Below are 57671 nucleotides of genomic sequence, written 5' to 3' on the forward strand. Positions count from 1 at the left end.
CGCAAACTCAAGGTCGACCCCCGCGTGACGGTTGTCGGCACCGTGCTGCGCAAGCTCAGCCTCGACGAGCTTCCGCAGCTTCTCAACATTCTGCGGGGTGAGATGAGTGTTGTCGGCCCTCGCCCTGTGGTCGACGAGGAACTGAACCTCTACGACAGCTTTGCAGCCTACTACCTGAGCACGCGCCCGGGCCTCACCGGGCTTTGGCAGATCAGCGGCCGCAATGACGTTTCCTATGACACCCGTATCGCGTTCGACACCCAATACGTCCAGAACTGGTCGCTCATCGGTGATGTCGCCATCATCGTGAAAACGATCCCCGCCGTCTGCATGGCGCGCGGCAGTTACTGATCATCCATTCCCTCTGCTGAGGCGTCGGCCCCTTGACGGGATCGGCGATTTTGGCGGGCTTCGAGCGCGGACCTGATTCCGCGCCTTTTGAAGGAAAAATCCATGCAGACACAAACCGCCTCCGCGAGGGGCCTGCGTGCTTTATGTTTTCTGGCCGGTGCGATCACAGTCGCTCTGGCCGGTAGCGCGACTGCGGACGAGGCCGGCTATCGCCTCGGCGTGATGGACAAGCTGCGCGTCCGCGTCGCCGAATGGCAGCCGGCCGACGGCACGATCCGCAACTGGGATGCGGTGAGCGGCGACTATACCATCGGGCCGACCGGCTCGCTCTCGCTTCCCTTCATCGGCGACCTCCCGGCGGCCGGCAAGACGGCGGGCGAGGTGGCGAAAACCATCGGCGAGGAATTGCGCGGCAAATTCGCGTTGCGCAACCTGCCGTCGGCTTCCGTGGAAATCGCCCAGTTCCGGCCGGTTTTCCTGGCCGGCGACGTGCATACGCCGGGCGAATATCCCTATACACCCAACCTCACCGTGCTGAAGGCCATCAGCCTCGCCGGCGGCCTTCTCCGGTCCGATTCGGGCCAGCGCTTCGCCCGCGATTTCATCAATGCCCGCGGCGACGCCTCCGTCTACGATTCCGAGCGCGCCCGGCTTCTCGCCCGCCGGGCCCGGCTGCTGGCGGAAGTCGCCGGCGCTACCGACCTGAAAGTCCCCCCAGAACTCAAGGACGTCAGCAATGCCGAAAAACTGATCGCTAGCGAAGCGTCGCTGATGAAATCGCGGCGCGACCGTTACGAGCTTCAGCTGAAGGCGCTCGGCGACCTGCGCACGCTGCTCGAGAACGAGGTCCAGTCGCTCAGCCAGAAGACCGAGACCCAGAAGCGGCAGCTGCAGCTCGTCAGCGAGGATCGCGAAAAGATGGCGAAGCTGACCGAACAGGGGCTGGCGACATCCAGCCGCCGCATCACCGCCGAGGAAAGAGCAGCGACTATCGAAGGCAACCTCCTCGATATCGACACCTCCACCCTTCGCGCCAAGCAGGATATCAACAAGGCGAACCAGGACGAGATCAACCTGCGCAACGACTGGGAGGCCCAGCGCGCCCAGGAACTGCAGAACACCGATGCCGAACTCGAAAAGCTCGGTCTGCAGCTCGGCACCAGCCGCGAACTGATGTCGGAAGCCGTGGCTCAGTCGGCCGAGGCGCTGAAATTCGACCCTTCGGGTAAGTCTGCCACCATCAAATACACCGTGGTGCGGGACGAAGGTCAGGGGCCGAAAGAGGTTGTCGTCGGCGAAAACGACAAGCTTATGCCCGGCGACGTCGTCAAGGTCACCGCCGAGCTCCTGATGCAATGAGGATCGCATGAGGATTGCCAAATCTGCGCTGATCGATCCGGCCCGCAATGAAGTCTACGGCGTGGCTGCGGTCGCGCTGTCCTTCTTCGTGTTCGCCTATTCGAGCCGGTTCGGGCAGATTTCGATCCTCGCTTATTACGGCGTCTGGTTCCTGCTGCTGCTCGCCGATTATCGGCGGGCTCTCGGCAACTACCTCAAATATCTCTGGATATTCGGGTTTGCGCTGTTCTGTTTCATTTCCGCCTTCTGGTCGCCGGCCTTCGGCATCTCGCTGCGTACCGCGATACAATACCTGACCCATGTGGTCTGCGCGCTGATCGCCATGCGCACGATCAGCGTGCTGACATTGACCCGCGGCGCGATCGTCGGCACGGCGATCGTGCTTGTGTTTTCCATGCTGTTCGGAACCTACCTTTACGACGCGATCGACGGCAGCTACAGTTTCGTCGGCGCCTTCTCCTCGAAGAACCAACTCGGCTTCTATGCCTCGCTCGGCCTTTTCTTCGCGGCATCCTATCTGCTCATCTGGCGGCAGAAAGGTCTCTGGTTGATCGCCTCGGGCGGCGTCGGCCTGCTGAGCGCCTATTGCCTTCTCGCCTCTCAATCGGCGACCTCCGCCATCACCACCGCCGGCGTTCTGGCGCTTTGCGTCGGTTATATGCCGGTCGCCCATCTTTCCCCCAATCACCGCAAGCTGCTGGTCGCCGGACTGGTGGTGATTGGAGTGGTCGCGATAGTCGGGGCGCTCCAGATCGGTGCCATCGACGCGGTCCTCGGCATATTCGGCAAGGATTCGACGCTGACGGGACGGACCTATCTCTGGCAGCAGGGAATCGAGGCTATACGCGAAAACCCGATTCTGGGCACCGGTTATCAGGGTTACTGGGTTCCTGGCTTCGCCGACGCCGAGAGACTGTGGGACGACTTCTTCATCACCGCCCGCAGCGGGTTCCATTTCCACAACACGTTCATCGAAGTCGCCGTCGAGACCGGCCTCGTGGGGCTCGCCCTGCTCTGCATGATCATGCTGACAAACGTCTTCGGCCATCTGAGCGCGATGCTGAGCCGCAACCGCGATTCCGGATCGACGCTGTTATGTGCGCTGAGCGTTCTGTTGTTGATCCGGGCCTTCGTGGAGGTCGACGTGCTTTTCCCCTACCAGATCGGCTCGTTCCTGATGTTCTACGCCGCCGGCAGGCTGACCCTTCGCCAGAAGTCCGCCGCATTGACCTACCCCTCCAGGCCCCGGCGGACCATCATCGCCTGAGCTTTTCGAAAAGGTGTTCGGCGAGCCGGAGCGCCAGCGCCACGGCCGGCAATGTCGGGTTGGCATGACCTCCCGTCGGGAACAGGCCGCTGCCGGCGAGATAAAGATTGCCGATGCCATGGACGCGGCAATCGGCATCCGTCACGCCATCGTCAGGGTTGCCGGACATGCGGCTGAGGCCGATCTGGTGATAGCCGTCGAATGCCTGGCTCAACACCGCCTGCCGCCGCTGGTGAGCGTCATGCAGATATTCCAATCGGCCAAGCCCCGTTCGGCGTAACCACATATCGAGAATCTCGTGCGATTTCAGGACCGAACTCAAGTCCTGTTCGGTCACTTGATAGTCGACGACGAGACCAGCCTGGGTGCCCACTCCGCCCTGAGGCTGCAGGTAGACCCGGCTTTCCGGATTGGGCACCTGTTCGGCATGGTAGCGAAGCAGATAGCGGCCTTTCGGATTGATGAGCGTGCGCCACGGTTCGATGCGTCGCTCCAGCATGTTGAGAACCGATCCGAATAGATCGAATGCCGCCCGGCGATCGGTGCGGATATTCCGCCAATGCTGTTGGCGGTCGATATTCTCAGGTCCCCTGGCCGTCGGCGCCAAGCCGTTCGAGAGGCGGCGGTAGAGACCGAACATCTTCAGGAACAGATAGATGAGCGATAGCGCACCCGAGCCATGCGCGGGATCGGCAACCGAAATCGCGTCGATCCAGAAGACGCAGTTGAGAAGCTTTTCCTCCGCCTGGACCGCCGGCGTGATCTGCAGCCTGCGACGGAAGATATAGTTTTCGTCGTCGATATTGAAGGCGAAGTGGCTCGCGAGCCTGGGCTTGTCGAATTGCAGCACGGCAACGTAGCCGGTGAGGTGCCCCTGGTAGAAGCGGCCAAGCGGACCGTCGGGACCACCCAGTGCCTCCGGCCGCCTCTCCCGCAGGGCGAGCAGCAGGCGAGCATTTTCCAGCCCTCCTCCCGCGAGGACGAAAGTTCTTGCCGTGATCTGGCTTTCCTGCCCGGCGCTGTAGGTCGTGAGACTTTCGACACGCGCGCCGGACGCATCGAGCGTGATGCCGGCGACGGTGGCGTTCACGAGACGAATACGCGTGGACGCCTTGAGCCTCTCTCCATAAATCGGCCCGAGATCCGGAGACCGGCTCCAGCGCTCCAGCGCGTTCGTATCAATCCTATTGTCCGAGACGCCGCCCGGCTCGAAGGGAGGCTCGTCGGCATTGCAGTTGAGGAATGTCAGCGCCTCCGCATAGTGGCGGCGAAGCTCCTCGTGGGAAATTGGCCAACCGGAAAACGGCACATGATCCCGCACCGCGAAATCCAGTTCGTCGAAAGCGACGCACCGACCGCCCCAGAGCGCCGACGCACCGCCGATGCCCGGACGGGACATCGCCATCGAAGGCGCATGATGGCCGTTGGTGAATTCGATCTCGCCGGCACCGGCGTCTTCCGCCGCTCCGCCCGCGCCCATTTCAAGCAGGGTTACGGTGAGCCCGAGTTTCTCCAGCTTCAGAGCGAGTGCCAACCCGACGGGGCCTGCGCCGACGATGCAGACATCCGTCGTTTCCGTCTCAAAATCTGCTGAAGTCATGTATGCCTTTGAGAGAGAACCCCGGATCACCAGCAGATAGAGCAGGCCTGCAGAAATGGAACTGCCCATTCGGATGAGGCTCGGGGAATTCTCGGCTTCCGACATCGAGCACTGATGCTTGAGCTATGGAGCGCCAAACCCAGGTTCCTGATCGCCCGTATCGGCTAGGCGACGCTTTGCGAGCGCGTCAGCGGAGCAATCGACGCCGACCGACCTGCCGAACGGGCAACGCGGCCCTCGACCGGGTGAGCCGGATCGGTGAAGCCGGGCGTCGACGGGTGGCCGGTTGCGACCAGACGATCGACCAGCGCCTCGTCCTCTGCGTCCAGCTTGACCTCGAGAGCGCGGACATAACCGTCCCAATGCTCCTCGGTGCGCGGACCGGCGATCGCCGATGTGACGAGCTGGTTGTTGAGCACCCAGGCGAGCGCAAAATCCGCAGCCGCAATCCCCTTCGCTTGTGCGTGCTCTGCGATCTGCCTGGCGATCGCGATCGATTCCTCGCGGAACTCCACGTCGTGCATGCGCTTGTCCCCACGCCCGGCGCGCGTATCGGCGGCCGGCGCCTCCCCGACATTGTACTTGCCGGTGAGGATGCCGCGCGCGAGCGGGCTGTAGGAAACTACGCCGAGACCATAAGCGGCAGCGGCCGGCAACTGCTCGGCTTCCGCGGTGCGGTTGACGATGTTGTAGAGCGGCTGGCTGGCGATCGGCCTGTCGATTCCCAGCTGGTCGGCGAGGTGGGATACCTCGGCGATACGCCAGCCGCGGAAATTCGAAACGCCGAAGTAACGCAGCTTGCCGGCCTTGATCAGATCGGCGATGGCCCGCATCGGCTCATCCAGAGGTGCATCGAAAACGGAACGGTGGAAATAAAGGATGTCGATATAATCGGTGTCCAGATTGCGCAACGAGTTCTCGACCGTCTGGAAGACCCATTTGCGCGAATGGCCGCCCTGGTTGGGTTTGTTATTGTGAAAATTGACGAACTTCGTCGCCACAACCCAATCGTCGCGATGAGCCTTGATGCCGCGCCCGACGACCTCCTCCGACTTGCCATCGTGGTAGACGTCGGCGGTATCGATAAAATTGATCCCCTGGTCCCGCGCCTTGTCGATGATGCGCAAAGCCACGTCGTCCGGCGTCTGGTTGCCGAACATCATGGCACCCAGCGTCAGCGGCGAAACCTTGAGGGCGCTGCGGCCCAGATAGCGATACTCAACCATGTAAAATCTCCCGGTCTATCCGTTGGATAATATTCGGCTGGCAGTGTCCGGGAAATAGCCCACATCCGAAAGGTCGCCGCTCACCAAAAGACAAGAGAAGCCGAACTCCTTTTTCGTATCGACCGGCAGATTGAGGATTTGCTCCCGGATGGGCGATATCTGGCGCCGGTACCAGGTGCGTCAAATCCGGTCAGAAGCTGACCGCCTTCGGCTCGATGGCCACCAGCCGGCCGCCGTCGACCTTGTAAAGCCCGATCTTGCGCTCCGCCATTCCGCTTGGAGTGAAACGGAACAGGCCCGTCACGCCTCGAAACCCCGTCTTCGTCGTCAGCGCTTCCGGTGTCAGCGCCGTTGCACCCTTGCCTCGGACGATGCCGGCAGCGACCGCTATACTGTCGTAACCCTCCGCGGCATAGACCGAGAGAGAACGCTTGTTGAAGCGGCGATATCGCTCGCCGATCAACAGCGAGGCGTCCGGATCGGCCGCAGCGATAATGACATTGGCGGCAGCCGGATCGGCATAAAGCTCTATTGGCCAGTGGCTGGTTCCGACCACGGCCAGTTTGCCGAAAGACGCCCTGACACCCTTGAGAATGGTTCCGACCGCCGCAGAGTCTCCCATCAGCACCACGGCACCCGCATCGTCGAGCAGGACCTTGTTGCGGGTAAGCAGGTCGCCAAGCGGCGCGGCTGGATCATAACGGACCACGCCGATCAGCGCGCCGCCGGCCTGGCCGACCGCGGATCTCAGACGTTCCTCGTCGACCCCGGCTATGCTGCTGGGCGTCAGAACGACAACTCTCTTGTGGCCGGCGGCGATGACCGGGCGCACGCCCCGTGCAACACTCGCCACCTCGTCGAACCCGAAATTGAAGACGTTCGCGCCGGCCACAGGGCTTGAAAGATTGATCAGCGGCGGGCGCTGATCGGCCGGAATAGCAGCAATCGCCGCCGTCGTCGCCTGCGGCGCATAGCTGATCAGCAGACCGGAATTGCGTGCTCTTGCAGCGGCGAGCGCCGGAGCCACGGCAGCCGGCCCTTCCGCGACGTCGATCACCTTGATCTTCATGACGCCGGCATCGTCAAGTTCGCCGATGGCGAGTGCCGCACCGTCACGTATGTCGCGCGCAGCGCCCTCATAGATGCCGTTCGGCGCTTTGGTGAGAAGCACGGTGACTTCCGTCGAGCCGCGCCCGAATGTTTCCTCAACTACGGATGGCGGCGGCTTCAGCGCCTTGTCGTCGAGAACCTTGTCGGCAACCGACGAGGACTCGCATCCGGACAGGATGGCGACGGCCAACAAACCCAGCAGCGACATGCGTATCGGACGCAGGCGCGTCGTCATCCGGAAGGCCTTATGAGTAACGTCGGCGAGATCTGAAGGGTTAAAAAACGAACGTCCTTGGGGCATTTCCTGGACCACTCTGCGGCCTTCTTGGTTGTGGCAACGCCATGCTATCCCAGACAAAAATCATTAACAAGCACCCTGGTATAAATATAAAATTTTATACGTTTTATCTCAAATAACTTATTTATAGATTATCTATCTTCAAAAACCAGAAATTCAGCAGCGTTTGCTAGCATATCTCTATCAGGGGAGATAAAAAATGGCGAACAAGAAGAATACTCTGAAAATCGCAATCGCTACAGCTCTCACGTTACCATTCATTGCTTCCGCAGCAATCTCTGCTCCAACCGCAAACCAACAGTTTCCGACCAATACTGGAGCCGGAGTGGCGGTTATCGGAACTCATATCCTGGAATATCTTCCGACGCCGCTCTCCATCATGGCTTCGCTTGCGTTCCGGAACCTACAGGTTGCCGCAGCATTTCAGACATTCAGCCAGCTCGGCTCGACGATCGCTCTGCCCGCGGCAAGACCTGCGAATGTAGTCGAGGTCGCAATCAAGCCGGCCGACCTGTCCCCATCCAAGCGCGTAGAGCCGACAGCGCCCAACGGCGCCGTGTTCGATACGGTCGCCATCCCCTTCAAGCGGCTTGCCGCCTTGAAGAAGCTCGCGCCCGCCCTTGAAGAAATGGACAGCGGCACTGCGGTAAAATGCAACGGCAAGGGCTGCAGCCCGGCCTTCGCCGCCATCCAGCTCGTCGGCCTGAACACGTCGCAATCGTCGATCCGCGACAAGCTCAACGCCGTCAATGCCGCGGTGAACCAGTCCATTCGCTACCGCACCGACCAGGACGCCTACAAGGTTACCGACCGTTGGAGCACGCCCCGGGAAACGCTGAGCCAGCAGCAGGGCGACTGCGAAGATTTCGCGATCCTCAAGATGGCGGCACTTCGCGCGGAAGGCATCGACCCCGACCAGATGTCGATTGTCGTCCTGTTCGACCAGAAGCGGCACTTCTACCACGCCGTTCTTTCGGTCGAAGCTGGCGGCAAGTTCTTCATCCTCGACAACATGCGCAACCAGGTTCTCCTGGATACGCAGCTTCCCGACTACATGCCGCTTTATTCGATCAAGGGCGACAAGGGTTTCCTGCACGGCTCCCGCCGCAAGGACCAGAAGGTCGCGATGGCAACGCCGCTGGAAAAGATTGCGCCAGGCGAAGGTGTAAACTTCTAAGCTTTATGGGCCGGGATGCGATGCGCTCCGGCCCTGGATTGTCAATAACGGGAAATATAGCCGATCAGCATCGGCTTCTCGTGTGCCGGGGCAAGGGCCAGATTGATCTGCCCCTTGATGACCTGTCTGGCGCAGGAAATCGTGAAGCCGGTATTCAAGGTCTTGCCGCGATTCATCTGCAGCGTATCCATTGCGTCTTCGATCTGCGTGTCGATCGAGAACTTCAGGGTCTTCATCAACTGCGACGTATCCTCCCCCACCAACCGCTGCCGCAGCATGACAAGAAACGGTTCGTTGAAGAACTGCAGCCGCTTTTCACGGGTCAACACGACCGTCGGGGACGGCGACGCCTGAACCAGCGCACCGAGATTTTCGAGCGACGAGACTTCCTCGACCGTCGCAAGCCGTCCAAGCGCCCATTTGAGGCTGAGGACGCGCAGCAGCGAGGTGAGATTGCCCCCCTCCGGCATCTGAGCCGCGGTATACTGAACCAGATCGCCGGTGGTTATCTTGCCTGCCGCCGACATGCGGCTGAGGCCTTCCCAATAGATTTTCTCGAGCCTGATACCGCGGCGCTCGCCATTGCGCGCCACGACCGCGCGAAAACGCGGCTCGACTTCTTCCTTGTCGATGATCGGCAGCGGATCGCCCGCAGGTTCGATGCCGGACATTGAAAGCGCACCTGATTTCATTGGAGGGCTCTACCGTTCGGTAAGCGCATCGGAACGCGCCCGATTGATAGGCTTCATGAGATAGCTGAGGACTGTCTTGCGGCCCGTCATGATTTCGGCGGACGCAATCATGCCAGGAATGATCGGATAGAGCTTGCCGTTGCGTTCCAGCTCGGACTTGTTGGTCTTGACCTGGACGAGGTAGTAGGTCTCGCCCTTTTCCTTCTCAACGATACTGTCGGCTGAAACGTTGGTCACTTCGCCGTCGAGCCCGCCGAAGATCGCGAAATCATAGGCCGTGATCTTGACGATGGCCGGCTGCCCGCGGCGGACGAACGCGACATCGCGCGGTGATATGCGGGCTTCGATCAGCAGCGTGTCGGCCGTCGGAACGATGCCGGCAACCACACGGCCCGGATCCACATAGGCGCCGATCGTATTGACTTCCAGGGTATTGACGATGCCATCGACCGGCGAGCGAATATCGGTGCGCTTGACGCGGTCCGAAGCGCCGCGGATCGTTTCATCGATGACGGAGAGCTCCGCAAGAGCCTGCGCCTTGTCGGTCAGGGCCTGCTGGCGGATCGCCAGGGAAATTTCCCCGACCTGGAGCTTTGCTTCTTCGACGGCACCACGAAGACGTATCAGGCTTTCCTGATAGACCTTGAGCTGGCCTTGCTGGTCCGTAAGCTGGCTTTCGATCGTCAGAAGCTGTGTCTGCGAGACCAGTCCTTTTTTGGCCAGGGGGCCGTAAAGATCGCGCTGCCGCGTCGAGGCGGCGATATTCTGTTCAAGCCGATCGATGTTGGCATTGGCTTCGCTGAGTTCGTTCTGCCGCTGCTTCATGCGCTCCTGAAGCACATCGAACTTGTTCTTGTAACTGGCCTTGTTGGCCTGGAACAGCCGGTCTTCGTTGTCGCAGACGTTCTTGGCGACCGCCAGGACATCGGCCGGACATACGAATTGCTGGTCGTATTCGCCTTTTTCTTCCATCTGCAGGCGCGCGATCTTGGCGCCGAGCGCCCTCGCCTTGGCAACGGATTCGCCGAGCGTGGATTCGGTTGTCGTATTGTTCAGCTGGACGATCAAATCCCCCTTGCGGACGACCTGGCCGACCTGAACAGCTATGTCCTGGACGACGCCGGCTTCGGAAGACTGGATGATCTGCGTCTTGGAAACGGGAATGACCTTGCCTTCGCCGCGGGCGATCTCGTCGATCTCCGCAAGCGCTGCCCAGGCGAGGAACGTCGCCATGCAGGCCGCCACCAGACCGACCAGCATGCGGGCGAAGAACGGGGGATTGTCGTGAACGCCTCTGCTCACGGCTTTGCTCCCTTGCGCTGCATCGCCTCGAGCACGGCCGCCTTCGGCCCGTCGGCGACGATGCGGCCCTTGTCGATCACCACCAGCCGGTCGCACAGTTCCAGCATGCTGAAACGATGCGTGGCGATCAGCAGCGTCGTCTCGCGGCTGAATGCGGTCGAGAGCTTGGCGAGCAGATGGCGCTCGCTTGCAAGGTCCATGGCGCCCGACGGCTCGTCGAGGAAAACGATCTTGGGCTTGGTCAGGAGCAGGCGGGCAATCGCCAGAGCCTGTTTCTGGCCACTGGAGAGGTTGCTGCCGCGTTCGCCGACCGGCATGTCAAAACCGCGCGGATGGTTGGAAACGAACTCGTCGACGCCGGTCATGCGCGACACATGCAGCAACTCCTCGTCCGTCGCATCGGCGCGGCCGATCAGCAGGTTTTCCTTCACCGTCCCCGAGAACAGATCGGACGATTGTCCGGCGACCGCAACCGCCGAGCGGACTTCCGACATGTGATACTGGCGGATGTCGACGCCGTCGATCAGCAGGCGACCATCGGACGGCAGGAAAAGGCCGTCGAGAAGGCGGCCGAGTGTCGTTTTGCCCGAGCCGATGCGGCCGATGATCCCGACCCGCTCGCCAGGAGCGACGGTCAGCGAAAGCTGATTGATGACCTTGTAGTCAGATCCCGGATACTGAAAGGAGACGTTCTGGAAGCTGAAGCCACCCCGCTTGATCTCCCGGTTCACGAAACCCACCGTGGAGGGACGATCCTCCGGCTGTTCCATGATCTTGTCGAGGATCTTGAGCGACGTCATCGCCTGCCGGAAACGGGCAAGCGCCATCGCGATCTGGCCAAGCGGCGCCCCTGCGCGGCCTGCCAGCATGACGGTCGCGATGATCGCGCCCATTGCCAGATGGCCCTCGGAAAATTCGTAAGTGCCGGCAATCACGATCAGAACGCTGACCATCTGCTGGACAAGATTGGTGAGATTTACGGCATTCGAAGAGACATGCTTGATTTCCTCGCTGGTGCGGCTCGAGAGCTTCATCAGCTCCTGCCAGCGGCGCAGCATGCCCGCTTCGGCGCGAAGGCTCTTTACTGTCTCGATGGTCGAAATCGTCTCGACCAGCAGCGCCTGGCGACGCGATGCTTCGTTGGTGGCGGCCGCCATGCGGTGGCCGATCTTGGCCTGGGCATGCAGGCCGATCAGCACCGACAGCACCAGCGCCACGGCCGGGATCACCACAAGCCAGCCTGAAAGCATGTAGATCACGATCAGGAAGATGAACACGAACGCCGTGTCGATCAGCAGGCCGACCGTGTTGGAGGTGAAGAACTCACGGACGAATTCGTACTGCGTGACGCGGTTGGCATATTCGCCCGTCGACAGCGGACGCGACGCGAGCGTCGAATTCAGCACCTTGTCGAAGATCATCTGGGAAAGACGCAGATCCGCGTTTCGCCCGGCATGATCGATGAGCGCGGCGCGGGCGGTCTTCAGGAGGAAATCGAACGTGTAGGCAAGCGTGATGCCGATGGCGAGCACCCAGAGCGTCGGAAACGCCTTGTTGGGAAGCACGCGGTCATAGACGTTCATCGTAAACAGCGGCGAGCCGAGCGCAATCAGGTTGATGAACAGCGCGGCCATGATGACGCGCATATAGGTGCGCCAATAGGGAACCAGCGCCCGCAACAACCAGTGTCGGCGCTCGATTTCTCCAGCCGCGCCGACCGAGGCATTGTCGGACGCGTTCTGATAATAGAGCGTGAAGGCAAAACCGAAGCTCGGCTTTAGCGCCACGAGATCCTGACGCGTCAGCTTGACGGGATTTCCCGAGGCCGGAACCAGATCCGTGACGTAGTTTCCATCGACATCGGTCTCCAGCAGCGGCAGGACGCCGCCGTTCTCGAAGACGATGATGGCGGGACAATCGAAATTGCCCTCGCGACACTCGCGTTCGCCATGGCGGATGACTTCCAGCCCGATGCGCTGCGCCAGATGCTCGACATCGTCCAGTTCAAGAGATTCGGAAATCTCATCCGGCAATCCGGAAAACAGGACGATGTCTGATGTCGGGCGCCCGTAAAAACTCGCAACAGACCTGAATGCAGTTTTAAATGTCCGAAACGGCGTCGTGTCTGCGTGGTCGAGCTTTACGTTGAGCATTTGGTCCTTGCCAATCCGTTACTGTCGGATCGGCGCCAGGAGATCCATGGGCATGCCAGCCTTTTGACGGGAGTCAACTTCGACATAGCCAGGATTCGTGACGCCACCCGGGACAGCAAACTCATTCCGGGCATACGCCTCAGCCTGACCGACGGGCTTCAGCTTCATCGACTGAAGCAGGCTGCCCGATGCGGCCAAGATCTTGTATTCGGCGAAAAGCGAAGCAAATCGTGCGGTTTCCGCAAGAATGCTGGTGTTGAAACGGGTGTTCTGGGCATCCAGCACGTCGAGAAGCGAACGCTGATTGACCTTGAACTGCTCGCGATACGAGGAAACGAGGCTGCCGTTCGTCGAGGACTGGCGCGCCAGGATCGTCGACAACTCGCCGCGGCCGCTGCGCTCGTTCCATGCGGAGCGGATGGACTCCTCAACTTCGCGATGGGCCTGCGCCAGACCGTAACGCTGTTCGCTGGCGCGACGGATCTGCTCCTGCTCGCGCGCCTGGTCGATACCGCCGCGATAGAGGTTCCAGCGGGCGGTGACGCCGACCTGAACGTCGTTGGTATTGCCCTGGTTGCCATCGATGTCGTTACCGACACGTGCGCTACCCTGAAGATCGACCTTCGGCAGATAATTGGCGCGCGAACCGCGCACACCGGCATCAGCCGCATCGACATCGGCATCGGCCGCGTGAATCTGCGGGCTGTTCTTCTTGGCGATGAAGATCGTATCGTTGAGCGTCTTCGGGATGAACTTTGCGAGCGACACCGGCACCTTGACCGGACCGATCGGCTCTCCGACCGTCTTCAGGAAGCGGATCTTCGTGAGTTCCAGCTCTTCCTGGGCTTCGCGCAACCGGGCCCGTGCCGCCTCGAGGCGCTCACGGCCCTGCAGACGGTCGGCGTCGGTCAGGGCACCGCCCTGGATGCTGGCGCCGATATCGCCGAGAATCTGGTTGTGGGCAGCGACGTTCTGCTGGGCGATGCCGACGATCTTGGACTGGAGGATATACTCGAGATAATCTTGAGTGACCTGAAGAGCCAGCGACTCGGACCGCTCAACAACGCGGAACGAAGCGCCATCAACGCGCGATGCCTGCTGCTCCACTTGGGAGCGGCGGCTGCCGCCGTCAAACAACGTTTGAGTAATCGTCAGGCTCGTATCCGAGCCTTTGAAGTTTTCGTAGTCGCGGGTCAGCGTTCCGGTACTGCTGTTGGACAGTCTACGGCGACTTACACCTGCCTGCAAATCTATCGAAGGAAGATAAAGACCTCGCGCCTGCCGCAGCTCAAACTCGACTGCCTCACGGTTTTCTACCGCCTGCATGATTTGCGGATTGGTTTTGAGAGTCTTTGCTACCGCCTCATCGAGCGTCATCGCGTTGGCAGGTGCGCTAAACACAACTCCCAAGGCTACAGTCGCCAACAGCGTTGCTAAAATTCTTGTGCTCTTAAACAATCGGAAGCCCCTCGCCGATTAAAATCCCATCTCGGCATTCATATACTGCGGCGATTTCGTTGGGAAGTATTATCATTTCTAATTCAGCGGCCCAAGCCTGCTTCCGATATTCATCGTTCTAGGGTTAATTACCAAATTGAAACCATCCATCCATTTGTTTTTTAACAAAAAATTCATAAAACCAACCGATTGGACGTAAAAGTAGATAATTCCGTCCGTTTCCACAGGCGTATACATTTACCTCCTGTGTAGCCGCCGGGACACATGGAGATCTGCTCTTTCCGGTATGGCGATACACGCGCTCCACGTCTGCCAATTGTATAAATCTAGAACAGTCGCTGGCCGTTCAAATTGTTTAGCAAGACATTACTTAAACAAGAAAAGGCGCTTGCGCGCCTTTTCTCTGGTTTCCAGCTTGCAACACTCTTCACTTTATACGTGCGAGATGTTGGCCGAGTGCTTGTCGTCGTCGAAGAGGATCTTGACGGCTTCTGTGTGATTCTGAAGCACGGCGACATCCTTCCAGCTGTCGGTCGCGACCTGGACGCTGACGGTCGTGTCGTTGCCGGCAATCGTGGTGCGAACATTCGCGGCAGCCTCTTCACCCGTTGCCTGATGACCAAGCAGGGTGTCGAGAAGCTTCGAAACATCGACCGCATCACCTTCGTTCGACTTGTAGTCGGTGATGATGTCGGCCATGTCGAGTTCGTGCAGGGCCGAAGGATCGAGCACGAACGTATCCGCGCCGGCACCGCCGGTCATCTGCGTCAGGCCCGGCATGGCGGCGAGGATATCGTCACCATCCGTTCCGACCAGCACGTGGTCGGGCGCATCGCTGAACAGAGTGTCGAACCCGACCTCCACGAAGGAGCCGGTCGAACCGTCTGCGTAGGTGAACGAGCCCTCAGCAAACAGTGACTGACCGTCGATATAACCTTCCGCACTGTCGGCATCGAGCGAGATGCCGGTGATGCCGTAGTCGTTCAGCCCCTTCAGCTCGCCCTCGTCGCTGACGCCATTGCCGTTGGCATCCTGCCAGACCAGCAGCTTGTCGAAGCCCGTGTCGGACGCGTCGATCTTGCCGTCATGATTGACGTCAAGCGTCGAAAGCGCCGCCACACCGCCGGCATGGGTGCCACCGGCAAAGTTCGGGGTGAAGATTTCCGAACCGTTGTCGATCTTGCCATTGCCGTCGACATCATAGGCAAGGATGCCGTCGGTCTTGGTCCAGGCCACCTGATCCTTGTGGCCATCGGCATCGATGTCGAACTTCACGCCGTCATCGACGGATGTGAAGGCGAAGCCGTTGCGGTCGAGATCGAGGATGATGGGGTCGGTGCCACCGGTGGTAAAATGGCTAGAACTCAGGTTACCATAGCCAACGTTATCGATCGTCATGATGTGGTCGAGGGTGAAACCTGAGGTGTTTGCCGCCAGATCACCGCCGTTGCTAATGCTACTGCCTATGGTCATCAGATAGATACCGGCATCAGCAGGATTACCGCCACCCGTGTTAGTATTCGAGTAGATAACAACGACATAAGTACCAGCGCCGATGTCATCGATTGCACTAGCAATAATCGCCTTCAACGAACCAGACGAAGTGCTTGTATCGTTGTTGAGATCAGAGCTCACAAAGCTCGGATTAAGCAGCGCGATCACCTTTGTGGTGCTTGATATGTCACTGTTAGTACTTATGATCTGGCCGAAATTAAATCCATCATAAACATCGTTACCGCCTACCTTGATAACGATCTTGTCAAAATTCGAACCCGTCCTGAAGCCATTAACCGTTGCAAAAGTGCTGCGCCCTCCCTCAACGGTGTCATGATTGAATACAAGCGTATCCGATGCGGCGTCACCAGCGCCAAGGTTCACTGTCCATGTCTTATCCGACAAGACACCTGCGTTGATAACGACCTTATCGCCACCTGCTCCGGCATTTACCGTCCCGCCGCCCTGGCTTGCGGTAATTGTGTCGACATTGGCTGTGCCGTTAATCGTGATATTCTCGCTTTGCTTGCCTAGATTAAGACTACCGGCCGAAGTCATGGTTACGGTCTGAAGATTAGCGATACCGCTATTCCCCAACGTTACATCGGTGAAGCCGCCAGCCACCATCAGTGTATCCGCGCCAGTGCCGCCATCAAGGAGGGTGTCGTTGACGGCGCCGTAAATGGTGTCGTCGCCGCCGCCAGCGCTGATGCTGTCAGCGCCGGAACCGCCGGTGATCATGTCGCCGCTACCCGAGCCGGTGATGGTGAAATCTTCCGTTTGGTTCGAAATGTTGAGCAAACCGTTGTCGGCCATCTCAATCTTCTCGATACCGATTATCTGACCGTCGCCGGAACTCGCAAAATTAGAGCGTACCTTCAGCGTGTCCGTTCCGCCGCCGCCGCTTAGCAACGTGTCGTTGCCGGCGCCGTAAATGGTATCGTCGCCACCACTGCCTTTAATGCTGTCGGCAAACTCCGATCCGTTGATGACGAAACCTTCGCTCTGGTTCGTCAGGTCGAGAGTTGCAGCGTTGAAGAGCCTCACCTGCTCAATGTCGACGATCTGAGCGTCGTCCCTGCTTTCAAAATCAGCAAAGAGTGCAAGCGTATCGATTTCGCCTAAACCGCTCCCACCATCGATGACAGCGTCCTCCTGGTCGGCGACGAATGTATCGTCGCCTTGGTTGCCGAACAGAGAATCCGCTCCCAACCCACCGACGATGAGATCATCGCCCTGATTACCGCTGATATTGTCTATCCCGCCATTGCCGAACAGCAGATCCTCTCCGCTGCCACCGGTTATCGTCTCAGATGCCGCAGAGCCCGCAACGATGTCGTTGGAATTGCCATTTCCACCGCTCAGACCCGATTGAATGTTGTAATAGTCATAGCCCAATGAATACCCCGCGTAAGACGCTCCACCGAATTTGATCTCCTCGACGGCGTGGGCATCGGTAAATTGGTCGATCGCCGTGATTGTCCGGCTTGCGGCAGCGTCACCAAAAACGATCTCCATATTGTTATGCGAGCGCATGAAGTTCAACGTGGACAATTTTACTCCACCGGAGTTCACGTTTATCCAATCACCCTGGTTATCTGTCGTCCCCCTCACCGAAAGATTGTCGAAAGGAGTACCTACGCCAAACGAATACGGTGAGGGATCTCCGTAGTCGTCATAATTGCTGTTATCCATATTGATCGTCATCGTATTCGGCACCGCATCCGAAGCGCCGGATGAATCCCTGACCGAGAAGGTGAAGCTGGCGTCGCCAGAGGATCCCCGCACATCATCTTTCGGCGCCCAAGTCAGCATGCCCGCATCAATCTGCGCTGCCGTCACAAACAGCGAACCAGTGATCTCGGTATTGCCCAGCATGAGCTGGCCGGCCGAAGTCGTAGAAACATTGACGGTCACGCCCGCAAAGGCATGCTGGTCCGGATCCGAGAAACCGAAATCGGCTGCCTTGAAGACATAGGTCACATCCTCGACGATCTGGATGGTTTTGTTCGTGCCGGCCGGCGGTTGAGTTGCCGGCACAATCGCATCGAGGTTGATCGCGAGCGTTGCCGTGTCGGTATCGCCGTCGCCATCCTTCAGCGTGTAGGTAAACGTATCCGTACCCGCCGCATTGGAGGTGCGGGTATAGGTATAATCGCCATTTTCCTGCATCACCAGGGTGCCGTATTGTCCGGCCACGCTGAATCCGCCGTTGGCGTCGTTATCGACGGATCCGTTGTAACCCGACAGACCGGCAATCTTTGCACCGTCGGCACCCGGAATATCATCGCCGACGCCGTCGCTGGTTGTCCCGGAACCGCTGATCACATTGCCCGCGGCCGAAGGGTTGGTGCCGGCTGTATCGGTATCGTTGTTCGCATTCGGCACATCGTCGGAGACCTGCAAGGTAACGATCTGCGTGACGCTATCCTGATCATGATCGCCGGCAACGACGCCAATGCTCCCCAGAGCCTTCAGGTCATCGGCGATACCCGAATGCGCGTCGTAATTATCGACCAGCGTTGCAGTCACCGTGACAGAACCTGTCTGGTTTACCGCGATCGATAGCGGAGCGGAGAGCGCCAGAGTTACGATCTTAACCCCGCCACCGTCGTAGCCTTCGATCAACGCATCGGTGACACGCATCCAGGTCAGACCTCCGCCAAGGGACGCCATGTCGCTTGCAAACGCAAAAGTCGTCAGCGCATCCGAGCCTGCAGTGAAGGAGACCGTGCTCGAAGCAGAGTCGGACACAGAGGGTGTCGTGCCATCGGCAAGGTTCTGATCGTCGAGCGTCAACGTGATACCCGAGCCAGATTGTGACGGGTTCGTTCCGTCGCTGATGGCAATGGTGTGGTCGTCGGTGGCAAAATCACTGTCGCCATCCGTCACCTTCAGGGAGAAGGTCACCGTCTGCGCGAGATCGTTGTCAAGGTTGGCGGCGGCAACAAAGTGCCACGTTCCATCTGCATTGACGGTCAGCGTGCCCTTGCCGGTGTCAATCGCCTGGCCAAACGCATAATTCGCACCGTTGAAGGCAACCACTGTGGAGCCGCCCGTGGCGTCCGCACCAAAATCTTTTGCCCAACTGCCATCCAGCACGCTCAGTTCAGCAACGCTCGTTGCACCGCTGATGGACACGCTCGGGCCATGATCGGCGAACTGGATGTTGCCGCCCAGATCGATGATCGCACTGTCGGTCCTGGTGTCGCCGTCGCCATCGGTGATGGTCGCAGAAGCCGTGAGCTTCACCCGGTTGTCGGCCAGTGTAGCAAGCTGAGATGCATAAGATGAGGAAGAAGCATCGCCAGCATGATCGATCTCGCATGCTGGTTCAGCGTCACCACGCCAGATGTATCGACTGAAATGGAGAATACAGCTTTCGAAACCGCCTGGCCGAGCACAGTCGTGGTCGAACCGTAGACAACGCCGTCGATCAGGAACAGGTTGATCTGCTGCCCGTTGCTGTCAAGGCCGGAATCCGCACCGTTCGAACCATAGAGGCCGAGCTGGTAGCTGAGAGCCGAAACGGAGCCGGCGCCGTCTGCCCCGTGGGACTGCGAGGCGATCGAGAACACGCTGCCGAACGCCGCCGAACTGGTCGCCGTGTCCGTGTTGCTGCCGATCGTATCCCCATCCTGCGTCTTCAGAACGACATTCGTGTCCGAGCCCGCCGAAACGTCGATGCTCGGGCCATGATCGGCGAACTGGATGTTGCCGCCCAGATCGATGATCGCGCTGTCGGTCCTGGTGTCGCCGTCGCCATCGGTGATGGTCGCAGAAGCCGTGAGCTTCACCAGGTTGTTGGCCAGTGCGGTGACCTGGCTTTCATACGAGGACGACGAACCGGGGCCGGCATGGTCGATCTCGCCATGCTGGGTCAGCGTCACCACGCCAGATGTATCGACTGAAATGGAGAATACAGCTTTCGAAACCGCCTGGCCGAGCACAGTCGTGGTCGAACCGTAGACAACGCCGTCGATCAGGAACAGGTTGATCTGCTGCCCGTTGCTGTCAAGGCCGGAATCCGCACCGTTCCAACCGTTGAGGCCGAGCTGGTAGCTGAGAGCCGAAACGGAGCCGGCGCCGTCTGCCCCGTGGGACTGCGAGGCGATCGAGAACACGCTGCCGAACGCCGCCGAACTGGTCGCCGTGTCCGTGTTGCTGCCGATCGTATCCCCATCCTGCGTCTTCAGAACGACATTCGTGTCCGAGCCCGCCGAAACGTCGATGCTCGGGCCATCGTCCTCGAAGGCGATCCTGTCGCCGATCGAAACCGACTTGGTGACCACGTCGCCATCGTAATCGGTGGCGGTCAGAACGGCGGAGATCTTCCCGAAGAGATTGACGCCCTCATCCGAAGAGGCATTGTTCGGATGCTTCAGCGACAGATATTCCGCCACGCTGACGCGACCGTCGTCGTCGATGGCGATCGCGAAGGCCGCCATCCCGTTGGCTCCGCCAACGCGGCCGACCACGACTTCTTCCTCCAGGTACAGATAGATTTTGGCACCATCGGTGGTCATCAGGCCGGAATTAATGCCGTTTCCGCCGTCGACCCGTAAGGTCAGTGCAGTGGAGACATTGTCGTCCGCACCACCCTTGACCGAGATATCGACTACGTCGTCGCGGGCATAGATCGGCCCGCCGAGATCGGCGTCCACGCCAAGGTTGTCAACGCCGGCGAACAGGCTGCCGATGCTGCCCGCGTTGATGTTATCGTCCCAAAGGCCGGACGTTTCGTCGATCGTCACCGTCTTATCGGTGAAGATCGCGATTTCCGGCACGTCGTCGGTGATGGTGATCGAGAACTTGCCGCCGAGGCCGATTTGGTCGCCATCGCCGTCGGTCGCCTGGATCACCGCGCCGAAGTCGATGGCGGACAGGCCCTCAGGGGTTCCGTTGTCGAGCGCATTGGTCTGGCCCGTGACGTGGTCGAGCTGGTCGTACTGCTGGTAGGTAAATTCGCCGGTGGTATGATCGAGGGTGAGGGAGAAGACCGGCCGGTCGCCCCAACCGATGCCGGCACCGCCGGCGACATTCACATAGGCCACCAGGGCGTCGCCGACCATCGCATAGGAGAGCGTGTCACCCTTCGAGGTCAGGGCCAGCGCCTGCATCTTGGCCGCTGCATCGGTGACAAAACCGAAACCGCCGCCGGCTGCTGCGCCGTCAGCGCCGAAGGCGACGACCGAGGCGATCGAGCCGGACACGGTCGCCGCATCGCCCACACCGATCCACGAGAAGTCCGAGGTGGAACCGTCGGCGGTTCCATCGTTTGGATGCGTGCCGGACGACAGCAGGTTGGAGATGTCGTCTTCGTCGGCAGTGGCCGATACCTTCGCGCCGGATGCCACCGGGCCGTCATCACCGATCTCGATCGAGAACGAACCGGTATCGGAATCGCCATCCTTGTCTGTGACCGTGAACGTAAAGTTCAGTCGCAGGGCGTCATCGGCACCGATCTCACCGAGATCCGGATGGTCGAGAGGCTGCGACTGCGTGTAGGTGAAGGCGCCGGTGGTCGGGTTGGTGACCGTCAGCGTGAAAACGGTGACCGTGGTCTCGCCGACGATGATCGTGCCGGTGACCGTCAGGCCGTCAGCCGAGGTCGATACCGTGACGGCCTGACCGCCGGACGTGAGCGGCGCGGCAACACCGCTGCCGGTCCCTTCCGCCATATCGAAAGTGCTCTGGTAATTCACCGAGGAGACAATGCCGAAATCGTCACCGCCGTCGAAACCGAGCGTGCCCGTGATCGTCTCGTTGCCGATAACGTCATCGGCCAGAACCGATTCGGCGAAGATGAACGGCGAACCCATGTCGAAGGCGTCCGGCTGATCGTCCGCCGCCGTCCGGTCGTCAAGCCCTCCGCCATCGCCAAATTCCGTATCGCCGAGCAGCGAGGCCAGCTGAATGGGGCCGTTCTGGCTCCCCTGGATCGAGTCGTCGAATTCAGCGCCGGAACTGTCCGGGCGTCCGCTGGCGCTAAACGATCCGTCCGGGCCGGCTGCGACGTTGATGCCGCTGTCTTCCAGGGCGGCGAAGAGCACCTGCTGGGGTACCTCCACCTCGCCGATCAGCATCGTCGGGATCTTGGTCGCGCCGTTGACGATGACGATCTCGGTTCCGTCCGCCTGCACCAGGATCAGGTTTGCGCCGTCGACCCGGATATCGTCGATCGATACACTCGTCGCCAGATGAACGATGTTGTTGACGTCCGGGGTCACTTCCGCAGCCGGGGCTGCTGGAGCAGCGGCCGGCGCATTTGGATCGGTCGGGACGCGGCCCGTCGTCGGGGTGCGACCATCACCGGCCTGCGCCACCTGGATCTCATGCTCGATCGGAGAAGGCGTAGAAGAGGCTGCGATCTCTTCCTGGATTTCCGACGAGAAATTCTCAGTCAGATTTTCTTCCGAGATGTTCGACAGGCGCGGATCTTCAACGGACATGACTCTAACCCCCAATAAAAACTGTGCCGCAATCAACTCCGCCCCCAAATATAAAGCAAGACTTCCTTAACCTTCGCGATATAGCCGGTTATGTGTCGGGAACGGATTTATTGACAGAAGGTTAACTGGGGCGGCGGAAGACGTATTAAAGCCACACATCTTGCCCCAATCGGCCGCAAAACATGGTTTCCAAAGAGTTATCCGAGGCGGTTGTTACGACAAGAGACGCGCCTTGGCCGAATGACCTTGCGCCTTGGGCGATCGATTCGTCTGCGACGGGGAACCTGATTCGGTTCTCAAGCCCGCCCCCGGCCATGACGGCAGCACACTCGACATGGACGCCAAATAGGCCGGCCAAGCTATAACCGGAGAATCAATGGGACCAGAAACCTTTGATTTGCTTTCCGAAACGCCTGCAAGACGGTCGAAGGAATTGCGAATAGCTTTCGGCATAAGGAATTACTGCCGCAACAGAGAAGCGCCACCCATATATACTGTATAAATTTAATAAAATTTTCTCGACTTGCCACAGAACGCGGTGATGGCGAGCTGGTCGGGCAAGTGCTGCCCCGCCTCCCCATAAGGATATTCGGCCAGACGGCCGCATCGCCGTTACGGTAAGGCCTACGCCTTTTGTGCATGATGCTGGACAGGATCCCCGGCGTTTATGCTCCCAGGCCGTATTTCCGTCCGCCAAAGTTGTTCTCGCGCTCATTCAAGGTGGAACTCTTATGACAGCGATGCGTACCGTCATCTTGTCCTTGGCATGGCTATTGTCCGGCGTGGCGTCTTCGCAGGAAATCACACCGGGCGATGCCCCACAGAACTCCGCGCAGGTTCTTTTCACCGGACATAGCTTGATCGATAATCCCCTGGCCAACTGGGTCGAGATGATTGCCAAAAGCCGCGGCAAGAATATTGCCTGGGAGCAGCAGATCGTCATTGGATCCCCGCTGAGGTATCGGACACGAGGTGAGTACGACCAGGATTTCAGCTGGGCCGGATATAGGTACGGGAAAAACCGCAACGGCGACCAGATGGATGTCGTCGAGGAACTGCTTCGCCCGCGGCGCATCACCACGGGGCGCCCTTACGACACCGTTGTCGCAGCGGAAAACCACAATTTGCTAAACATGATCGTATGGGAAAACGCGATTGCCTACCTGCGCCATTTTCACGACCGCCTTCTCGACGGCAACCCGAAAGGCCGAACCCTTTATGTCCACACCTGGCTTGGCGTCGACAAGAACAATCCGCAGCCCTGGTTGGAACACGAGACGAACGCATCGGTCGTATGGCAATGCGTAGCGGAGAAAGTGAAGCTGACACTGCGAGCTGAAAGGCGACCGGCCAATCTTTCCGTCGTGCCTGCCGGAACGGCTCTCGTGGAATTGGTGAAAAGGACACTTGACGGGAAGATTATCGGTTTTACCGGAAGCACCACGGAAAAACTCGATCGGATATTCCGCGACGAGGTCCATCTGACCGATATAGGCGTCTATTTCGTAGCTGCGGTCCACTACGCCTCAATCTATCGCCAGTCGCCCGAGGGCGCCGCGGCGCCTCCGACCGTGCCCCGGGACCTTGCGAAGGAGTTGCAGAAGATTGCATGGGCGGTCACCCGAGATTTTCTGCAGCAGGAAAGCTTGCACCCGCCGAGCATGGCAGAATGCCGGCGCGTCGTCGTCGAAAAAGTCTGCCGAAGCTTCTGGGTGCATGTCGGCGAACCGAACGAGGCGGGTGGCTGCCAGAGCTATTTTGCCGAAACCCAGCCGGCCCCCGGAGGCAACCCCTTCGTCTGGCCGGATCCGAATTGGAACGCCCTGCCAAGGCCAGCGCGTTAGCTCCTTCGTCCATCCCACGCGGGATATCTGTCCGAGCCTGGATGACCGAACCTGATTTGCCGGGACACGAGGGGGCGATCTCACAGTCGCGGCACACCGGACCCCTTTCCGGCATCACCCGACTGTCAGATGGAAGATGAACAGATAAACTGTCGATGTTCGGAACCTGCGCGCTGCGCCGTTCTCATGTCTTTCGCCAAGTGCATGACATATGCACGGTTGCCAGCCGACAAACATCCATGTCGAGAGTTCGTCGCTCCGGGAGGCATTGCCGCGGCAACGCCCCTGTCAGCGCTGACGTGGTTTTCTATGGTGTCCCTTCACGCAGCTGCGAAGGCTCGACTTCGCAGCCGTGATATCTCGGGTCGGTCCGCCAACCGACCGACGAACGGCTAGTTGGCCGCTCCGTATGGGAAGAGGTCATTGAGTTTGTAGGCGACCTCGGTGCGGTTCGTCGCTTTCAGCTTCTTCATGATGTTGCGGATATGGACCTTGACCGTGCTTTCCCGCAGGTTGAGCTCGTAGGCGATGATCTTGTTGGCCTTGCCCTTGCGAAGGGCTTCGACCACCGCTTCCTGGCGCAGCGTGAACATTCCCGAAAGTGGCCGGTGTTCCGCCGCCGACGTCGCAGCGGTGACCAGGTGCCGCATGGAGAGGACGCTGCTTGCCGGAACGAAGATCCCGCCGGCAACGGCCAAGCCGATCGCTTCCACGCAGACGCCGATGCCGACGCAAGAGGGAATGAAACCTCGAGCCCCATATTCCAACATTTTCACCACCTGGGCGAGGTCGTCGGAGTCGGAAAGCACGATGATCGGCGGCGACTTGAACTCGGCCGTCAATTTCGAGATGTCAGTCGCAAGTGCGGCATCGTCGGCCTTTCGGCCGCCGATATTGAACAGAACGGCCTGGACAGGCGGATAGAGATCTTTTTCTAGTTTCCATTCGTCGATGGAGCCGACAGCGCAGACATCCATCTCGAGGCCACGCCCGATAAGGGCTTTGGCAAGGCATTCGCGATCAAGCGCTCTCGCGTCGATGATCACAAGGCATCCGTCGTGGTTTACTCCCTCACTGCCTCGATCATCTCTTTCAGCGAGCTTTGGGATGTCATTCATAATGCGAAAGGATTCTGCCACAGCAGGAGAACGGCTGTAGCCGCTTGGTGTGGAACTCATCTTACCCCCTTACCTGAAGTCTAGGATGATTGTCCCCTTCAGGATCCGCAACTATAAGTACGCCAACAGACTGTCTTTACACCTTTCAACCTTTTATTAAGTTCAATATACAGGAGATACGTAATTTAGTCTATGCGCAAGTAAGCAGCTAGATAAAAATATTTACCGGGGGTGCAAGCTAAGTTCCGATAGGGAATTGGATATCTGCTTATAGTTAACGTGCACGTCAAAAACACCCCCTTAAAGCTCGAACCCGGCCCCGCCCATGAACTTTCGGACACTTGACCTGTTCCGACGCAAAAGGCTGCATTTCGGGACAACGACCACTGCGGCGTGGAAACAACCGCCATCCGGCATCTCGGCACCAAATAATCGGCCAGCCGACATATAAAAATAGCAAAACTGGAAGTTTTTGACAGCTTTTCTTAAAACAGCGGGCCAGCGTGGTGGAGAATGCCCGTTGCAAGAATTCCAGCCAGATACCCGACAGGCCAAGCTAACAATACACCCGCTTCATATAGGAAATTGTTGAGGCCATGACGGTGATTGAAGTAAAGAATCGCCGGCAATACGGGCAGTCCGTAAAGTGCAGCCGCCCATACTGCGCCCTCGAAACCGAACAAGTAATAACCGAGGGGCAGGCATGTAAAGCTGGAGACCGCGCGAATGAAATTCATGACAGTCTGGTTACGCGGTTCATTGACGGCGAGATAGACCGCGGACAGGGGACCGTAACGCATGATGAGAAGGCTGAACGATAATATCTGGATAATTGGAGCAGCATCTCGATAGCGATCATCATAGAGCACTTCGATGATTGCCGTGCCACTCGAATAGATCGCGCCCGCACTTCCGATGAAAACAAGATCCAGCGGCAATCGCATTTTCCAGAACATGGAGCCGAGCTGCTCCGGACGTTCCCTTGCGATCCTGCCCAAGGCCGGCATTGCCACGTTTAAAAACAGCCGGCCACCGGCACCTTCCAGCATCGAGATAAGATTGAAGGCCAGGCTGTAGAAGCCAAGCATGAGGGGGCTTGTCCATCCGGCGAGAAAGATACGGTCTCCATTGGCTGCTATCATCGTAAGGATGGACGACAGCATGATCCAGCGGCCAAACCGAACAAGATCCCTTATCGCCGGAGCTTCCCAGTAAAGGCTGTTATGCTGACCCGGTAGCCATGTGTGAGTGAGAATAGTGGTCGTTAACGCAGATAAAAGCGTCGCGGCCACAAACGACCAGATCGAGCCGGTGTACCACGCAAGCGAAATCCCGACCGCCAGACTGACGACCTGAGCCACTATCTCGATTAAAGTGACGCGCCCGAGATTGAGGTGCCGGAACGCAGTGATCAGCTTTGTGGATTGCAGCCCCATGATCACGGTGCAAAAAGACATCCCCATGATGATGGCCGGCAACGACGTGACCGTGTAGACCGATCCGGTCGGGAACAGGCCATACTCCGCTGCACGCCCGATCCCTATCGCGATCAGGACACATGCAAACCAGATCAGGCAGCCGTGGATGATCTGCAGCGTCCACGCGGTGTCGAGATAGGATTGGTCGTCGCCAAATTGGCTCTGTATGGCCGCGGGCCGGAGCCCGAGATCGGACAACATGGCGACCGACACCTGAATCATGGTGGCGACGGCCATGATGCCGAACATTTCCGGTATCAGCAGCCTTGTCAGCACCAGGTTGCTTGCGATGCGTACTACCTGCGAGAGGAGATACCCCATCATCGACCAGCCTGCGGCCTGGATAAGGGTCGTGCGAAGACGTCGTTTCGGCGGCTGAACCGTCACGGGCAAAGCGTCGAGAAGCAATCGCTCCCTGGCGTGAGGAGAAGGCACCTGCTTCCAATCCGAGGGAACGATTGCGTCAGTCACAGAATACTCCGCGTTCTTCAAGAAGGCTTCCCAGCTTGATGTCGAAGGCACGCAAGCAGCGTGCCCCGAACATCTCATGGCAATTGCGGAAACGGTATTTTCGAGATCCGGCCATCGTTTATCGACTAAGCAATCTCGGCGACCCGGACCGGCGCTCTGCTTTGAACCTTGGCATCCACATCGGCTGTCCCATGGAGCGCAGCCGAGACACCCGAGGCTTCAAGAACAGCACGCATGTGCTCTGAGAGCACCCGAACATACGGATCGAGCACCATGCTGTCGTGGTCTCCAGGCACTTCCGAGACCCGCAATTGCGGCACATGCCCCGCCCACCCGTTGTCAGGCAGCAGTACATCGCGGTTCTGCTTCAGGTGACGGCCGCCACCAAGGTTATAGAAGATATCGGGCTTGGGGCGAAACAACGTAACCTTGCCGGAATAAGCCCTGACATCATACCTGAGCAACGCTCTCCTGAACGCCATCTCAATCCTGACATTGTTGAAATACTCAGGCGATTCACCTTGATGCTCCAGCTCGGACTTGGCGCGCTGTTGCTCCTGATAGGCACGACGGTCCCTCAGATAGGCGCCGACAAACCTCATCTTATGCCGGCGCATATCCTGCAATTTCATGCTGATACGGTCGCGCAGGCCCAGCCCCGGCTGCCGCGGCATGGGGGTGTCCAGCATGATCACCTGGGAAACCTCTTCTCCTGCACCTTGGAGCTGATGGGCCATTTCGAAGGCGGTTATGCCGCCACCCGAATAGCCGGCGAGAAGATAGGGTCCGCTGGGCTGCACCGTGCGGATTTCGGCGATGTAGTCGGCCGCCATCTCTTCGAACGTCGCGTGCGGTTCGTGGTCGCCGTAGAGTCCGCGGGCCTGCAATCCGTAGACCGGCCTGTCCGCACCCATGGTCATCGCCAGATGGCGAAGGTTCAGGACATTGCCGAACATGCCGGCGCAGATGAACAGCGGGGTTGCTTTCGCATTCTTACCGGGGTTCATCAGTACCAGATGAACCGGCTTTGCCGTCGTCGTCGGCAGGCTCGCCGCGAGCTCGGATCCTGCGGCTTCGCCTCCATCCGGCAGTTCCGCAGCAATGCGCTCCGCACACTGTGCGATCGTCGGCGCCTCGAACAGCGTCGATATCGGCAGGTCGAGCGCATATTGTTTCTTGATCATCCGGAACAGGCGAACCGCGATCAGCGAATGCCCGCCCATATCGAAGAAACTGTCGTGGATGCCGACCTTGGCGATGCCGAGGAGCTCCCGCCAATAGCTGGCCAGCGTTTCCTCGATCGGATTGCGCGGTTCGACAAACTCGCTTTCGAGATCCGGTCTCTCGAAATTGTCACCGGACGGCGTCGCGGTTTCGGCAGAGGCGGCAATCCATTCGCGCAGAATTTCGAGATCGATCGAACTGATAATCGGCTGAGGTTCGGATGTGGCGAGCGCACGTTGCAGCGCCGAGAAACCTTCTGCCGGCAGGATACCGTTGCGCACCTGGGTGCCGAGCTTCAACATCGCCGGAGAAAGCGCGGCCTGCTTCGCTTTGGCAGCAGCCGGGGCGTCCGCCTGGGCTGCGAGACCGAGCGCAAGATCGTTCTCCAGCCTGCGCATGACGAATTTTTCGGCTTCGAAGATGATGTTGCCGTGGGGATCGGTGATCGTCACGTCGAAGGCCGCATAACCCTCGCCGAAATCGCTGCTGTCGGCGAGTTCCACGATACTGACGACCTCGGCCGGCAGGGGCCTGTGAAGGACCACCCGGCCATAGGTCGCCGGCGCCCAGAGCGAGGTCTCGGCGTCGTAGTCCTTGGCAAGTTGCATGGCAAAACCGGTCGCGATGTCGAGCAGGCCGGGATGCAGCAGGACGCCTTTCGCAAGATCGTCGGCAAAGATCGGGTCCAGTTTCAATTCCGCAATAGCCTTGCCGCGCGCCATCGCCATCGAGCGCAGGACGGCCCAGCGGGGGCCAAAGCGGATATGCTTCTCCTGAACTGCGCGAAGCGCGCTCCCGCCTCCGGCGACCCGTGACCCGTCGCATTGGGAGGCGACAGCGGCGATGTCGATCGTCGCACGCCTCTGTTGCGCCCGAGGCTTGAGAACGGCTTCGGCGTGTTTGACGAACAGCGCATCCTCGCCATCCGCCGGGCCTGCCAGAACCGCTACGCGAAAATGCGCCGCCGCCGGTTCCAACCGCACTCGAACGGCTTTTATCTCGCCGTCATTGAAGGCAAGCGGCCTCAGGAATACGAGGTCCGCCACTTCCGCTTCGAACGGAAGCCCGTATTCCCGAGACGCCTGTGCAATCAGCTCCAGATAACCTGTACCCGGCATGACCGCCTGGCCAGAAAGCAGCCGATGTTCGTCGAGCATCCATTCCGTCTCGGGGCTGACCAGCGCCTCGAGCCAGGGCAATCCCGTCTCGTCCTCTTTCCAGTGCTGGAAGAAAGGACCGGCAGCCGGCCCGGCAACCGGCTTGATCCACCCGCCGCCTTCGGAGGCGCCAAGCGCCCGTGCCGCAAGACCGACCTCATTCCAGACGCCCCAATGCAGCGCGACGGTGGCACGGTCGGCGCGATGAGAACGGCTCTGCGCGAAGGCGTTGAGATAGGCGTTCGCCGCGACGTAATCGACCTGCCCTGCCCGCACCACATCGGTGCTGGTGGAAGAAAACATCAGGAAGAAATCGAGCGCCACGTTTTCGAATGCCGCATCCAGCACCGTGGTGCCGAGCACTTTCGGCGTCAGGACCCTGTCGATGCTGTCGCGAGTCTTGGTCTGCATCAGGCCGTCATCGACCGTTCCGGCCGCATGGAAGACACCGTTGATTTCCCCGAACCGGGAGAGCGAGGTCTCGACCGCCCGGCTCATCTGCTCCGGATTGCCGACATCGCCGACCAGATAAAGAACGTCCGACCCCTTCTCCTCAAGCCTCCGGATCGCCGATATCGCCCGCCGAACGACGCCATGGCCGTGGGTGCGATCGTAGAATTCCCAGTTTTCCCGCGGCGGCAGAACCGTGCGTCCGACAAGCACGATCCGCGCCCGGAACCGGCCGGCGAGTTCGTCGGCAAGCGCCAAAGCGACGTCGCTCAAGCCGCCGGAGAAGAAGTAGACGCCACCCTCGCGCAGTATCGCCTGTTCGGACGATACGTCTTTCAATGGCAACCGCTGATGAACCTGCGACCAGCGCCGCCCTTTGCGCAAGGCGACGATTTCGGATCCCGGCTTGGCATGCAGGTCTTCCCAGAGCTGCTCGATCAACGCCGCCGGCTCCGCGGCCTCTTTTTTCTCCACCCGCCCGGTCATACGCGCAAAGGAGAACCGCTTGTCGTTCCGTTCGGCCTTGGGCGGCAGATCGATATCGATCACCCTGACCGTGGCACCGGCCATCTCCTTCGGCAGGACCAGGCTGGGGCCTAGAACGGTGGCCTTTTCGGGATAGGGCAGCGGCTCGCCCGAGACCTGCTGCATGCCGTTGGCGATGACGGTGAAATGCAGGTCCGCAACGCTGGCCGCCTCCCCCAGAGCCTGGGCGAGATGCAGCATGCTGTCGAAACCGCATTCCTGGTTCCGATGGAAGAAATTCGAGCCGGGCCGGAAGGTCTCGGCCTGGGTCAGAAGCCACATATGCACGATACGTGATGGCAGGCCGCCATCACCGACAAGCCCGGCAATCAGGGCGTCATATCCGGCGCGGCCCAATTCCGGGCAGAGCATGTAGTCCTCGGCGCTGCGGCGAATGAAAGCGTCGCCCAGGGACACTGTAACCACACGGTGGCCGGCCGCCCTCAGCGCTTCGACCAGCTTCTGGCCGATCCCGGCCTCGTCGAGGAAAAAGAGCCAGGATTGCGCCTCTTTCTCAGCGCCCAGCTCGTAGTCAGCCAGCGTCTGCTTCCAGGAGGGGCGATAGCCCCAGCGCGCGATATCTGGCTCCTTCGAAAGGACGGGCTCGGCGTTCTTGCCTCTCTCATTCGCTTCGGCGCGGTCTATGAAGAAGCGCTTGTGCTGGAACGGATAGGCCGGCAGCCGGACCCGGCGCGGCGAACGTCCCTGCCACAAGCGGTCGATATCGACCTCAAGGCCGGTCGCCCACGCACGCCCCACGGCGGCGAGGAAATGGAGCCGATCGTCGCCGGCCTCGTCGGCATGCGGCAGGCTGTTGATCACCTGGTTTGCGGGGATCGACCCCTGAGCCTTCGTCAGTGACGACAGGACGCGCCCGGGACCCACTTCGATATAGATACGTCCCGGCTCCGCCGAAAGCGCTGCCATGCCATTCGCGAAATAGACGGTCGAACGAAGGTGACCGACCCAATACATCGGATCGGTCGCCTCTTCGGCGCTCAGCGGCAGGCCCGTACGGTTCGACAGGATAGGAATGGCCGGTGCCCGAAGAGTAATCCCGCGCAGAAAGGCCTCGAAGGCTTTGAGAATGGGCGTGACCAACCGCGAATGCGCCGCGATGTTGATCGGCACGCGCGTCGCGTCGATGCCCTGCCCCGCCAGAAACTCCCGGAAGAGGTCGAGATCCTCGTTGAGGCCTGACACCACGCAAAGCGATGGCGCATTGACCGACGCGATGTCAAGCGATGGCGGCAGGAGCTCGGAAAGCCGGTCGTGATCGAGCGGCACGCTCATCATGCCGCTGGGCCGAATAGTCTCAAACAGCTTGCCGCGCAAATGTACCAGGTTGACGGCGTCCTTGAAGGACATCACGCCGGCAACACAGGCCGCGGCGTTCTCGCCCATGGAGTGGCCGATCAGCGCCTTCGGCTTCACGCCCCAATCCATCCATAGGCGCGCCAACCCGATCTCGGTGATCAGAATGGCCGGAAGCTGGAGCGAGGGGCGAAGGAAGGTTTTCGCAGCCGTTGCGGAGTTCTCGCCGAGCCATACCGTGCGGATCTCATTTGCTGCGTCGACGGGCAGATGGGAAAGCCCCTCTTCGACGCTCCGCCGGAATGTCTGATCCTCCTCGTAGAGCCGCTTGGCCATGCCGACATATTGAGCACCGCCGCCCGGAAACAGGAATATGGCGCCAGAATTGTTCGGCACGGACTGATGAACGAAACCGCGGCTGCCGGGGTTGGCAAGGACCGCGATGGCGTCCTCCCGGCCACGGACGGCGACCACCATGCGATGATCGAAATGTTTGCGGCCATGCTGCAGCGTATAGCTGACGTCATCGAACGAAAGGCCGGGCTGTGCGGAAATCGCCGAGCCGAGCCGCTCGGCCGCCTGGTCGATCGTCTTGCGCTGGCGGGCCGAAAGGAACAGCAACATCGGATCGGAATCGGCGCCGATCTCCGCGTTGGCCCCGGCCGCGTCGGCCACGTAACGGGTCGGTGCCTGCTCGATGATTGCGTGCGCATTGGTGCCGCCGACGCCGAGCGAGTTAACGGCCGCCCGGCGCGGACCCGGCGCATGTGGCCACTTCACCAGCTTGTTGTTGACCCGGAACGGGCTCTTCTCGAAATCGATCGAGGGATTGGGCCGCTCGAAGCCGAGCGTCGGCGGAATTTCACCCTCGTTGACGGCAAGCGCCGCCTTGATCAGAGCGACGACGCCCGCTGCGGTATCGAGATGGCCGATATTCGATTTGACCGATCCGACATGGCAGAAGCCGGTCCGGTCGGTGCTCTGCCTGAAGGCCGCCGTCAGCGCCTCGATCTCGATCGGATCGCCGAGGAACGTGCCGGTACCGTGGCACTCGACATATTGAATGGTGTCGGCATCGACGCCTGCGAGCCCTTGAGCCTCCAGAACCGCCTCGGCCTGTCCGCTGACGCTCGGCGCTAGATAACCCGCCTTGCTGCTGCCGTCGTTGTTGACGGCCGTGCCCTTGATCACGGCATGGATCACATCGCCGTCGCGAAGAGCATCCGAAAGCCGGCGAAGCACGACCACCCCTACGCCGCTTCCGAAAACGGTCCCCGCCGCGCGATGGTCGAAAGGCCGGCAGTGCCCGTCGGGGGAAAGGATCTCGCCTTCCTGGAACGTGTAGCCGCGCCGATGCGGGAACTCGATCGTCACCCCGCCGGCCAGCGCCATGTCGCACTCGCCGGAGATCAGGCTTTGGCAGGCATAATGCACCGCGACGAGCGACGTCGAGCAGGCGGTCTGCACATTGACGCTCGGGCCGCGCAAGTCGAACGTGAAGGAGGCTCGCGTCGCCAGAAAATCCTTGTCGTTGCCCGTGTGGCGCAACAGGAACATTCCCACCTGGTCGATCAGGTTGCGATTGCTGCAGACGTTGAAATAGAAATAGCTGCCCATGCCGCAGCCGGCGAAAATACCGACCGGGCCGGGCTGATTGTTCGGCGTCCGGCCTGCGTCCTCCATGGCTTCCCAGGCGCATTCCAGGAAATGGCGGTGCTGGGGATCCATGATCGCCGCCTCCTTCGGGTTCAGGCCGAAGAACTCCGCGTCGAACATTTCCATATCGGGAAGGTCGGCGCCGCGGGGAACATAGTTGGGGTGATGGAGCCGCTCGGGGTCCTCGCCTTCAGCGATCAGGTCCTCCGGCGAAAACGTCCGGACCGACTCTACGCCGTCTCGCAGGTTTTGCCAGAATTCCGAAACATTACGCGCACCCGGCACTCTCAAAGCCATGCCGACGATTGCAATATCGCTGGCACAGACCTGGTTTGACCCCTCAAGCATCGACACCGCCCCAATCCACGGAGGCCAACCTGATGACATCACCCCAATGATGCCACGAGCCTCGTTCCGCTTCCCAGTGAAATCCGCGAGCGCAAACCCGCAGCCTCAATGTGCTGCCAGCCAAGACGCAATCGCAATTACTCCTTTGGAAGCCATGATCATCCGTATGGGGGAAAGCCGGGTATCGCCGGCAATTCAGGCTTAGGCGCGATCATCCGCATGGGTGCTCCGGCGCATGTTGAGTTTTATACCGCTCCCCGTTTCTATCGGAGTGCCTGGAACAGCAACGAGTGGGGACAAGCTTTATGGGCGAATTGAAGTGTGTTTTGATCGGTGGCGGTTTATTACTGGTTCAATGCGCTGAAATTCTGCGGGGGCGCGGACATAGGATCGAGGCCGTAGCGACGTCGAACGGATCGGTCAGAAACTGGGCGCAGGCCCAGGGTATCCCCGTCGTGACGCAGGAGGGCGATTACGCCGCCCAGCTGACCCAATACGACTACGACTGGCTCTTCAGCATCGCCAACCTGAAAATGGTTCCCGATGCGGCCTGGCGGCACGCCAATATCGGCGCCGCCAATTTCCATGACGGCCTGCTGCCGGATATGGCCGGCCTCAACACACCCGCCTGGGCGATCCTCGAAGGTCATGACCGGCACGGCATCACCTGGCACGCGATCACCGAAGGGATCGACGAAGGCGATATCTATGCGCAGCAGCATTTCGAGATCAGCGCGGACGAGACGGCGCTGACGCTGAATACGAAATGTTTCGAAGCCGGGATCGCGACTTTCTCCGACATGCTTGGCGATATCGAGCGCGGCACCTTGAAACCGTGCCGGCAGGATTTCGCAACCCGCACCTACTACGGACAGCTCAAGCGTCCTTCGGCCGCCGGTACGCTCGATTTCACGGCCTCGGCAGGCGAGCTTTCGCGTCTAGTACGCGGCCTGGATTTCGGCCCCACATATCTCAATCCCCTGGCAACGCCCAAGGTTCGTTTCGGCGACGACGTCTTCACCGTCAGGAACCTTCGCGTCCTCGACGGCGAACTGAACGGGGAACCTGGTCTCGTCCTCTCGGTCGGCGCCCATGGTGTGACGATCGGCACCGCAGACATGCCGGTTCTGCTCGAGGCCGCCCGCAAGGATGGCACCCGGCAGATCACGCTCTCTTCGGTACTGCGTCCGGGCGATCGGCTGCCGCTGATGAGCGAGGCGGACAAGACCGCCCTGTCGGAAGCGGTTTCCGCTCTTGCGCGGCATGAAACCTTCTTCCGCCGTGCGCTCGAAGCCGGCACCGATATCGCGCTTCCCTATATCAAAGCATCGGAAGCCGGCCAAGCACCGGATATCCGCATCATTCCTCTACTGTTTTCCGGGCAGCTTTCGCGCCAGGAGCGGGTCGCGTTGACTGGAGCCTTCCTCGTGCGTCTTTCCGGCCAGACCGCGTTCGATCTCGCCTATACCAACGACCGGCGGGCAGATCTCGACGCCCGCCATCCCGGCTATTTTGCGAAGTCCATTCCGCTGCGGATCAACGCCGCGGGGCAAGCCACGGTCGACGACCTGCTCGGGCAGGTCGATCAGGCGTTGAGGGTGCTGGACCAACGCCAGGGTTATTGCCGCGATCTTGTCGACCGTTATCCCGGTCTTGCAGCGCCGGAATTGACGATCGGTGTCGCAGACATCTCCAGTCCGGCGCTCGTCGACGAGATCGAAGGCTGCGCCCTGACCTTCCGGCTCAGCGAGACCAAAGCCGACCTGCTCTACGATCGGGCGCGTATCGACGAGCGGCAGGCGCAGGATCTGGCGACGGCATTTGCGATCCTGGCCTCGGCGTTCGAGGACCGCACGACCTTGCTGCAGGACCTGCCCTTGATGTCGAATGCCGACAGAAACATGGTCCTCTTCGACTGGAACCGGACGGAGCGCGAATACGATACCGCCGCCTGCGTCCATCAACTTATCGAACGGCAGGTCGACCGGACGCCGGATGCCGAAGCTCTGGCATTCCACGGCCGCTCCCTTTCCTACCGCGAGATGGACGAACGGGCGAACCTCATCGCCCAAGCGCTGGTGGCCCAGGGCGTCGGCCCGGACGTCACCGTCGGCCTTTACCTGCCGCGTTCGCTCGATCTGGTCGTCGGCGCGCTCGCGATCATGAAGGCGGGCGGGGCCTATATTCCTCTCGACCCGCATTTCCCGGCCGACCGCCTCGCATTCATGATCAAGGATAGCGGCGCCAAGCTGGTTCTGACCGAGCGACGGCTGTCGAAATCCGAGACGCTGGATGGCAGCAATTTCCTGTGTGTCGAGGATATCCTCAGAAACCAGGCGGCAGCGGATCGCCCGGCAACCGGCGTCGCTTCCAGCAATCTCGCCTATGTCATCTACACGTCCGGCTCCACCGGCCTTCCGAAGGGCGTGATGCTGGAGCATCGTAACGTCGTGAATTTCTTCGCCGGCATGGACGAACGGGTGCCGCGCACCGCCGATCGTCGCAATGTCTGGCTGGCCGTCACCAGCCTCTCCTTCGATATCTCGGTTCTCGAACTCTTCTGGACGCTCGCCCGCGGCTTCAAGGTCGTCGTCCACTCCTCCGAAATTATCGAAGCCAAGGCGAAGGGTGCGTCTTCCGCCGGGAGAGGTACCAATCTCGATTTCGGCCTCTTCTACTGGGGCAATGACGGCGGATCGGGTCCGGACAAATACCGGCTGCTGGTCGAAGGCGCCAAATTTGCCGATGCCAACGGTTTCGATTCCGTCTGGACGCCGGAGCGTCATTTCCATGCGTTCGGCGGTCCCTATCCGAACCCGGCGGTCACCGGCGCGGCCGTCGCGGCTGTCACCAGGAACCTTTCGATCCGGGCCGGCAGCTGCGTTCTGCCGCTTCATCATCCCGCGCGCGTCGCCGAGGAATGGGCAGTCATCGACAATCTCAGCAACGGGCGCGTCGCACTTGCCTTCGCCTCCGGCTGGATGCCGGAGGATTTCGTGCTCCGGCCGGAAAACGCACCACCGAAAAACAAGGCGAGCCTGACCCGCGACATCGAGGTCGTCCGCAAATTGTGGCGCGGCGAGAGCGTCGATTTCGATTTCGGCGCCGGCACGGTCGCAGTCGTGACCCAGCCGCGTCCGGTCCAGAAGGAGCTCCCGGTCTGGCTCACCACCGCCGGCAATCCGGAAAGCTACCGGGAAGCGGCCCGGCTTGGCGCCAATGTGCTGACCCACCTGCTCGGCCAGTCCGTCGACGAGCTTGCGGAGAAGATACGGATCTACCGGCAGACGCTCGCCGAGACCGGCCGAAACCCGGCCGATTATAAAGTCACATTGATGCTCCACACCCTGATCGGCAAAGATCGCGACGAGGTGCGGGATCTGGCGCGCGGCCCGATGAAGGAATACCTGTGCAGCGCAGCCGCGCTCATCAAGCAATATGCCTGGGCGTTTCCGGCCTTCAAGAAGCCGCAGGGCATCGCCCAGCCGATGGACATCGACCTCCAGTCGCTGGCGCCCGAGGAGATGGACGCTATCCTGGAATTCGCCTTCCTGCGTTATTTCGAGGACAGCGGCCTGTTCGGTACCGTCGAGGATGCGCTGGAAAGGCTGGACCAGGTCAAGGCGGCCGGCGTCGACGACATCGCATGCCTCATCGATTTCGGCCTGGCCGACAATATCGTCCTGGAAAGGCTTCCCTTGCTGGCCGAAGTCGTCAAGACGAGCAAGAATCCCGTCAGCGACGAGATCGGCGACGGTTTTGCGGAAGAAATCCGCAAACACCGGGTCACGCATCTGCAATGCACGCCCTCGATGGCCCGCATGTTCATGATGATCGACGAGGACCGCGCCGCTTTGAGCGATGTACGCCATCTCTTCCTCGGCGGCGAGGCGCTGCAGGGTTCGCTTCTTGCAGCCTTGCGAACCGTCACCGACGCGACGATCGAAAACATGTACGGCCCGACGGAGACGACGATCTGGTCATCGACTTTCACGGCCGGCCCATCGACGGGCGTCGTTCCGATCGGCCATCCGATCGCCAACACCCAGCTCTATGTGCTCGACAACGCCCTTAATCCGGTGCCACCTGGCGATGTCGGCGAGCTTTATATCGGCGGCGACGGCGTCGCCCGCGGATATCACAACCGCGAACAGCTCACGCAAGAACGCTTCCTGCCAAACCCGTTCATGGAGGGCCGGATCTATCGGACAGGCGACCTTGCCCGTTTCGACCGGAACGGCGTGCTGCATTTCCTTGGCCGCACCGATCATCAGGTGAAGATACGCGGCCATCGCATCGAACTCGGCGAGATCGAGGCGCGCATCGGGACATTCGCCGGCATCCGCGAGGCTGTCGTGGTCGCCCGCAAGGACAGTCCCGGCGACGTGCGCCTGGTAGCCTATATCCGCACCGACGGGACGTCCGTCTCCGAACAGGAACTTCGTGCCTATATCGCCGAGGCCCTGCCGGACGCGATGATACCGTCGCATTTCGTGATGATGGAAGCCTTCCCCCTGACACCGAACGCCAAGGTGGATCGCAACAAGCTGCCTGCCCCGACGGAAAAGATCCAGGCCCCGGCAGCCACGTTCATCGAACCGTCCAATACTCTGCAGCGGGATATCAGTGAGGTGTTCGGTCGCGCCCTTGGGCTTGAGAAGGTCGGCATATTCGACAACTTCTTCGCTCTCGGCGGGCATTCGTTATTGGCGGTCCAGGTCCATCGGGAAATGAAGGCGAAGCTGGCGCCGGATCTCACGATCACCGACCTCTTCCGTTTCCCGACAGTTGCCCTCCTCGCCGACCATATCTCCGGCAAGGGCAAGGCAGACCTGCAGCTCGGCCGGGCAGCCGAGCGAGCCGCATTGCGGCGCAATGCGATGGAACGGCGCCCGACGCTGGTTCGCGTGGAGACCAAGGTCTAGCCATGCTGCTGGAAGGCATGTTCGACCCTTCCGTGTCGGTCGCCGAAGCCGACCTGCTCGGTGACGTTTCGAAACTCTATCCTGAAGAGAGAACGGCGATCGCCAATGCGGTGAAAAGCCGGCAGCAGGAGTTCACCGCCGGCCGCATCTGCGCCAGGCGGGCCATGGACCATCTGGGACTGCCTGGAATGGCCATACCCGTGGGATCGGACCGTGCGCCGATCTGGCCGGCCGGGATCGCCGGGAGCATCAGCCATTCCGCTACCCGCTGCGTCGCCGCCATCGGCCGCCATTCGGACGGCATCAAGGCTCTCGGCCTCGATCTTGAGGAAGCGACGCCGCTTGACGACACCTATGCGCAGGAGATCTGCACCCCGCGCGAGCGACAGTGGCTCAACCGCCAGCAATGGGGCATTCGCGGGCGGTTGGTGAAGGCGATCTTCAGCGCCAAGGAATGCACCTACAAATGCCAGTACGGCCTGACGCGCACGATGTTCGGCTTCGAGGCCATCCGCATCGAGCTGAACCTGGGCGACGGGCATTTCGCCGCCTATTTCGAGATCGATGTCCCGCCCTTCAAGACGGGGGACCGGCTGCTGGGCCAGATCAGGCTGCGCGACGGGTATGTCGTCGCCGGCATGATTATCCGCTGAAACCGCCGGCCGTATCCAGGTCAGCAATCCGCAATCATATTCCACGTAACCGACTGCATTCGCTCTGCGAATTGCATCGGATAACCCATGTTGGGCGCAAGGATCAGACTTCAATTGATCCATCAGCCATCAAATGGGCGTAGACATGTTCACGGTGGCTCCACCTGCCCCGAAATAGGATGAGCCCGTGCACACTCGAACGGTGTAGCGTGGTCAGCTTAGAACCCTCGGCCCTCGGGCTATGATTGACCCCTTGAGACGCGTCGTCGGAGGGGCAGCCATGCAACAGGACATACTGATCGCCACGGCATTGTTATTGTCCGTCGTCGTCCTGGTTCCGACTGTCTTTTTCGCGATTGAATGTCTTGCCGGAAGCCTCGGCGGGCGAAGCGGACCGCCACGTCAGAACGGGCGACGGCCGCAAGTTGCGATTCTTGTCCCGGCGCATAACGAAGAGCTCCAGATCACCGATACCCTGCACAGCATCCAGAGCCAGATGCGCCACGGCGATCGGCTGATCGTCGTGGCGGACAATTGCAACGACCTCACCGCATCTCTGGCACGTGAAGCGGGCGCGGATGTCATCGTACGGTTCGATCCGGTTCGCCGCGGCAAGGGATACGCCCTCGACGCTGGCGTCAGGTACCTCGGCCTGCTGCCGCCGGACGTGGTCGTCATTGTCGACGCCGACTGCTGGCTGGAGCCGGGTGCACTCGATAACCTCGCCCTCATGGCCGCGGCAACGAACGGACCCGTGCAATCCCGCTACCTGATGTTCGCGCCGCCGGACGCAAGCATCAACCTTGCGGTTTCCGAATTCGCATTTCTTCTGAAAAACCGGATCCGGCTTCTTGGACTGGCGAAACTCGGGCTTCCTGCGCAATTGACCGGCTCGGGCATGGCATTTCCCTGGGCCATCCTGCGGGACGCCGCGCTTGCGAACGGCGATCTGGTCGAAGACATGAAGCTTGGGCTGGACCTCGCGCGGATCGGCCACGCTCCGCTTTTCTGCGATGCCGCGGCCGTCAGCAGCAGGTTTCCGTATTCGAAGAAAGGCCTCGAAACGCAGGCTTCCCGATGGAACGCCGGCCGCTTCGCGCTGGCGGCACACCTCTTCTCAGCCTTGCTGGACGTCAACACGTTGCGGAACAGGGCCTATCTGGCGCTCGTCGTCGATGCGCTCATACCGCCGCTGACATTGCTGGCAGCGCTTCTCCTGCTCTCACTGTTTCCGGCAGTCCTCCTCGCAACTTCCGGAATTGCGATCTGGCCGTTGGCGATCTCGATCATCAGCATCCTGGCTTTCGATATCGCGCTATCGGTGGCGTGGTGGCGTCATGGCAGACGTGCGCTTCCCATGCATGCCATGGCAGACATTCCGGGATACATGTTCAGGAAACTGAGGCTTTATCCGCGCCATATCCTCCAAGCCGGCGGGGCGGCCTGGATCAGAACCGATCGAAACAGGAACCACTGATGGGAGAGACGGGGGCATTGCCCCTTTCGGAGGCTCGTGGTCAGGACGCGGAATCCGAAACGACGCAAGGCTCCGTCCGTTTCGCCTTTGTCGCAGACAGTTTCCGAGCAATATGCTCACTGACACGCAAGGCGTTGGCGGCAATCGTCAGGCTTGGATTGGCCCCTCCACTGGTCGGGAAGAACGAAGCGTCAACGACATAGAGATTGTTCAGGTCGTGCGCACGGTTATTGACATCCAATACCGCGGTGGAGGGATCCGGACCAAACCGGCACGTTCCACAGGCATGGCCGTAGTTGAGGTTGACTTCGGACCCGAGCATCATCATCCGGTGCCGCTTGAATGCCTTCCGATATAACTTGCGGAAGGCCTGCATTCTTTGCCGCAGTTCGTTATGAATCGTATATTCGAAATAGATGCTGGCGGCATCTTCCGGATCAGGCTTCACGCGATTTTCGGGATAGGGCAGATCCTCGAGGATAGACGTGAATATCGTTGCGTTGCCGGAGATAAGAGCGCCGATCATCGCCGGAATGCGCATGAAGGGCTTGAGCGGCTTCAGCCAGACCCAGCCGTTCCGGTCGATCAGTGATTTCAGGAAATGAAGCACGTTATTGGCGGTCGCAGTCAGGCCCGTGGACTGGATGGCGCCTAGCTTGAGACCTTGATGCTCATAGAAATCGCGAAAGCCGATCGACTTTCCCGGCTCTGAAACACGGGTCCTGCCCCGGGGCCAGACAGCGAAGAAGTCGGACGCGTGGAACATCAGGTTGCGCCCCACCAGATCCGACGTATTTGCAAGGCCGTTTGGCCAGAATTCGTTGGTCGAGTTGAGGAGCAGCAAGGGTGTCGAAAGCGCGCCGGCCGCCAGTACATAGAGCTTGGCAACGATTGCCAGCTCGTCTCCATTCCTCCGGCACGACAATTGAGTGACCGCCTCGTCGTCGGCCGAGACCTTTTCCACGTTGCATTGATCGATGACCATGGCGTTTCCGGTCGCGAGTGCCGGCTCGATGAACGCCCGCCGCGCATCCTGCTTGCAGGATTTATGGCAGATGAAGCCGCCGCATTGGCCGCACCCGTCGATATATCGGCAGGCCGTGTGAACCCGATAGGGATGCATCCCGTTCGCTTGCGCCGAGTCGAAAAAATGCTGATCGCATCGCGTCATGGCAGGAGGCTCGATGACCTCAGATCGTGGCTGCAGCGGATCCTGACTGCCGCGCACATGCAGAAGGCGCTCCGCCTTGCGATAAAAAGGCTCAAGGTTTTCATAGTCTATCGGCCAGGCCTGCCTGCCGGACTTGTCGACGATCTTGAAATCGCTTGGGGAAAACCGTTCGAGCGCCGCCGCATAGATAAGCGTCGACCCGCCGACACCGCAACCGAGCGCGGGAAAGAACCGGACTGGACGGGCATCCACCGAGCCGGAAATCTGCTGTGGCCACCGGCCATTTCTCAGGCGCTTCGCTTCGTCCAGGCTATCTGGGTCGTCATCTTCGTCCTGCGAAAAGTGCGCCAGACCCTTTTCAATGAAAAGTACGCGGTGACCGGCGGTTGCCAGTGCGTATCCCATTGCCGCCCCGCCCATTCCGGCGCCGACGATGGCAACGTCCCATTCAAACTCCATCCACACCCCCAACTCAAAACCAGGACTGTGGCCATCAAGCCTTCAGCCGGCGAGCTCCTTCGGACGCGGAGCCCAGCATTCAATCGCTGCCAATGTCCATTTTCTCAGCGGAAACGGTAGCTCCGCCTTACCAGATGAAATATAAAATAAATTCACATGCTCAATTTTAAGTCAGATCTAAAGGTTTACTAAAAATCTGAGCATAAATTGGACGTTATACACAAAGGATTGTACTCAATCATCCCAGCAACAAAAGTAGGTAATAGGGAGATCATTCTTAGGAGGTAGGCAGGATACATTGTGCCCACCCTCTCCTCGGCTATACTCGTACCGCTGGTAGGGGTTTTTTAACGATGATCACACCATTTGAGCCGAACATCGGAAATGACTACATATCGTATGAGCACAAGCCTCCGCAGGGAGGGCTGGAATATCATGTTATCGCCTATGTGGCCGCCGCGGCGGACTTCGTCTATCTTCTTGGAGCGACCGGTATCGGCTTCACGGGCTATCAGTATGCCGTTTTCGGATCTGCGCCCGATCCTTCGCTTTTCATCGGCATCGGCCTCGTTCTATCGACGATCTTCGTGCTCGCCATGCACAGCGCCCAGGCCTACAGCCCGGAGAGCATTCAGCTCCTGAGACCGCAGATCCGGCTGATCTGCATCCTTATCCCAAGCGCTCTTGCCTTCCTGCTGACCGTCATCTTCTTTCTGAAGATCGGCACGACATTTTCGCGCGGGGCGATCTTGATGACCGCTGTCATCTCGCTGTCCGGGCTGATCTGCACCCGCCTGTTCTGGCACTGGTATCTGCCATCGGCGGCAGCTGCGGCCTCCTTCAAGATGAAGCGGGTGCTGCTGATCTGCCACGAGGAGTTTTCGGCCGAACATTGGCAGCATCAGGCGGCTGCAAGCGGCATGACTCTCGCGCAGATCATACGCCTCTCGGATGAAAATCTGCTGCCCGCGAACGCTCTGCAGAGACTGAGGCAAAGCGAGGCCGACAGCATAGATGAAGTATTCATCGTCTGGCGGGACCCGAACGTCTCCAATCTCGAATTCTATCTTGGCGAACTCAGGCGCTCGGCTTTTCCGGTCAATGTCATCTTCGATGGCGTCGTCGGCCGGCTGACCAGCGCTCCTGCCCGCAAGATCGGCAGCATGACTGCCTTTCAGACGCAGCGGCCACCGTTGAACCTTTATGAACGCGGCACCAAGCGGGCATTCGACATCGTCTTCTCGTTGACCGCCATCCTCTCACTGTTTCCGTTGCTGCTGGTAGTGGCGATCGCCATCAAATGTGATTCCAAAGGTCCCGTGCTGTTCAAGCAGGTCCGCAAGGGACACGGCGGCCGCTCGTTCCGAATCCTGAAGTTCCGCAGCATGACCGTAATGGAAGATTCAGGCGATATTCGCCAGGCGACCAGGAAAGATCCTCGCGTCACGAAAGTCGGGGCGATCATCCGCGCTTCGAGCATCGATGAGCTGCCGCAATTCTGGAACGTCCTTCGCGGCGAGATGTCGATCGTCGGCCCCCGCCCGCATGCGCTCGCCCATGACGAACTCTATGACGCCCAGATCGCCAAATACGCCTTCAGGCGGCACGTCAAACCCGGCCTGACCGGCTGGGCCCAGATCAACAATTGCCGCGGCGAGACGCCGAACATCGAGAAGATGGAAGAGCGGATATTCCACGACCTCTGGTACATCAACAACTGGTCGTTCTGGCTGGATATGAAGATCGTCGTCCGCACCGCGATCGAGATCTGCGATTTCGGCAAAGCCTACTGATTTTTGCTGCGAGATTTTAGGCAGGCGTTATGCCGAGGGGAGCGCCGGAATGTGTGTCACATCGCGCATGCCGGCGGCCTCGATGAGAACCTCGCAGGGTGGTGCGTGGCTGATGAAATGGATCGGGCTTGCCGTCAGCCCGTAAGCGCCGCTGTTATGGACGGCAACAAGATCACCCTCTTCGATCCGCGGAAGCATCACCCCGACAGCGAGCCGGTCGATCGACGTGCAAAGAGGCCCGACGAGATTGACTTTCTCGGGTTCGCCCTGCCCGCCGACCTTGTGCATCGTATAATTCCGATGCATCACCATCCCGAAATGGCCGGAAGCCGGCAGGTGGTTGTTCATGCCGCCATCGCAGATGCCGATCCGCACGCCGCGCGATTCCTTGACCGAGACGACGCGCGTCAGAAAATATCCGGCCTCGCCGACGAGATACCGCCCGAGCTCGAGCACCAGCCGGGTCTCGGCAAATTGCGGCTGCGCCTTGAGGCTGTCGAGATCCGCTGCGATGCCGGCGACCGCGGAAAGGTCGAGCGGCAGGTCGCCGTCGTGATAGGGAATTCCAAGCCCTGATCCGAACACCAGCTTCTCCGGCCACGGAATGTAGGTTTCGCAAACTTCCCGGAAAATGCCGATGAAGTTGCGATAGTTCTCGCAGATAGCCTCCGGCTTCAGACATTGCGTGCCGGAATAGATGTGCAGTCCGACAATCTTGAGATTGGGCAGAGCCGCAATGTCGGGGATGTCCCTTGCGATATCTTCCCAGTCTATGCCGAAGGCTGACGGCCGGCCAGCCATCTGGTCGCCGAACCCTTTGGGAACCGTGGTCGGCGCGATGCGCACCAGGACATGCTGTATCCGCCCGAGCTCGCCGGCGACCGCGTTCGCAAGTACCGCCTCACGCACCGATTCCAGGATCAGTTCGCCAATGCCGCCTTCTATCGCCTCCCGGATTTCGAACTGCCGTTTTCCGGGACCTGTGAAGCTGATGCGCTCTGCCTCCCATCCAGCCGTTATCGCCGTCCTGAATTCCCCGATCGAGGAGACGTCGAGATATTCCGCCTGGCCTTTCATCAAGGAAAGCAGAGCCGGGTTTGGATTGCTTTTGGCGGCAAAGCTCAATGCGAAGCGTTGCTCGAAAGCTTGCCTCAGGAGCGCTGCCCGGCTCTCGATCGCCGATGCGAGGTAGACATAAGAGGGGGTTCCGAATGATGCCGCCGCACTCTGCAGCCAGACATCGAGCGCCGAAAAATGGTTCATCAGGCGCTGGCTTCCGCAAAACGGATGATCCGCTCCGGCGTATCGAAATTTTCGAGCGTCACGTCTTCGGCGCGAATGGAAAGGCCCGTCGTTTGTTCGACAAATGCCAGGAGGTTCACCATCGAAACGGAATCGAGAAGGCCTGAGGAGAACAATTCGCTCTCGCTGTCGGCATGGGCGATATTCAGAGATTCCCGCAGATAACCAATCAACTTTCCATGGGTAAGGCTCATTGCAGGTTCTCCCTTGTTTCGGTCACTTTGATTTGAGCTGCCGGCGGAGGCGCACTTAAGACAATTTCCCCGCCTTGCATCCATTCGCGACAAAGGCGCACGACATCCGGCCGCGCCAGCTTGCCGCTCGATGTGCGCGGCATACTTTCCGGCCAGACATGGAACTGCCGTGGCACCATGTAGGACGGCATCGCGCGCCGACAGTAGCGCAGCAGTGCCTCCTCGTCGAACTCGCCGATCGGAGTTATCGCCACATGCACCGTTTGCCCCAATTCCTCGTCGTCGACGCCGAAGGCGACCGCCTCCGCCACCACGCCGCTGCGGCAGACGAGATCCTCGATCTCATCCGGACTGACGCGGAAGCCGCTGGTCTTGATCATCGCGTCATTGCGGCCGATGAACCAGAGGTCGCCATCGGCATCAATCCGGACGATATCGCCGCTGTAGACGACCGGTTCGTCGCCGATCAGGTGCCAGAGCTCCGGACACGGCCGGATCTTCTGCTCCGTCACCTCCGGCTTGCCCCAATATCCAAGGCTGACAAGCGGGCCGCGATGAACGAGTTCGCCTTGTTCACCGGGATGGGCGATGCCTTCGCCATGCTTGATGACATAAACTTCCGCACCGGGGATCGCCTGACCGATAGCTCCCATCTTGCGGGTAAACTTCTGCGGCGAGAGATAGGTCGAGCGGAAGGCCTCGGTCAGCCCGTACATCAGATAGACATCCGCATCCGGGAAGACCCGAGGTACCTGCTCCAGGATGTTGAGCGAAATCTTTCCGCCGGAATTGGTGATCCGCCGGAGCGCTGGAAACTCCACGGGATTGTCCTTCAGCAGCCGCACGATCTGGCTCCAGAGCGGCGGCACGGCGGCCACCCCGGTCACCCGATGCCGCTGCATGGCCAGGACGATTTCGGTGGCCATCGGCACCGCCTGGTGCACGACGGTACCGCCCATCAGCATCATTGTCGTCAGCTGGTTCAGGCCATAGTCGAAGCTGTAGGGCAGGACGCTGAGCAGCCGGTCGTCTTCCCTCAGGCCCAGATAGCGCGACACGGACCGGGCGCCGGCAACGATGTTACGATGGGTCAGCATCACACCCTTCGGCATGCCCGTCGAACCGGACGTGTAGATGATCATCGCAAGTTCTGTGTCGAGGCGTGCAATCTCGTCGCCTGAAAGGTCTTCCGGAAGATGATCCCAGACGTCGAATATGGCATCGGCCGGCAGTTTGCCTTTGACCAGGACATTGTCGACCGTGTCGGGTAGCTTGCGAGCGCCAAGAGCTTCGGCGACCCTTGCCTCGACAATCAGCAGGCGTGCGCCACAGTCGTTGGCGACATATTCGAGCTGCTCGACCGTCCATTGCGTGTTGACGTTGACGACCACCCCACCCACCTTGGCGATGGCGAACATGGCGGTGACCTCGGCGATGCTCTTGCGCAGGTGCACGATCACACGGTCGCCGGGCCGGATATTGCGGCTTTGCAAATAACCCGCCAGCCGGTCCACTTCGGCCGCAACCGCGGCATAGCTCGCCGCGCGATGACCGTCGATGAGCGCGGGCTTGCCCGGCCTTGAGACGAGGTTGTCAGCCAGAAGCTGATAGAAGTTGGTGGTCAACGCGTTCATGGCAAACTCCTCCAGCGGTTGAGTGGATCAGGGAGTGGCATCGGTCTTGGTCTGTCCGCTCGAAAACGGGCCGAGGCGGGGATAAATCTTGGCCGGCGAGCCGACGACGATCGAATCCGACGGCACGTCCGTGGAGACCGCTGTATTGGCCCCTATCCGTACCCGGTCGCCGATGCGGATATCGCCGAGAATGGTGGAGTTCACCCCGATAAAGACGTCGTCGCCGATCCTGGGTGCACCGGCGCTCATGTTCGTGCCGATCGTGACATTGTGCATGATGCCGCATCGTTTTCCGATCACGGCGTCAGGATGGATCGAAATCGATCCCTCCACGTGGATGATGTGAAAACCCTCGCCGAGCGTCACCTCTGCCGGTATCCACACCCGTGTAAGCGTCGAAACCACCATGTTGATCGCGCCGTAGATTTTCTGGAAAAACCGTCTGGCAAGGTGGCTCCGAAGGCTCCCCGCCCACCGGCCGAAGCGATAGACCAGCAGCGAGATAAAGCCGGCATTGAGGATTCTCTTGCCGTGGCGCTCGTAGTCCTTCCGTACCAGTTCGCGAAATGAGGCGGGAGGCACGTGCTGGGATGCGGCACCCTTATGGTCGCCCATCGCTGCGGATTGAGGATAGAGAAAACGAAGCCGTGAAGTCATGCGAGCACCATCTCCAATGTGCGGTCGATATCACTCCACTCGACCCGAAAATTCTCGCAGGTTCCCTCGCCGACGACGAAGGCATAACCTTGTCCCTGACGATCGGTCATGACCTTGAGAACCGAGACCACCCGATCTGCCGGCTGGATGACGAACAGGGCCGAGTCCGGCGGCATGATCATCAGCCCGTGAACCAGATGGCTGCCTTCCACGCCTGCGACGATGCGGGCTCCGGCACAGGCGTGGATGATGTCGTCGACCGACGAGGCCAACGGATCGATGATCCGGAATCCGTATTTCTTCGCGAACTGTTCGGCGATATCGGACTCGTTCGACAGCAGGCGGCTTTCGCCCTTGCTCCCCCGCAGGATGAAGACGCCGGGATGAACGGGAAAAGGTGGCGCCGATGCCAGAAGCTTTTCGCGAACCTGATCGGCCCGTTTCTTCTTGCTCTCGTTCTGCCCCTTGTCCCTGAAGAGGATGACCTCTTCGAAATGGACGTCGCTGACATAGATCGGCTTGAGATCGAGTTTAGCGGCATATTGCGGCTCGTGCCCCCGCGTGATCGGCCGCGTCGTTATCGGAGTTTCGTATTCCTCCGCCAACGGATAGGTCAGGCAATCATCCGAAAGCCAGTTGCCGAACCAGCGATTGCCGACCCAGCTCTCGAACAGCGCACCGGTGGTCGAGTGCTTGGGAGGCACATAGACAGGCAGCCGGCGGCTGCGGGGCCTGAGGCTCTTCGAGGACCTCGGCGCGTAGAGAACGCCGTCGATGAGGTCGACATTCTTGATCCGGTAACCGACCGTAGCCTCCTGAGTGGTTTCATAGTTTCCACGAAAGCCCTTCACGACCTCTGTGACCGGCCCGAATTGAGTGCCCTTTATACGGTCGAGATGATGCGGCAGAAACTTTGCGGGACGAATGAAGCGCCGGGTCTGCGGGGCAATCGTCCAGCGATCGACAGCTACCGCTTCGATATCCGGGAAAGGCATCCCGGCAATCTTTCTCAGAGAATGCACAATCGGCAAAAAAGATATCAACCAGCTATCCTCGCAAGGCACAATCAGCATCGGACAAGGGGAGTTTTCCTTGTGCGAAACTCCGCATCCCAGCGAAGATATTCGCATAGCTGCCAATGGTTTCGCCGCTAGTCTTTGGGCTATCGGGTTACTCATTTCGGCGTATCGGGCAACGTAGGCTCCCTAGCCCTCCCGAAGCGCCGCTATCGGCTCTGAACCGAGGGCAATCCACCTTAGCCGTTTCACTCCAGGCCTTTCCTGAAGCGCCAGGTAAAACGGACAATATTCCGGATGCGCAGCAACTGCGTAATCACATAGCTGCCCTCACGAGGGTAAGCACGCGCCACATAGTTCGCGTAATGGGACGCGATGGCGAGCGAGACCGGCGCCTTGCAATCACGCGCTTCATTCGCCCTAGCCGCCCGATAGCGTTGTATGAAGTCGGCAGCAAACAGCCTCAGCGCGTCGGCTTGCCGGGCATCCAGCACGGCGGGCGGCCGTTGCTGACGGATATCCACTCCATAGATCGCCGCGAAGCTTACGGCAGCCACGTAGTAGGAGCCAAGTTCCGTCAGATGAACCTCATCGGAGAAGATTGCCTTCAAGCGGTCCGCCGCATTCCAATCCTCGAATCCGCCAAAGGCTGGATCGGACGCCAGGCGCGCGACGAGTTCGGCAAGCGCAAGCGATGTTGGAATGAAGCGAATATGGTTCTTTCGGCCAGCCGCCCCGATCTTATCGTTTACCCGGTTTACGACGCATCGCCAGACGGGCAGAGCCAGCCTCTCATATTCGATCCACGGATGGGGATCCGCCAAAGACGAAAGGCTTATCCAAGGGGTGTAGAAATACGTGATCCCAGCTGGATTTGCCGTGGTGAACGCATGGTGGTAGCCATGGAGGTAACGAACAGTTTCGCTCCACATCAACGCATCCAGAACACGATGTTGTTCCGTGATGATGAGAACGTTGTAAGGCTCGTCGGTCAGTCGGACGAGCCCGGCGGTTCGTTGCTGGATTGAAGAACCGGTCACGTTCTCCAACCTCCAGGACACGGCAATCCCTTCTTGCCGGGCGATCCCTTCGAAATGATCCGGATAGGGTTGGTCAGTCAAGCTGTGCCCGGACAGCAGGATATGGTCGCGGTTGCCGGCCGAAAAGGCTTGGGGTGGAGTGTCGAGATCACGCTCGGCGCCAACTGGATCAGGTTTCAACATGGCCACGCCAAGTGCGAGCGCACCGACCGTGGATGTCGCGAAAGCGGCCGTCAAAATCCTCGAAAAACACATTCGAAATGGTCTCCGACGTTTGTTAAGCACCGCGGTCGTTGACCGCGCAGGCATGGCCGCACCGCCCGGCTGAACCACCTTTGCCCCCAGGAGATATTGGTTAAGGTTGGCCGGTCGTTTCGCAAGCAGCTCCATGCGCGATCCGCTCATCTTAAAGTCGATTAGTACTTTCAGGCTCATCCGTTAGATGGAGGATTTGGGACCGGAAGCTTACCTCTTTGTGCTCTGTTTGCAGGTGTCGAAGGCCGCCCTAGTATAGACCGTCTTGTCCCAGTTGGACGGGAAGGGGTTACCGATCATTGGGGGTCTGTATGCGTGGGATAACGAGTCTCGCGGGGCTTTTGCTCTGCCTGACATTTGGGGACGTTTCAGCTCAGACGACCTATCGCCTGCAGCCGGGAGATACGCTGCAGGTATGGATTGCTCAGGAACCTGAGCTTACCCGCGAAGTCGTCATTGCTCCGGATGGGTGGCTGTCGTTCCCACTCGCGGGCCATATCCAGAGCGCGGGGCTTTCCCTTTCGGAACTGGAAGCGCAACTTCTCGGGCGGCTGAAAACCTATTTCAAGGACAGCCCCAATCTCACGATCATGCTGCGTCCCAATTCTCAGAACCCGCAGCTGATCTATGTCCTCGGCGAAGTCGACAACCCCGGCGAATATGCGTATCGGGCCAACATGACTGTCCTTCACGGTATCAGCGTCGCCGGCGGCGTGTATCGCACGCCCTTGCTGGCCGCCGATCAGGACCGGTCGGTGGTGGTAAAACGCGAAGTCGAGCACTCCCAAAAACGCCTGCAGGAACTGCGGGCACGCATCACCCGCCTGGAGGCGGAAATGCGCGGAGAAAAATCCATCGGCACGGCCGAAGCCCTCGCCGCCGATCCGGCCCTTGCCCAGGAACAATCGCTCCTGAATGCCCGGATGGAAACGCTCGCCATGGAGGAAAAAGCCCAGGCCCAGGCAAACCAGCTCTCGGAGCGAAACAGCCTCGCGATGCAGGAGCAGGCCGATACCCTGACGAAACGGATAGACCTGGCAAGGCGTCGCCTCCAGAGCATCAACGGGCTCGTCGCCAAGGGCGTGACCGAAGGTTCCCAGCAGATGGTCCAGGAAGGCACGGTCGCCGAACTCGAGGGACAGGTCAGCCGATTGACCTCTGAAATCGCAGTCGCCGAGCGGGCGAAAATGGCGGAGCTCGCCCGTTATGACAGCGCACGCCAGGCGCAACGGACCCAATTGCTGGTCGAACTCAATGCAGCCCAGCGCGAACAGGAGGAGGCCGCGGCGCGGCTTGCCGACAGCACGCGGATCATGACGATCTATGGCGAGAACGCCGCCTCGAACCAGCAAAGAGAGCGCCGGATGCTCGGTTATCAGATCGTGCGGACCGTCAACGGTGAAACAAGGGAGTTCGCTGCAACCGAGATGACCCCGATCCTGCCCGGCGACCTGCTGCGCGTCGCCTACAGCGATCCCGCGAACAACCGGGATGCGGGAGCGGTACAGCCAGTGGCCCAGGTCGGAAGCCGTACGTCCGGGTTAACGACGAGAGCGGCTCGATAAGGGAGACTTCGTGATGACCAACGTATTTCGTACGCGAAGCAATGAGGCGACAGCATGATCAATGAATTAGGACGCAATATTCTCTATTTTATCGAGATCGCACTCGCCAAACCCTTCTATGCCATCGTGCCCGCTCTGGTTACCCTTATAGTGGGGGCCTACTTCATTTACGCCATGCCTCGGAGCTATTACTCCGACGCGCTGCTGCTGATGGAATTCCAGCAGATACCGACAACGCTCGTATCGCCGACCGTATCGAACGACCGCCTGCTATTCATCGAGCAACGGGTAATGTCACGCAACAGCCTGCTGGCGCTGGCCGACAAGCATGGTCTTTATCCAAATCTGCGGGAGGGCCTGGCCAAGAACAATTTCGCGGGCGTGATACGCAACAACATCACTCTCCTGACATCGGTGACAGACGGAGCCGACCGCACCGCAAGCAATGCCTCCGTCAGGATCGGTTTTAAATATGACGATCCCGTCGTTTCCGCGAATATGGTGTCGGACCTCGTGTCGCAGGTCATCGAAGAAAACCGGCGCATCCGCACGGCGCGTGCTTCGGAAGCGACCAAGTTCCTGACGCAGGAAGTCAATAACGTCACGCAACGCCTCCGCGAGAGGGAAGGCGCCTGGACCAGATATCTCGAAGAAAACAAAGAGTCCCATCCCACCAGGATCCCCACCCTGCTGATCGAGCTTCAGGCCAAGGAAGTTGAACTCGCGACGCTCGATCGCGCGGCCATTGCGCTGAATGAGGAGATCGGAATCTACGAGGCGCAGCTGCGCATGGGCGTCGGGCGGACGACAGAGACCACGCGTTTTCATATACAGCTCCTCGATCTTGAGCGTGATTTCGCAGTGAAGTCCGTCATTTATTCGGACACCCATCCACAAATCCGTGCCATGAAGCAGCGTCTCGAGGAGATGCGGGCTCAGGTTGCACCCGCCGCACCGCGCGATGGATCGGCGGCCATGCCGACGCCGGAACAAATCAAGACGCTTTCGCCCGAACTCATGCTGATTGCTGAACGCATCGCGATGGCAAAGCCACGCCAGCAACAGAACCTCGCACAAAGGACCTCTCTCGTGGACCGCATCGCCCGGCTGCGGGAGATCATCTCTCACGCTCCCGAAGTTGGAGCGCAGATCGAAGCGAACGAAGCCGAGAAAGTCTCGCTGCAGCGAAACATGGACGACATGCAGGCCAAACTCGATGCCGCGCGTCTCGGCGAGCGCCTGGAGGAAGGCGATGCCGCCCAGCAGATCGAGGTGATCGAGCAGCCGGAAGTTGCTAAAATTGCTTCAGGACCGCGGCGGCTTTATTTGGCCGGCGCGGTTTGCGCCGCAGCGGCGATGGCGGCGGCTGCAGGAATTTACGCCGGGCATCTGTTTGACCGAACCGTTCGCGGCACGTTTGATCTCAACGACGCTCTGGCGGGAGAAACGCTGGTGGTTGTTCCACATTGGAAGCCGAAGCGACGCATAGCCAAGGCGTTCCGGAATTCTGCATTCAACAACCCAAGTCCGATCGCGGGAGGATAACATCACACCAATCCGGCCGGACCGCCTTTAGTTGAAAAATCGCACCGATGGGATAGGGCAGGGAATTTTATGGAAATCATCAAGAATATCTCAGCTCGAGGAAGAATGGCGGAAAGACTGGACAGCACCGGTCTCGCCGAGCTGAATGCCGGCTATCTCAACGGCTCGGTCAATGGAATCCATTCCTATGAAGAATGTCCGCCGGACCTCTCGCCGGTCTCTCCCACCTTCCTGTATGCAAATCGCATCATCGCTTTCGACAGCGACAGTTCGATGGCACACGCCTATGACGTCCTGCGAAACCAGCTGCTGAACGAACACAGGGATGAGGACACGCGGGTGATCTCGGTGACCGCCCCGACGAGCGGCTGCGGCACCACCGTAACCGCCATCAATCTGGCGCTCAGCTTTGCCCGCGTACCCGGATCCAATGTTCTGCTGGTCGACGCAAATTTCCGGGATCCCGCAATCGGCAACGTACTCGGACTGCCGCCTCGTCCGCCATTGGAGGACCCTATCCGCGGGTGGTTGACGACGCTGGATATACGAGGCCTTCATTGCCATCTGCTGCGCACCGCCTGGGGGCCCGGCAGAATTCCCCTGCCGGCGGACCTGGCACGCATGACGGCGCAGGTGGAATTTGCGCGACAGATGCTGAAGCCGACGATCGTTCTCTTCGATCTGCCGCCGATGTTGAGTTCGGACGAGGTGATCCCGTTCGTCGATATGTCGGACACGGCCGTGATCGTACTCGCGGTCGGTAAGTCAAGGCTTCCGGAACTGGAAATCTGCCGGAGCTATCTCGGCTCCGAAAAAAGCATGCAGGTGGTCCTGAACAAGACGAAGAGGCACGGCCTTTGATGGATGTCGAACATAGCCGGCAAGACGACGCCCGGCTGAAACTGGTCGTCGTCATCGTCAACTACCGGACCGCCGATCTGACCATCGACTGCCTTGCCTCCTTGAGCGTGCCGGGCACGGTTCCGGATGGGACACGGATCGTTGCCGTCGAGGGTGGCTCCGGCGATCGTTCGGCCGAACTCATTGCGGCCGCCATAGAGGAGAACGGCTGGACGAACGCCGTATGCCTTCCGCTCGATACCAATGGCGGCTTTGCCTACGGCAACAACCGAGGCATCGAATATGCCACGGCGAATTTCGGCCGGCCGGACTATGTCCTGCTCCTCAATCCCGATACCATCGCCCGCCCCGGCAGCATTACCCGCCTGGTGGAATTCATGGACGGCAAGCCGGATGCCGGCATTGCCGGCAGCCGTCTGGAGCATCCGGACGGGCGGGGCCAGGCCTGCGCTTTCCGCTTTCCGTCGATTGCCAATGAATTCGAAAGCGAGGCCAGGCTAGGCCCGGTCACCCGCCTGCTCGGGCGCTGGCGTATCGTTCCCGACATGCCGAAGGAGCCAAGCCGGATCGACTGGGTTTCCGGGGCCAGCCTGATGATCAGGACAGAGGTGCTCGACGAGATCGGCGTGCTCGACGAAGGGTATTTCCTCTATTACGAGGAGGTCGACTTTTGTATCCGCGCAGCGCGCGCCGGATGGTCCTGCTGGCACGTGCCGCAAAGCCGCGTCATCCACCTGGTCGGCCAGTCGACCGGCGTGACGCGACACGTCAAGCCGTCCAGGCGGCCGGCCTACTGGTTCGAGTCCCGGCGGCGCTACCATCTCAAGCATCATGGAGCCGTATTCTCGGTCTTTTCGGACCTTGCGTGGCTTTGCGGACACATCGCCTGGCGCATCCGCCTTCTCGCAGAAGGCAAGCCTTCAGGCGGACCGCCGCATCTGCTGCAGGATTTCATTCGTCATTCAGGGCCATTTCGCAGGATCTGACCGCCTTCGCAAATACCGACCGGTTTAAACAACTGCCGGTCGGGCCATCAGTATTTCCAGCGCCGCCGCCGATCTGTTGATGTCATGCCGTTCGAGCGTCCGGCGCCGCCCGGCCTCGCCTTTGCGAAACAACTCGACATCGCTTGCGAACAGCGCCTGCCGCATTGCGCCGGTCAGCGCCTCCAGATCGCCTGCGGGAACCAGCCAGCCGTTGTCCGGCTGAACGAGCTCGGGGATGCCGGCGATATAGGTCGAGATCACCGGGCGCTTCAGAGCCATGCTTTCCATCAGCACGACGGGGAGGCCCTCCGCGAAACTCGGCAGGACCAGAGCCTTCGCCCGAAGAATTTCGCTGCGCACATCGTCCTGCGAGATCGTGCCGGTCAGCACGACCGTATCGCCGAGGCCGAGCCGTTCGATTTCGTGTCCGATTTCAGCCCGCAGCGGACCGTCGCCGACAAGGACGAGTTGGAAGCACATCCCCTCGGCCCGCAGGTCTGCCGCCGCCTGCAGCAGAAGGAGATGGCCTTTCTGTTCAGACAGCCGGGCAATGCAGACAAGACGTTGGCTGGTGCCATGCACGTCCACGTCGTCGCTCAGATAGCGCTGGTCGATGCCGCAATGAACGACTTCGATCTTCCGCCAATCTCCAAGGTCGGCCCAGCGCAGCAGCTGGCTGCGTCCATAGGAGCTGACGGCGACGACAAATGACGAAGCCCTGATCTTGTCGCCGAGTCCCAGCGTTTCGGGTCGATCGAATTCCTCCGGCCCGTGCACTGTAAAACTGAACTTCATGCCGCCGATCTGATGCGCCAGTGTCGCAACCGTCGCGGGATTGGTGCCGAAATGCACATGCAGGTGATCGATTTCGTCCCTGCGGCACCAATCGGCCAGGATCATCGCTTCGAGAAAATATACGAGGTGGTGCGGGTAATGTCCGCCGGACGTCCTCGCAAACCGGAACGCAGTTCCCAGTGCTTTCAACGAATTCCCGGGGCGGGAAAGCAGTTGGCGGGCGACGCTCGCCATGGCCCGCATCATCGGGGTGCGCAGGATGTGCCTGGTACGTCGAGCTTCTGCGATGTCGTCGGAATCCTTCAGCACGCCACGAAAGGGACGCACCGCATATCGTTGGACCCGATGCCCCCTCGCCTCCAGCGCTACGATTTCGCGCCGTATGAACGTATGGCTCGGCGCCGGATACTGGTTGGTGAAATACGCAATCCGCATTCCACGAACATCCCTTCATCTTTGCCGATCGTCGGCAATTCCCCTTGGAACCGGTATAGCAAAAAGGGCTTCGGAGGCTCAGTGGGACAAAGAGCTTAGGGCCGCGGCATCGGCTTCCACCAAAGAGGTAAATTTACAGCCGCGATCTCGAATTCTACAAATGGAATATAGGCTTACCAGGTTGGCAGGCCGAGATCGCGACTGGCGACGACCGCCAAACCAACGGCCGGGAACAAGCACACATGGACGCAGATATCCTAAGGCACCGCGGCTATACCGGGATCGGCGCCGATGTCGGCATCGTGGTGATCGGACGCAACGAAGGACAGCGTCTCATCGACTGCCTCAGTTCGCTCAAAACCCATCGCGACCGCACGGTCTACGTGGATTCGGCCTCGTCCGACGGAAGCGTCGAAGCGGCGGCCGGCCTCTGCGCGGAGGTAGTGCCGCTGGACATGACAATTCCCTTCACCGCGGCGCGCGCGCGCAATGCAGGTTTCGACGCCGTCATGCGGCGCTGGCCCGAAACCGCTTTTGTGCAGTTCCTGGATGGGGACTGCGAACTCGACACCGGATGGATAGCGACGGCCACGACCTTTCTGGTCATGCGCAAGGATGTCGCGCTGGTCTTCGGACGACGGCGCGAACGATATCCGGAACGCACCATCTTCAATGCCATGTGCGACCGCGAATGGGACGGGGCGCCGGGCGAAGTTCAGGCATGCGGCGGCGATATCCTCATCAGAGCCTCCGCCCTCAGAGATCTCGGAGGTTACGCTGCGGGGCTGATCGCGGGAGAGGAGCCGGAACTTTGCGTCCGCCTGCGTGAGAGAGGCTGGAAGATCTGGCGCCTCCCTTCCGAAATGACACGCCACGATGCGGATATAAGCCGCCTGAGCCAATGGTGGCGGAGAAGCGTGCGCTGCGGGCATGCCTATGCTCAGGTGTCTCATCTCCATCGGACATCGCCATTCCGGATATGGACGAGAAATCTCCGCCGCGCAGTTTTCTGGGGCGGCTTGCTGCCGCTGGTCGCAATCGCGGGCGCGGCTTTTCATCCCGCCGCCCTGGCGCTTCTGCTGCTCTATCCGCTTCAACTGTGGCGCCTGGCTCGGCGTACGCGATCGGCGCTTGGGAATACTCTGCTTTTCGCAACTTTCGACGTCCTGGGCAAATTCCCGGAAATGCAGGGCGTCGCGCAGTTCTACCTGAACCGGCTGATCAATCGTCGACAGCGGATCATCGAGTATAAATAGTTCAAATCAATATGTGTCGAAGGTTTGCAGCTTGCGCCCCTTCAGTGCATGCCCAACACTCGCATCTTCTCTCTGCCATCGTCCGGAGAGCCTTGGCGGGCCAACGGGTTCAAGCCAAGGACCTTCAG

General features: G+C 60.0%; 35 protein-coding genes (2 of these 35 cut by a window edge). 14 read left to right on the plus strand and 21 right to left on the minus strand.

Translation table 11 applies throughout. From position 1 onward, the window contains the following. From C5J26_RS18600 to C5J26_RS18610, 3 genes are all read left to right on the plus strand, one after another. On the plus strand, positions 1-351 hold the 3' portion of the coding sequence (locus C5J26_RS18600) for a sugar transferase (protein WP_046634162.1). 330 nt of this gene lie to the left of the window's left edge; 351 of the gene's 681 nt are visible here — the last part of the coding sequence; its start codon lies off the left edge, out of view; its stop codon occupies positions 349-351. A gap of 102 nt (positions 352-453) precedes the next feature. Next, complete coding sequence (locus C5J26_RS18605) at positions 454-1710, plus strand: polysaccharide biosynthesis/export family protein (protein WP_105403103.1); 1257 nt, start codon at positions 454-456, stop codon at positions 1708-1710. 7 nt (positions 1711-1717) lie between these two features. Then, positions 1718-2977 carry an O-antigen ligase gene (locus C5J26_RS18610; protein ID WP_105403104.1) on the plus strand — a complete coding sequence of 420 codons (1260 nt, stop codon included), beginning with the start codon at positions 1718-1720 and terminating at the stop codon, positions 2975-2977. On the opposite strand, the gene C5J26_RS18615 is transcribed toward C5J26_RS18610, so the two are convergent. The 3 genes from C5J26_RS18615 to C5J26_RS18625 form a co-directional block, all read right to left on the minus strand. Then, the gene (locus C5J26_RS18615; protein WP_105403183.1) at positions 2967-4577 is read right to left on the minus strand and encodes a GMC family oxidoreductase; all 1611 of its coding nucleotides are present in this window, start codon (positions 4575-4577) and stop codon (positions 2967-2969) included. The two genes, C5J26_RS18610 and C5J26_RS18615, sit on opposite strands and share 11 nt — an antisense overlap. 164 nt (positions 4578-4741) lie before the next feature. After that, the gene (locus C5J26_RS18620; RefSeq protein WP_105403105.1) at positions 4742-5803 is read right to left on the minus strand and encodes an aldo/keto reductase; all 1062 of its coding nucleotides are present in this window, start codon (positions 5801-5803) and stop codon (positions 4742-4744) included. A 190-nt stretch (positions 5804-5993) separates the two neighbouring features. Next, positions 5994-7148: an ABC transporter substrate-binding protein gene (locus tag C5J26_RS18625; protein WP_172745914.1), complete on the minus strand. Its 1155-nt coding sequence runs from the start codon at positions 7146-7148 to the stop codon at positions 5994-5996. Positions 7149-7536: 388 nt separating this feature from the next. Between C5J26_RS18625 and C5J26_RS18630 the strand changes: the two genes are divergently transcribed. Then, the gene (locus C5J26_RS18630; protein WP_245441197.1) at positions 7537-8388 is read left to right on the plus strand and encodes a transglutaminase-like cysteine peptidase; all 852 of its coding nucleotides are present in this window, start codon (positions 7537-7539) and stop codon (positions 8386-8388) included. A gap of 41 nt (positions 8389-8429) precedes the next feature. Here C5J26_RS18630 and C5J26_RS18635 read toward each other — a convergent pair whose 3' ends face one another. From C5J26_RS18635 to C5J26_RS18660, 6 genes are all read right to left on the minus strand, one after another. Further along, positions 8430-9059, minus strand: coding sequence for a ribbon-helix-helix domain-containing protein (locus tag C5J26_RS18635; RefSeq protein WP_233954151.1), 630 nt, complete (start codon positions 9057-9059; stop codon positions 8430-8432). A 30-nt stretch (positions 9060-9089) separates the two neighbouring features. Next, the gene (locus C5J26_RS18640; protein WP_105403185.1) at positions 9090-10340 is read right to left on the minus strand and encodes an HlyD family type I secretion periplasmic adaptor subunit; all 1251 of its coding nucleotides are present in this window, start codon (positions 10338-10340) and stop codon (positions 9090-9092) included. Positions 10341-10378: 38 nt separating this feature from the next. Next, positions 10379-12535, minus strand: coding sequence for a type I secretion system permease/ATPase (locus tag C5J26_RS18645; RefSeq protein WP_105403107.1), 2157 nt, complete (start codon positions 12533-12535; stop codon positions 10379-10381). A gap of 18 nt (positions 12536-12553) precedes the next feature. Then, the gene (locus C5J26_RS18650; RefSeq protein ID WP_105403108.1) at positions 12554-13993 is read right to left on the minus strand and encodes a TolC family outer membrane protein; all 1440 of its coding nucleotides are present in this window, start codon (positions 13991-13993) and stop codon (positions 12554-12556) included. Between the two features lie 432 nt (positions 13994-14425). Then, positions 14426-18739, minus strand: coding sequence for a cadherin-like domain-containing protein (locus tag C5J26_RS18655; protein ID WP_105403109.1), 4314 nt, complete (start codon positions 18737-18739; stop codon positions 14426-14428). Next, entirely contained in the window at positions 18736-21939 is a 3204-nt protein-coding gene (locus tag C5J26_RS18660) for a DUF5801 repeats-in-toxin domain-containing protein (protein WP_105403110.1), read from the minus strand. The genes C5J26_RS18655 and C5J26_RS18660 overlap by 4 nt, the downstream gene beginning before the upstream one ends. Positions 21940-22574: 635 nt before the next feature. Here C5J26_RS18660 and C5J26_RS18665 point away from each other — a divergent pair. Further along, on the plus strand, positions 22575-23783 hold the full coding sequence (locus tag C5J26_RS18665) for a hypothetical protein (RefSeq protein WP_245441198.1): 1209 nt from the start codon (positions 22575-22577) through the stop codon (positions 23781-23783). A gap of 392 nt (positions 23784-24175) precedes the next feature. Here the strand turns inward: C5J26_RS18665 and C5J26_RS18670 are convergent, their stop codons facing one another. The 3 genes from C5J26_RS18670 to C5J26_RS18680 form a co-directional block, all read right to left on the minus strand. Then, positions 24176-24961, minus strand: coding sequence for a response regulator transcription factor (locus tag C5J26_RS18670; RefSeq protein ID WP_105403112.1), 786 nt, complete (start codon positions 24959-24961; stop codon positions 24176-24178). A 425-nt stretch (positions 24962-25386) separates the two neighbouring features. Further along, entirely contained in the window at positions 25387-26850 is a 1464-nt protein-coding gene (locus C5J26_RS18675) for an oligosaccharide flippase family protein (RefSeq protein ID WP_245441199.1), read from the minus strand. Between the two features lie 125 nt (positions 26851-26975). Then, positions 26976-33524, minus strand: a complete 6549-nt coding sequence (locus C5J26_RS18680; RefSeq protein ID WP_245441200.1) for a type I polyketide synthase — start codon at positions 33522-33524, stop codon at positions 26976-26978. A 455-nt stretch (positions 33525-33979) separates the two neighbouring features. Between C5J26_RS18680 and C5J26_RS18685 the strand changes: the two genes are divergently transcribed. The 3 genes from C5J26_RS18685 (at position 33980) to C5J26_RS18695 (ending at position 40579) form a co-directional block, all read left to right on the plus strand. After that, complete coding sequence (locus C5J26_RS18685; RefSeq protein WP_105403114.1) at positions 33980-38449, plus strand: MupA/Atu3671 family FMN-dependent luciferase-like monooxygenase; 4470 nt, start codon at positions 33980-33982, stop codon at positions 38447-38449. Between the two features lie 2 nt (positions 38450-38451). Next, entirely contained in the window at positions 38452-39102 is a 651-nt protein-coding gene (locus C5J26_RS18690; RefSeq protein ID WP_105403115.1) for a 4'-phosphopantetheinyl transferase, read from the plus strand. A 280-nt stretch (positions 39103-39382) separates the two neighbouring features. Further along, positions 39383-40579 (plus strand): glycosyltransferase family 2 protein, encoded by a 1197-nt coding sequence (locus C5J26_RS18695; RefSeq protein ID WP_172724288.1) that lies wholly within the window; start codon positions 39383-39385, stop codon positions 40577-40579. Positions 40580-40619: 40 nt separating this feature from the next. Here the strand turns inward: C5J26_RS18695 and C5J26_RS18700 are convergent, their stop codons facing one another. Further along, positions 40620-42209: a GMC family oxidoreductase gene (locus C5J26_RS18700; protein ID WP_105403117.1), complete on the minus strand. Its 1590-nt coding sequence runs from the start codon at positions 42207-42209 to the stop codon at positions 40620-40622. Positions 42210-42562: 353 nt separating this feature from the next. Here C5J26_RS18700 and C5J26_RS18705 point away from each other — a divergent pair, with 353 nt between their 5' ends. Further along, positions 42563-44002, plus strand: coding sequence for an exopolysaccharide biosynthesis polyprenyl glycosylphosphotransferase (locus C5J26_RS18705; protein ID WP_105403118.1), 1440 nt, complete (start codon positions 42563-42565; stop codon positions 44000-44002). A gap of 27 nt (positions 44003-44029) precedes the next feature. Here the strand turns inward: C5J26_RS18705 and C5J26_RS18710 are convergent, their stop codons facing one another. From C5J26_RS18710 to C5J26_RS18735, 6 genes are all read right to left on the minus strand, one after another. Further along, complete coding sequence (locus C5J26_RS18710) at positions 44030-45265, minus strand: decarboxylase (RefSeq protein WP_105403119.1); 1236 nt, start codon at positions 45263-45265, stop codon at positions 44030-44032. Continuing rightward, positions 45265-45498 (minus strand): phosphopantetheine-binding protein, encoded by a 234-nt coding sequence (locus C5J26_RS18715; protein ID WP_046666358.1) that lies wholly within the window; start codon positions 45496-45498, stop codon positions 45265-45267. Before C5J26_RS18715 ends, C5J26_RS18710 begins: the two co-directional genes overlap by 1 nt. After that, the gene (locus C5J26_RS18720; protein WP_105403120.1) at positions 45495-47132 is read right to left on the minus strand and encodes an AMP-binding protein; all 1638 of its coding nucleotides are present in this window, start codon (positions 47130-47132) and stop codon (positions 45495-45497) included. Before C5J26_RS18720 ends, C5J26_RS18715 begins: the two co-directional genes overlap by 4 nt. 27 nt (positions 47133-47159) lie before the next feature. Continuing rightward, entirely contained in the window at positions 47160-47789 is a 630-nt protein-coding gene (locus C5J26_RS18725) for a serine O-acetyltransferase (protein WP_105403121.1), read from the minus strand. After that, the gene (locus C5J26_RS18730; RefSeq protein WP_105403186.1) at positions 47786-48784 is read right to left on the minus strand and encodes a glycosyltransferase 61 family protein; all 999 of its coding nucleotides are present in this window, start codon (positions 48782-48784) and stop codon (positions 47786-47788) included. The genes C5J26_RS18725 and C5J26_RS18730 overlap by 4 nt, the downstream gene beginning before the upstream one ends. A gap of 269 nt (positions 48785-49053) precedes the next feature. Beyond that, a complete protein-coding gene (locus C5J26_RS18735) occupies positions 49054-50235 on the minus strand; it encodes a hypothetical protein (RefSeq protein ID WP_172745916.1) in 1182 nt (393 codons plus the stop codon). Positions 50236-50411: 176 nt separating this feature from the next. On the opposite strand from C5J26_RS18735, the gene C5J26_RS18740 reads away from it, so the two are divergent. From C5J26_RS18740 to C5J26_RS18755, 4 genes are all read left to right on the plus strand, one after another. Beyond that, positions 50412-51665 carry a polysaccharide biosynthesis/export family protein gene (locus tag C5J26_RS18740; RefSeq protein ID WP_105403123.1) on the plus strand — a complete coding sequence of 418 codons (1254 nt, stop codon included), beginning with the start codon at positions 50412-50414 and terminating at the stop codon, positions 51663-51665. A 54-nt stretch (positions 51666-51719) separates the two neighbouring features. After that, positions 51720-53210, plus strand: coding sequence for a hypothetical protein (locus C5J26_RS18745; protein ID WP_105403124.1), 1491 nt, complete (start codon positions 51720-51722; stop codon positions 53208-53210). A 105-nt stretch (positions 53211-53315) separates the two neighbouring features. Beyond that, a complete protein-coding gene (locus tag C5J26_RS18750) occupies positions 53316-54071 on the plus strand; it encodes a hypothetical protein (protein ID WP_105403125.1) in 756 nt (251 codons plus the stop codon). Beyond that, positions 54071-55057 carry a glycosyltransferase family 2 protein gene (locus C5J26_RS18755; RefSeq protein ID WP_105403126.1) on the plus strand — a complete coding sequence of 329 codons (987 nt, stop codon included), beginning with the start codon at positions 54071-54073 and terminating at the stop codon, positions 55055-55057. The genes C5J26_RS18750 and C5J26_RS18755 overlap by 1 nt, the downstream gene beginning before the upstream one ends. 24 nt (positions 55058-55081) lie before the next feature. Here C5J26_RS18755 and C5J26_RS18760 read toward each other — a convergent pair whose 3' ends face one another. Next, positions 55082-56287 (minus strand): glycosyltransferase, encoded by a 1206-nt coding sequence (locus C5J26_RS18760; RefSeq protein ID WP_105403127.1) that lies wholly within the window; start codon positions 56285-56287, stop codon positions 55082-55084. A 242-nt stretch (positions 56288-56529) separates the two neighbouring features. Here C5J26_RS18760 and C5J26_RS18765 point away from each other — a divergent pair, with 242 nt between their 5' ends. Then, positions 56530-57543 (plus strand): glycosyltransferase family 2 protein, encoded by a 1014-nt coding sequence (locus tag C5J26_RS18765; RefSeq protein WP_206051201.1) that lies wholly within the window; start codon positions 56530-56532, stop codon positions 57541-57543. 41 nt (positions 57544-57584) lie between these two features. Here C5J26_RS18765 and C5J26_RS18770 read toward each other — a convergent pair whose 3' ends face one another. Next, positions 57585-57671, minus strand: the 3' portion of a protein-coding gene (locus C5J26_RS18770) for an O-antigen ligase (RefSeq protein ID WP_105403128.1). 1488 nt of this gene lie beyond the right edge of the window; 87 of the gene's 1575 nt are visible here — the last part of the coding sequence; the start codon falls outside the window, past its right edge; it ends in the stop codon at positions 57585-57587.

Origin of the sequence: Neorhizobium sp. T7_12 (assembly GCF_002968535.1) — a bacterium.
Lineage (GTDB): Bacteria > Pseudomonadota > Alphaproteobacteria > Rhizobiales > Rhizobiaceae > Neorhizobium > Neorhizobium tomejilense.

Coding starts and splice junctions, on each gene's coding strand:
- C5J26_RS18605 (WP_105403103.1), top strand. CDS start 454: ATGCAGACACAAACCGCCTCCGCGAGGGGCCTGCGTGCTTTATGTTTT.
- C5J26_RS18610 (WP_105403104.1), top strand. CDS start 1,718: ATGAGGATTGCCAAATCTGCGCTGATCGATCCGGCCCGCAATGAAGTC.
- C5J26_RS18615 (WP_105403183.1), bottom strand. CDS start 4,577: ATGACTTCAGCAGATTTTGAGACGGAAACGACGGATGTCTGCATCGTC.
- C5J26_RS18620 (WP_105403105.1), bottom strand. CDS start 5,803: ATGGTTGAGTATCGCTATCTGGGCCGCAGCGCCCTCAAGGTTTCGCCG.
- C5J26_RS18625 (WP_172745914.1), bottom strand. CDS start 7,148: ATGACGACGCGCCTGCGTCCGATACGCATGTCGCTGCTGGGTTTGTTG.
- C5J26_RS18635 (WP_233954151.1), bottom strand. CDS start 9,059: ATGTCCGGCATCGAACCTGCGGGCGATCCGCTGCCGATCATCGACAAG.
- C5J26_RS18640 (WP_105403185.1), bottom strand. CDS start 10,340: ATGCTGGTCGGTCTGGTGGCGGCCTGCATGGCGACGTTCCTCGCCTGG.
- C5J26_RS18645 (WP_105403107.1), bottom strand. CDS start 12,535: ATGCTCAACGTAAAGCTCGACCACGCAGACACGACGCCGTTTCGGACA.
- C5J26_RS18660 (WP_105403110.1), bottom strand. CDS start 21,939: ATGTCCGTTGAAGATCCGCGCCTGTCGAACATCTCGGAAGAAAATCTG.
- C5J26_RS18670 (WP_105403112.1), bottom strand. CDS start 24,961: ATGAGTTCCACACCAAGCGGCTACAGCCGTTCTCCTGCTGTGGCAGAA.
- C5J26_RS18680 (WP_245441200.1), bottom strand. CDS start 33,524: ATGCTTGAGGGGTCAAACCAGGTCTGTGCCAGCGATATTGCAATCGTC.
- C5J26_RS18690 (WP_105403115.1), top strand. CDS start 38,452: ATGCTGCTGGAAGGCATGTTCGACCCTTCCGTGTCGGTCGCCGAAGCC.
- C5J26_RS18695 (WP_172724288.1), top strand. CDS start 39,383: ATGCAACAGGACATACTGATCGCCACGGCATTGTTATTGTCCGTCGTC.
- C5J26_RS18700 (WP_105403117.1), bottom strand. CDS start 42,209: ATGGAGTTTGAATGGGACGTTGCCATCGTCGGCGCCGGAATGGGCGGG.
- C5J26_RS18705 (WP_105403118.1), top strand. CDS start 42,563: ATGATCACACCATTTGAGCCGAACATCGGAAATGACTACATATCGTAT.
- C5J26_RS18710 (WP_105403119.1), bottom strand. CDS start 45,265: ATGAACCATTTTTCGGCGCTCGATGTCTGGCTGCAGAGTGCGGCGGCA.
- C5J26_RS18715 (WP_046666358.1), bottom strand. CDS start 45,498: ATGAGCCTTACCCATGGAAAGTTGATTGGTTATCTGCGGGAATCTCTG.
- C5J26_RS18720 (WP_105403120.1), bottom strand. CDS start 47,132: ATGAACGCGTTGACCACCAACTTCTATCAGCTTCTGGCTGACAACCTC.
- C5J26_RS18725 (WP_105403121.1), bottom strand. CDS start 47,789: ATGACTTCACGGCTTCGTTTTCTCTATCCTCAATCCGCAGCGATGGGC.
- C5J26_RS18730 (WP_105403186.1), bottom strand. CDS start 48,784: ATGCCTTTCCCGGATATCGAAGCGGTAGCTGTCGATCGCTGGACGATT.
- C5J26_RS18735 (WP_172745916.1), bottom strand. CDS start 50,235: ATGGAGCTGCTTGCGAAACGACCGGCCAACCTTAACCAATATCTCCTG.
- C5J26_RS18740 (WP_105403123.1), top strand. CDS start 50,412: ATGCGTGGGATAACGAGTCTCGCGGGGCTTTTGCTCTGCCTGACATTT.
- C5J26_RS18745 (WP_105403124.1), top strand. CDS start 51,720: ATGATCAATGAATTAGGACGCAATATTCTCTATTTTATCGAGATCGCA.
- C5J26_RS18750 (WP_105403125.1), top strand. CDS start 53,316: ATGGCGGAAAGACTGGACAGCACCGGTCTCGCCGAGCTGAATGCCGGC.
- C5J26_RS18755 (WP_105403126.1), top strand. CDS start 54,071: ATGGATGTCGAACATAGCCGGCAAGACGACGCCCGGCTGAAACTGGTC.
- C5J26_RS18760 (WP_105403127.1), bottom strand. CDS start 56,287: ATGCGGATTGCGTATTTCACCAACCAGTATCCGGCGCCGAGCCATACG.
- C5J26_RS18765 (WP_206051201.1), top strand. CDS start 56,530: ATGGACGCAGATATCCTAAGGCACCGCGGCTATACCGGGATCGGCGCC.